Raw genomic sequence first — 56,907 nt, forward strand, 5'->3', positions numbered from 1 at the left:
AACGGTTACCTCGCAGCTCGCCTGGAGCTCCGTGCCGCTTACTTGTGCGGTAACCGTCGTTGTGCCTTCGGTCAAGGCTGTCACAACGCCATTCTCGTCCACGGAAGCGACCTCCGGATCCGAAGACGTCCAAATAAGCGCCGCATCGTTGTAGTTAGTCGGATAAACATCTGCGCAAACCGTGTAGGTATCGCCCACAGAGAGTTCGACCGATTCGTCGCGCATTGCAATCTCAGAGATATCTACCAGGTTGTATACACGTACTTCTGCCGCAGAAGAGTAATTTCCACGGGCGTTAACCGGCATCAGTTTGAGGTCGGTTACAGTCATGTTCGGGAAGGTGACTTCCTTCCAACCGTCGACTGCTTCCCACGTTCCTTCTGCAATCTTCTCATAGGTCGCGCCGTTATCTGTGCTTGCATGCAACTCATACTGGGTGATCGTGCCGTTTCCTGCTCCGGAACGCGGTAGATACCGATACGCATTCACTTCCGTCGGTGTAGAGAAGTGGATATTGAGCCACTGCTCGCTTCTATCCGAGCCGTCCCAATCGGTATGCCATATGCTACTTGTGTCGCCGTCGAGGACCTTGGAGGCAGCTTCGCTAGTGGAGTTTTCATTGCCTGCTGTAGCAGTCAAAATTCCCACATCGATCTCTTCCACCACAGAATTGGTGCGCACTTTTTCCGCTTCGCTTGCATTTCCAGATGCATCAATTGCTTCTACCACATAATAGTAATCGCCATCGTGCGCAACATCATCTGTAAAGGAGGTCTCCTTCGTGGTCAACAAGAGGGTATCGTCGTTCAAGTCAAAGTCCGCCTCGTTGGAAGCATAGACATTGTACTTCACAAATCCGCTGTTGTCCGTGCTGGGCGTCCAGGTCAATGTCACCATACCATTGTCGTCCGCAGAAGCACGCAGGCCCGCGATATTCGTCGGGGCTTCGGTATCCGGCTCAAGTTCGCCCTCTTCGAAGGTCAAGGTCCAGTTAACCGTTTGGTTTTCCGCTGCATCCAGGGTCAATTCGACATAATTGCCGAACGGGCTCTGCACATAGCTGGTGGTCACTGCGTCATTGTCAATGCTGAAATCCTTAACAAGCAGCTTGTTATCGTTCAGCGGGATAATCGCTTTATAGGTATCATTGCCGACGATCTCAAACGTACCAGTCATAGTCTTGGAAGCTGCATCATAGTTGACGTTGCTCACGTCGAAATCACCCTGCAGGAGGTGGCGGTTCGTGGAGAGCACATATGGATCTTCGCGTACTTCGCGAAGGGCCATGGTGCGCATCTCGTTCTTACGGACCTTCTGCGAGAGGATGTCGCTGCCCTTGTATTTGCCAATATACTCCCAGTTCCAGAAGTCCCAAACCTCATATTCCTTATCGGGATCCAGGTTCAGACCGCCAAACGCGGTATCTTCATCCAAATCTGCGCTGATGGTCTTGGCCTTGTCGGTCTGGTTCCAGAACAGGACGATATGGTCATCATACTCGGAATCAAACTTATAGTCGTATACTTCTGGCAGATTTTCGCCCGACTGGAACAGTCCCACCGGACGTGCCGTGATGCCGTTGATCGGGAACGGGACGGACTTGCCGATATCCCTGATCTTCTGGTCATCCATACGGGTAACACTCTCGCCAACCGTCATCTTTCCAAAGAAGAAGGCTGTGCCGGTAATCTCTGCATGGCGGAGATCCATATCGGTGTCGCTAAACACTTTTACATCCGGATACAAGAGCTTCGTAGTTCTGTGGCGATACCACTGGTAGGAGCTCATGCGGGTGATCTCCGGGGTAAAGGAGTTGTTGTCGCCGATGGTACGCTGGATATCAATCAGGCCGATGGCCAGGTCGGTGCCACTGTGTTCCCAAGAGTTTTCTGTGACGCGGATATCCGGCCCGACATTGTCTTTCGCAAGCTTGAAGATGTTGCGGTATGCGGAAACAGCAGTTGCATACGGGTCTTCAAAACCGCCCGTACGATCCAGGAAATAGCCGCCGCTCTTGCCGTGATACTGTCCTGCATAGTCGAAGAACAGGGAACGGATGCCCGATTCTTTGATATTTGCATAAACATCTTCCATATGAGCGATGAACTCCGGATCGGTGTAGTCAGGTCCCTCTTCCGGATCGTTATACAGCATGTGCCCCGGATACTGCTCGCAGTAGTCATCGGAACGATAGGACGCCTGCATATACAGGCCGCCTTCGCCGCCAGCCTCGTTCATGGCCTTGTTCCAGTCTTTGATGGTCGGATAATTGTCCGTCATATGGCCGAACTCATACCAATGCTCGTCGTCCCACCAAAGCTGCTCGTTCGGGTTTTCATAGGTATCGGGTTCCACACGCAGGTTTGGGATCGCATAGTTTGCCATTCCACGGTCATACAGGTCTTTAACCTCCTGTACGGCAAAGTCTGCGTTGTTTGCGCCCGATGTCAACCAGTTGACATACCACAAGCATTCATAATAATACGGGTCAAAATCAATCAAGTCAACATGCATAGCCTCAGCCTGCTTATCCGCATAGGCTTCCATAACCGTGTAAGGATTCTCTTCTGTGAAGTTTACCATAGCTTGGTCGCCCATGTAGAGCCAGCCTCCATCGACCTGCTCACCGCTTACATCATCGACCAGCTTACCGGTGTTGTCAAAGATACGGATGCTGGCATCAATGCCCTTGCGGCCGTTGTTGTCCAGGGCTGTTCCCGCATGATACGCCGTATTGATGGTATTCTGGAACTCATACGTGGTCAATCCGCCGAGGACAAAGCTCTCCTTATTTGGATTATCCAAGTAGGTGATCAAGGTATTGTTTCTCGAGCTAATGTTGACATCGTCCTGCAAAGTCGGGACGGTCCAGTTTCCTTCACCGGTCAGGACCACATGGTTCTCATCCGGGTCCGGGCCAACAAACACAGCGCCACCGTTCGCATAATTTGCAATCAGTGGATACATCTGCATCAGCTTGACGCCTTCGCCGGTTGTATTGACAATACCGGCTGTCAGGATAATTTCCCCGCAATGGTCTTCCAAAGTAACGTCGAGAACAATGCCATTCTCGCCTTCTTTGGTTCCGATCAAACGCATGGTCTTGATGGTATCTTCTTCCGCAACCTCTTCCATATGGAAGGTGTAGCCGTCGATACTCGTCTCATCGTTGACCTGGGTGTATGCATTCAGGATATAGGGCAGGCCGCTTTCCTGATCATAGGCAGAATACCGGCCGCTCTCCAAATTGTAGATCACGCGAACCATATCGTTCTGGATCATCGCGAAGTTATCGCCAAATGTGGAGATTTCCGTCTTATCCGGGATAGCCACATCGCCCAAGCTGGCAAAACTGACCTCTGCACGGATACTGGGGTCGCTGTTGGACACAGCGCAAACCTTGAAGCTACCGCTCTTGTGGATGGTAAGCAAGCCGTTCTGGTCGATCTCTGCCACATCAGTGCCTTCCGGCTCTACAGACCAGGTAAGGGTCTTATCCGTTGCAGTGACCGGATAGATTGTTGCGTTCATTTGAACTGTTCCGGTCTCCGGACGAACGGTTTCGCCATCCGCCGGCGCAATGCTCAGGCGACGGACAGGGATCGTCTCGCCCCAATCGGTGTCAAAGAAGATACCATTTACCAACGCATTGGTTCTCAAAGGCGAATAATTTTCATTATTTATAACGACGTCGATGGACCCCGAGAAGGTGACTGTGACATATTTACCTTCTGTCAGATCCGTAATCGCTACCTTTTTCGAAAGCGGGATTTTGGTATCCGCCTTGTAGACCTGATAGCTGTTATTTCTCCCATTCTCATTCTCCGCCAAGGCGTAGAACGTCACCTTGTGGGTATCGTTGTCGTTCACACGGATTTTGACCGTCAAGCACTTATCGTCGAAACGATAGGCAATCTTGCGGGTCCCTGTGCTGTCATCCGGATTCGGCAAACCATAGGGATATTCTTCCGCGGTCCCGGTCCTGGCAAGATAACTGCCGCTGCGGTCCTCCGTGCCATACGAGATGGAATCCACATAATACGGAAGGTTTTCTACGTCCGAAGTATTGGCGCCCCAAGCGTTCAATACATACCCATCCGCACCATACGTTCCGATCCAGTTTCCGCCAGTTTCCGTGTCCACCGTCCACTCTTCGGCGTCTTCGGGGGTCATGCTGACCGTGCAGGTGCCCTGCACGCCCGTGCCGTCTTGGGCTTCTGCGGTGATCACATACATGCCCGGATCTTCAATAGTCAATAGGCCGTCGTCCGTAATGCTGGCAGCTCCATCGCCGAGCACTTCCAGAGGCTCTACTTTCCAGGAAACCTCTTTATTTGCCGCATAAGAGGGAGCAACTTCTGCGGTCATCTGGATTGGGAATTCGCTCTTTTCAAAGGTATCGCGGCCGTCGGGTGCGCTGACATTGATCCAGCGGACCACTTCATCTTCATAGACTTTCGTATCAAAGAAGATACCGCTGAGGACAGAATTGGTGACCAATGTCACAATGTTTTCATTCTGAATCACAATATCAATGTCCCCGCTGAACGCACCGGATACATAAGTGCCACTCGCAAAATCCGAAATCGTCACTTTGTCTGAAAGTGCGCGCCCGGTTTCTGCATCAAAAAATTGATAGCTCTGTTCACGCCCCTGCGCTTCCGCAGCATACAAACTGATGGTATGCATGACGTCGTCATTGACATCGACATGCACCGTCAGGCATTCATCGTCGAACACATAGCCCAAGCGAGGCTCGTCTTCTCCAACTGCAAGCATGGATTCTGCTGGCGCTCCGGATTTCAGCCATGTGCCGTGGCGTGCTTCATAGCTGTATGTAATCTCGTCCACATAATCCGGGAGTGCATCATAAGCGGTCATGCCAGAGGAATTGTCTCCGTAATAGGCAGGCAGGATGTACCCATCCGTACCATAGGCGCCTTCAAAAGCACCTGTGCCGTGGGTAGTCTCATCAACAGAAAGCGTTGTTAAAACGGGATCTGCCGTTTGTGCCATTGCTCCAACCGTCCCTATAGACGCGGTCATTGCAGCGGCTAACGTTATTGCCGCTACTTTTTTGAACAACCTTTTCAAAAAATCACTCCTTCGCCAAATTTACAAATTCTCCAATTCTTTACCCAAATTTTTCTTACCTCTTTCCCCCTCCTTTCTGGATCGCATCCCTAAAACAAAGCGGCCTCTTTCAAAAAGCGTCACTATAATTCTCCTGAATTCCGCCGCTTTTTGAGTATTATATACCAATATTTTCATTTTTTAATTCTAAAAGAAAAAGTATTATACACACATCCATATATATTTAACAAGAATTATATCGATTTATTGAAAAATATATGCAAAAGCGGCCACCCAATTAATCTACATCCATTGGGTGGCCGCTTAAAAAATTTTCAAAACTAAAGGTTACTTTTGCTCATTGCGCCGTTTTAATTGCACCACAGTCTGCATAATCAGCTCTAAGTCTTCCGGGTCTAAGTCCAGGTTCTGGGCCGTCCGTGCCAAATTTAAATAGACGCCGTCAATTTTTTCCGCTTTTGCCGTATCGATCTCATCAAAGCCCATTAAATAAGAAGGAGATACGTCAAAAATTTCTGACAATTTGAGAACTGTCGCGCGTTTTAAGTTTTCAACACTACCATTTTCATATTTCTGAACGGCAGCCTTTTTCACGCCCAAAAGTTTCCCAAGTTCTTCCTGTGTTAGGCCTCTGGCTGTACGCAAGGCCCTTATACGTTTTCCAACTTCCATATTGTTTCCCATCCTTCCGAAAAATCCCCGTGCTATTCACAGCGGATTTTTCATTGACTCTGCAAATACTATTGACTTATTATAGTATATCCATATCTAGATTTCAATGATTCTCCCGCATTATTCCCGCATTCGTTTTTGGTAATTTATGGTAAATTTAAACCCTTTGCATGTTATGATTATACGAAAAAGAATCACAAAAAGTATTCTCTTTTTTACAAAATCCATCCATACACAGATGCGTTTGGGAAACTGCAAATCCCTGCCATTTTGAAACGAACAAAGAGCACCCATTCCAGTGGATACCAGAACAGATGCTTCCCTATGCTTTATTATCTGGCGTTTTGAAAGCAACCCTTCTCGGGAATTCAGAGGGCTGGGGGCTTGCTGTTTAGATGGAAGAATTTCTCCCTTTTATCTTTGATAGCCAATCGGGCGCACAGTGCCTTTCGCGGACCTCCGGTCAGGACGCGCCTATGGCGGGCACACAGTGCCTTTCGCGCCTACGGCGTTCCCTACGGAGGCAAGGGAAAAACTTCCTAACAGGAGGCCTTCGTTCTGCATCCGATCTGAAAAAGAAAAGCACGGAATATAGAAAAGAACCCAGCCTCGGGAAAACTCCCGGGCTGGGCCCTCGTTGCTTATAGGGAAGACGCCTTCCCTTTTATTTTTAGATTAGCCAATAGTTACCGTGCAGTGCTTTGTAGCGTTCTGGCCCGGCAGGGTGGTGTAAACGCCCGTGCTCTGGCCCGGCGTGCCGGTTGCATAGACTCTGTAATAGTAGTCGTTGCCAACCTTCGCCACGAACTGCGTCTTCAGCACATCGCCGTTGCCGACCGTGAAGCCCGGCGTCATGGCGTTGCCGTTCACGACCGTCATCTTGAAGCAGTATGCGCTGCCTCTCTTCAACGTGAAGTTGACCGTCGTGTCGGAAACCACATACGCATTTGCTGCCACGCTCTGGCTTGCAGATACAACGCCCGCTGCGCCGTATGCGTTGCCGACGTTGGCAGACGTGCTGCCCTTCGAACTCGTGGAGGTGCTCTTCTCAACCAATCCGTCGATGCTGTTCTCCAGCGTCTCGACTGCGTCTGCAACCTCTTCCTCGGTCGCTTCTGCGTCGTTCAGGACTGCCTTCGCGGTGCTCAGGGCGGCCTTCATCGTTGCCACGCTCTTCGCCGTGTACTTATTGGTGTTGATCGCTTCGGCTTCCCCGATCAATGCTTCCAGAGCATCCTTATCCGGGATCATGCGCAGGGCGGAGATGGCCGCTGCCAAATCTTCTGCTGCGGTGTCCACCGCATCCTGCGTTGAGTTTGCATCTTCCAGCACGGTCTTTGCTTCGGCCAGGACGGTCTCAAAGCTTGTCCATGCGTCGTTCTGGATGTACTGGTCTGCATTTTCGACAATGCCGTCGCCCTTGAGGACCAGCGCTTCCAGCTCGCTGATGTCTGCGCGGAAAACCAGGCCATCAATCGCGTCATACAGCGCATCCACCGCTGCGGTGATGTCCGCTTCCAGGACTTCTTCATCGTCCAGCAGGTCTTCCGCCGCTGCATACGCTTCGTCCAGCGCTGTCAGGCTGTCCGGCGTGAACAGGTCGCGGTTGATGGACTCTGCGATCTCCATCGGGATCTCCAGCTGGCTCTTGTCGCCTGCAACAAAGCTCAGGTAATGCAGCGCGTCGATCAAGTCGCTCCATGCGGTGTTGATCTCGTCCTGCGTTGCGGTCTTCTTTGCTTCGACGTCCTTCGCCGCCTGCAAGGCTGCTTCGTACTTCTCTTTCACGGACGGAACAGCCGCATCGGCCTCGCCCGCCCGGCCTTCTGCAATCTCAATGGCAGCGCGCAGGTTCTGTTTGTCAACAAGCGTGAAGCCAAGCTCGATCGTGGTGTCCGCGTTCGGCATGGCCGCGCTGTACACATACTCGGCAGCGTCAAAGCTGTCTTCCGCAATGGCTTCGTCGTTCACGGTGACGCCTGCAATTTCTCTGCCGTCCACTCTCGGCGTGAAGGTCAGATTGAGCTCGGTATCCGCCATCACGACGTCTTTATATGCGCCGATCAGGTTAGCAATCGTCTGGCTCTCGCCATCGATGCTCAGTTCAACGGTGTTCGGGAAGGTGACCGTCAGCATGTGCTCAGACGGCTCTTCTTCCAGGTCGCCTACACGATCAAACCGTACGGAGTCCAAATTGAAGTTACCGGAGTTATCCGAACCTTCGGAACGAATCTTAATGGTATGAGCGCCTTCTGTCAATTCCACATCTTCGATCGCATACTCAAACCAATCGCCCCAACTGTCGTGTACTTCCAGTGCGAAGTCTGCTACTTTTACATCATCCACATACAATGCGCCTGTTCTCGGCGAATTGTCATATTGGGCCCCATTCTTTTTACCATTTCCTGCGTGGAGTACCAGGTCGTAAATGCCCGACTCCTGTACGTTTACATCGAATTCGACATAATGTCCAACTGCTTTCCAGCCTGCCGTATAACCGGTACCGGTATAGCCAGCCCATTCGGTATCCACACGCACGCTTCCGCTTCCGTCGCCGTTGGAACTGCTGGTATCGCCGCGTGCGTTTTCAAGCTCAAACACGCTGCCGGATTCCACATTGTTCTCGCCGTCCTGGAGCGTTACAACGACTTCCACATGCTTGCTGGCGGGCATCGTAAAGGTATAAACTTTTCCAGCCTCTACCTCTGTCAGCTCGACAGGATCGCCCTCCGCCGTAGTTGCGGAAATTGAAGCAAATTCCTTACCGACTTCGATGCCCGAGATATTCACGGTTACAAGGTCGCCCTCTTCTACCGGATCGGGAGCATCCACGGTCGCTGTTGCGGAACCGCCTTCCACCTGCGCACTCACCGTCGCTACGTCGCGGATAAAGTGGAACCAGTCCATATCGCAGATCGAATTCGTTGTGGTTGTGTTGACAAACTTGAGATAGACGTCGTGGATACCCTTAATGTCCTTGCAGTCTGCGGAGAACACTTTCAAGGTATTCCAATCGCCCGTACTTTCAATTTCTACTTTGGCTACTCTGGCACCATTCTCAGAGTCGAGACGTACCTCTACAGTACCGCCCTGCAGTCCGGCCGCCACGCGGGTCTCAAACCCAGTAACGCCGCCGTTGCCAAAGTTCATATCTGTAAATTTCACCCAGTCGCCGTTTTCAATGTGATTCAAGAAATTGATCTTTTCGCCATTGACCGTCTTGCTCGACGTATCAATGTTATGGCGCTCGGTTGCCGTCTCTGCCTCGATCTGATCGTAAGCATAGATTGTCTCACGCGTTGTGGTAAACTTGAACCAGTCTACATCACAGTTCATATCCTCCTCACCGACAAAGGAAAGGAAAATATTGCTCGTCACAGCGTCTGTGTCTCTGGATTCAATATCGATCGTGTGCCATTCGCCATCGGACGGAAGTGTAATCGTCGCGAGGATCTTGTCGCCCACGCCGTTCTCATAGACAACAATGCTGCCGCCGGTTGTGCTCTTCACACGGATCGAGATGCCGTCCCTTCCGGAACCGCGCACTTCGTCAAACTGTGCCCAAGCGCCGTTGCCCGTCGCCGAGAGGACGTTTCCATCCGAAGCGCTGCTGTCTTCCGCTACAACGATGTCACCTTCCAGATAAGAAGCGCTTTCGGCCTCGATCTGGCTAAAGGCGTTTACAGAGGTGTCCACATAGTTGAAGGTGATGGAATCCAGGTTATAGTTACCCGGGTTGCTGCCTTCCGAGACAATCCGGATGGTGTTCTCGCCCGCCGTTAATTCGACGCGATACGTATAATCCACCCAGACGCCCTGCTTGACGCCGTCAATCGTATTGCCCCAGACATCTGTGATCTCAAAGCTGAGATCCGCTGCCTTATCTCCTTGGATATACAGGCCGCCGGTTCGCGGCGAACTGTCATACTGCGGGTCATTCTTCTTGCCGTTGTTGACACGGAGCACTAGGTCGTATGTACCCGAGTTCTCCACATCCACCTTAAACTCAATGGCGTCGCCCTCTGCCTTGAAGCCCTTTGCAAATCCGCTGCCAGTGTAGCCCTTCCACTCGTTGTCCGGCTTCACTTCGCCCGTTGCGGTGGGCAGCATCTCAGCCTCTTCCAGCTCATAGACATCGCCGTCGCTGACGCTCGGCGGCGGGAGGCCTTCGTCTTCATCGCCCAGCTCCGGCTCTACGATGCCGTTGGAATCGAGGACTACGTTGATCTCTTCGCCCGTATCCGGCGTGCGCACATAGACGATATTATTTTCTGCATCCAACCAATAGGCCTGCTCCGCTGCATTGTAAGCTTCCAGGGATTCAGCTGCTTCAATCGGGGTGCCGTTGATGGTCACGCCGTTGATCTCTGCGATATGGTTGAACTTCAAATTGTAGGAACGCTCGTCCGGCGTGTAAACGCTGGGGTTGTGATCCTCACGCGCATGGATCTTGAAGGAGATGTCCTTGCCATCCTGTACGCTTTCAAAGGTAGTTGTGCTGTAAGCATCCTCTGTGATGTATCTGCGGCTCTCGCCGTCGTCTTCATACAGAGTAAAGGTCGTTGTCCCCTTCGGATAAATATCCAAGGTCAACGGATCGAGCGGTTTCTCATCCGCATAGTTCACATCCGGGCCCATCGGGACGATTGCACCAGCCTTGACAAATACCGGGATTTCATCCAGAGCTGCTGCTACATGGATGGTCTTGCCGATTTCGCCGCCCTCATAGCGCTCGCCGGTGTAGTAGTTGTACCAGGTGGTCTCCGGCGGGAGCCATACGCTCACAACCGTATCCGTCGTTGCGGATGCCGGCGCTACGAGGAACCAATCGCCGTAGTAATACTGCTTGTTGAGATCCCATGCGTCCGGGTTGTATTGGCTGCCGTCCTCCAGGAGCATTGCGCGCATGATCGGCACGCCCTGGCTGTAGCCCTGCCATGCCAGAGAATAGACATAAGGATACAGAGCATAACGGATCTTCAAATTTTGTTTCAATGTTTCCTGGGCCGTCTCGTCATAGGTCCAAGGCTCACGGCCATCGTGTCCATGCGTACGCATGATACCATTCCAAGCGCCAAATTCAGAAACCCAACGGGTATACAGCTCATCGCTCGGCCGGCTCATAAAGCCACCCAGGTCATGAGAAGACGCCCAATAGCCGATCAACCCGGCATCAATGCTGAATCCGATCTGGTTTTCAAGCTCTGCGCTGGTGTTGTTGATGTCGCCCGACCATGCGGTTGCATAATGCTGGCCCGCATAGCTGCCACGGGTGATAAACATCGGGCGGGACTCGACCGTGTATTCCTGCCAAGCCTCATATGCGCCCTTCGAGGAGAAGGTCGGGGCGGTGTTGGAGCCCAATACGTCGAACTCATCCGGCCAGAACCAGTCGCCATAGCCGGTTGTGATCACGCTGTCCATATAGGACTGGACCCACTTCTCTTCGTACTCTGGCATATACAGCTTGTCACCGCCGGACGCCTCCGGCGTGCCAGCATTGTTGTGCAGGCCGACATGGAAGCCCAGCTCGTCCGCCTCTTGGAACATAGCATCGATGTCCGGGAACTTCGTCGTGTCGTTGCTCCACATCTGCTTGCCCCATTTTTGGCCGGCGCCGTGCTGCGGGATGTCATTGTCTGCTACATCGCCGCGCCAACCGTAGTCGAACACATAGCAGTCTGCCGGATATCCATCGTCGCGCAGACGGTGGATCCACTCCAGGAATTCTGCCTGCGTCGCGTTGTCATTGCCGTATTTGGAGAGCATGAAGCCATGCGCCCACTTGCCATAGAGCTCCATACGGCCGGTGATCTCTGCATACTCATTCAGGATGGTCTTGAAGTCCGGGCCATACATAAAGTAATAATCCAGATAGCCCTGCGTTTCGAAGCCGCCGCCATGCTTAAAGAACGTGGTGTCTTTCTCAATGGTATTGAGGAAGATACCATATCCCACCGTACTCATAAAGAACGGCGCGATGACACGTCCGTGACTCATGGAGAACTCCGTGAAGTCCTGGTCATAGCGGTTGAGGTTGCTTCTGCGTCCATGGTCGCCGGAACCGAAGCCGAAGATACCGCCGGCATTCCGGGTGCCTTCCACTTTCTTGACGCCGCGGGTTCCGTCGTCGCTCCAATAGAGGCCCTGATCGTCTGCATCCTTGCTGAGCAAATTGCCCTCCAAGTCATACATACCGATACGAAGCGGGCTCTTCTGTACGCGGATTTCCATTTCGGATGTGCGGATCTTTACCACACCATCCTCTTCGGTCACGGTTTTTTCCACCGGGTCCCACTCATTTTTCTGTACCATATAGTACTGCGGGTCCTCCGGCCGGTAACCGTCCGGTCCATCCAGGGAAAGCTGCACACGGACTGTGCGCGGCGTGCAGAGTTCTACGCGAACTTCCTGCCCGCCAACCTGGAAGATCAGAATGTTTCCGTCTTCCGTCTGATCGGTTACGTCACCGATGTCTGTTGTCGTCGCCTGCTGCGCTCCAAGGGCAGAAGTCCCTGGGACGATCATCACGGAGAAAACCATGACAATCGCCAAAACAGGCTAAGCACTTTCTTCTTTCTCATACATGCTCCTTTCTCTTCATCTCCGATTTTTCGGCCTACTTAGATTGTGAAAAGATTGGGTACATCTTCTCACAGCTTCTATGTCTTAATCATAACCTCTTATCCCCCAAAAATCAATAAAAATCTTGCTCTTTTTTATTCTCTTTTATGTGAATATTCTATTTTATATCCCTTCTGTAATTTATTGCAACAAAAAAAGACAGACGTTGGGTACAAAAACCCGCGCCTGTCTCTCTCATTTCTTACGTTTCTTGCCGGTAAACATCCTCTTTCAAATGGAACCCATCTTTAATCACTGTATCGTCCATGTTCTCTTTGGTTACAGCAATGACATCAATCATCCAGTAGGGGACCTGATAGGTTCCGTCGTCAATCGTCTTTTCACTTTCGATCTTGTTCCCCTGTGCAAGAATTTTGCATGCTTCGATGGTTTTATCCACCAGATCCGGGATCGGCTTATAAACCGTCATCAACTGTGTCCCGCTGACGATCCGCTGGCAAGCGGCAAGGTCCGCATCATGCCCAACTACTTTCACCTGGTCCATCAGCCGCGCTTCGGAAAGTGCATCGATTGCCGCCCAAGCGAGTGAATCGTTTGCAGCGACCACTGCATCGATCTTGTCCCCTTTTTCCCGAAGTACGTCCGAGGTAAACGAAAAAGCGGTTTCCCGCCGCCAATCCTGCACCCACGTTTCGGCTTCAACCTGGATTTTCCCAGCATCAATGGCAGGCTGGAGCTGATCCATGCACCCCTGATAGTACATCTGGCTGTTGCTGTCGTCCTCCGAACCGTTCAGTAAGATATATCCACCTTCTGGGACTGCTTCCAAAATCGCTTTTCCCTGCAATTCCCCCACTTTATAATTGTCAAAGGAGATATAGACATCCACATTCGCATTTTTGACCAAACGGTCATAGGAAATCACCGGGATTCCCGCGCGCTTCGCCAATGTCACACACCGGGCAGAATTATCGCAGTCATGTGGCGCAATCACCAGGACGTCTACCCCCTGCTCCACCATGTCCACCACCTGCTCATACTGCCGCTCCGCGTCGTTATTGGCATTGGAGATCAACACATTGATCCCCTCCTGTTTTGCCTTAGCAGAGAAAATATCGCGGTCCCGCAACCAACGGTCCTCTTTGAGGGTTGCCATAGAAAAACCCACGAGCAGCCCCTCTTCTTCACTCGATGCAGGAACAGGCGCCTCGTTTTGGCATCCGGCCAACAGCAACGATGTGGCCAATGCCAACACGGCAGCCCTTTGCAAAAATTTCCCTATACGCATCACTGGTTCCTCCTTCCGCGCGATTCTTTATATTCGGTCGCAGTCATATTTGTGACCTTTTTGAATAACTTTGAAAAGTAGTTAGGATCAGCATATCCAACTGCACGCGCCACATCTTTCACCGTATATTCTGTTCGCGTCAAATACTCCTTTGCCTTCTCTACGCGCACCGCAGTCAAGCGATCAATAAAATTAACCCCCGTTTCCTCTTTGTAAAAACGGCTAAAATAGTAGGGGCTCAAATTGACGGCGCGCGCCACATCCTCCAACGCGATCTCCTCATGGAAATGCTCTTGAATATATTGGTTTGCCCGGTCAATAATGGTGCCGATTTTTTTCTGCTTGCCTGAATCAATACGGACAGCTGTATCCCGGATAAACCGGCATTCAATATCATAGAGCGTATCGGCATCTTTTGCATCTAAAAGTTGGGATAATACCGGGCAAGAGTTCCCAATGACATTTCCCCAACGTTTCCCAAAATCCACCACCAAGGCGATGGCGCGATTTTTTACACGATCAAAATCAGGCATTAAACTTTTGCATAAATGTGCATAGAGATGCTCGAATGCAAGGACTGCCCCGGCCGAATCCCCATCCGAGGTCTTTTGGAGGACACTGCGCTCCAACCGCTCGTCCTCATCCGCTGGGAGGTCTTCCATGTCGCGCACCGCGTCGTCAATATGCAAAATGCTCATCTCTTTGGAATGGCCGCTGGCGAGTTCAAGGGCCTGCAGAGCTTCCCGGTAACTCTTTTTCGCCTCTTCCACGCGGCTATAGAACCGGCCGATCCCAATGGATATCTCTGGATATAGGTTCCCAACCCGTTGATAAAGCATGTTTGCGAGTTTTATGGCGGCAACCTTCTGTTCAAACGGCGCATCTGTGGGTTCATCCTCACAGATATAGACTACCACCCGGTTGAGCATAATCGGGCCAACAATGCAGGAACACGTCGCCTTCAGGACCTCTCGATAGCGGCTATAGAGCGCTTGCCCCCGCACGCCTGCCCCTACGCGGTTATTGCCGCCTCCGCTATCCTTATCTTCAAAAGCAATGATCATCACATAGCCGCCCTTGCCTGTGATGCCGAGAAGGTAATGGTAACGCTGTAGTTCCTCTTCGCTATCTTCAAACATACATAGCGCGTTGATAAAACCGGTTTCCATCATGGGGACAATTATTTCAAATTTCTCTTTGATCTCCAACTCTTTACGCAATTGCTCCCGCCGGGCGTCTACCCGGGCGGTAACTTTTTCCATCACCTCTAACAACTTGGCTTCCCGGATCGGTTTTAAAAGGTATTCTGTCGCTTGCAACTCCATAGCTTCCACTGCGTAATCAAAATAATCAAAAGCAGTCGTAATAATGAACTGCGCGGAAGAATTTGTCTCCTTAATCCGCCGGATTGCCTCCAAGCCATTAATCCCTGGCATATTGATGTCCATCAGAACAATATCAGGGCGTGCATTATACGCTTTTTCTACAGCGTCCCGCCCGGAGCGCGCCTTTCCCACTACTTCTATGTCTTTTCGGTTTTTCCGAAGCATGTATTCCAATGAATCGAGTGCGATCGGTTCATCATCTACCAACAATACCCGATACATAGTCGCCACATCCCTTCATCATTCTATTTCCCCACCTATCGCTTTCTTAATCCCTTCCTACTTTCGCTTGGGATTTATACTATAAAAACCGTTCTTCGGAACGGTCCTAGGGCATCACTTGTTTTGGAAGCTTTAGCAGGAAACAGGTTTCCCCCTCTTCACAGGTAATCTCCATGACATCCGTCCTTCCATAGAAAAGGCGCAACCGATGCAACACATTGTCCACGCCGATCCCAGATACATGGCTCTTTCGAATACGCAAAGCTTGTTCCTGTTCTTCAGGGTCCACATGCAGCAACTCCTCTATTTTCTCCGGCGTCATGCCCTTTCCATTATCGCACACCGCTACGCGTATTTCATCGCCCTCCTCCCAGGCTGCCAAGCGTATAACACCGCCGTCCTCCCGCTCGCTGATCCCGTGGATATAGGCATTTTCTACCAGCGGTTGTAGGGTCATGCGTGGTAAGACAAAGTCCAACAGATCCGTTTTTTCCTCAATTTGTTGCCTAAACTGCACGGTATCCCCAAAACGGGTTTGCAGCAGGTTCATATAGGCATTGATATTTTCAAGCTCTTGGCGCAGGGTTGCGTTGGTATCCAGGCCCCGCAGATTATAGCGAAAGATGTCCGCTGCATTCTGAAAATAGGTACAGGTGATATCATCCCCATGTAACATTGCCAATTGCGCGCCGATATTAATCGTATTAAAAATAAAATGCGGATTAACCTGGGACTGAAGGGCCAGCAGTTCGGATTCCCGTAGGGCTGTCTTCATTTTTAAGTTATTGACTTTCTGCTCGCTCAAGGCACTTTCTATCCGCTGCTTTTGCCGGAGCTCTTCCACATGTTCCTTGATGTTGGCTGCCATCAAACGAAAGGTGCGGTACAAAACGCTTACTTCCCGGCTGGTATGGTTTTCTGGGACCTGGACGTCAAAATTCCCCCCAGAAATTTCCTGCGCGTAAGAGGCAAGCTGGGAAAGGGGCCTGGTCATCTCTGCACTGAAGAAACCAATCGCAACGGTCATAAATATGGCGACGGCAGCGATTAGCAAATTGTTAAACATCGTAATTTGTCCGACATTACGGCTGATTTCCGCATAGCGTTCTGCGCTTCCAATCAAGTCGGTACTCATCATTTTTTCCATATATCGTGTGATATACCGGTTTTCCTTGACGGTGTCGGCATACCCTTGCGTATAGTTATCCACCATACGGCCGCGCTTTGCGCGAACAGCGTCGTCCGCGCACCGGAGATAGTGATCCATCATATTGGAGATATTTTTGACATGGATGCCGCGTTCTGTGTAAGTGACCGTCTTGCGCAGCTCTTCAATGTTGCTTCCCACTGCGGCGGAGTGGTTATAAAAGGCGACTAGGCTATCAGAACTGCTGGTAGAAAAATATGTCTCGAATTCCTTTTGCATCAACTCAACTTCCCGATACGCATTTGCTAGCTGATAATTCTTTTGAAATGTTTCGACACTATCATCCATTAAATTTTGAATCGACAGGTAGGAATATAAACCTGCCAGCATCGTGATGCCAATGGATAGCAGCAGAAATGCGACCAGCTTTGTTTGATAACGAATACTGCTGGGCAGCCTCATCGGTATGCACCTCCTTCAATCCACATTTTGTTGTGCCGTCTGTTCCCGAAATTCTTCCAAATTATCTGCCGTAACCGTGTACATGCTCGTGTTCAGCGAGTTGCTCACAGTTTCCCCATCCAGCATCCGGCAGAGCTGTTTGACTGATTGATAGCCAATCTGATAGGCATCCGGGCACACAGAGCCGTAAATAACCCCGCGTTCAATATAATCGAGTGTTTGCGGCATAGCCCCATATCCAATTACACAGATATCCCCTACCCGGTTCGCATCTACAAGCACCTGGGCCACCCCTGGCGTACTGGTTTCACCAGTACACAAGATCAGGTCCACATCGGGGCGTTCGTCCAAAATTTCGTTGGTCGATTTTTCCACCTCGAAATGTTCAACATTGACAGGATAAACTTGTGCAACCTCAATCCCCGGGGTATCGGAAAGGGCATTCATAATCCCCTGCACTTTTAAATTCCGCGAGGAAGAGGGGGTATCTTCCAAAGCGCTCTCTACCAAAATCACCGCCGTTGCCTTCCCATCGCAGGCTTGCACGGCCATCCTGCCCAAAGAATATCCCGCATCATAGCTATTCGACCCAACAGTCGGGATATCCGTTGTTGGGAAAAGGTCGCTCTCAAACGTTAAAACCGGGATTTGCGCGCGTTCTGCCTGTTGCAGCACCTCCGCTGTGCGTTCTTCATCCGCTGCTTGTAGGGCTAGGCCATCCACCGCCGAATAAACCGCCTGCTCTGCCGCCTCGGCAATCAATCCTGGATCTTTCGCAGACACATCGGCAAATTCTACATAGACATTCTGCTCCACGCCGGCATCCTGGGCCCCTCGCTTGAAGGTAGACCAGAAGTGTTCGTTGGAATTCTGTGTAATCAGCTGGATATGTGCCTTAGGTTCGTCCAAAACTGCAACATTTTCCTCTGGAAGCGCTGCGGATACGTATGTATATCCCACCATCACCAGCAACAAAACAAAGACGGCACTCAAAGTTGCAAAAAAATATTTCATGTTTTTTCTCCAATTTCTAACAATTAAATGTTTCTATGATTCTCAATCAAAGGCATGATTTTTGTTCCTTTTGCTATCTTTGTCTTATTATAGATACTTTTTTTAAGCGAATCAACACAATTTGACAAGAAAAACTGTAAGCTGAAAACTTTTGCTAAAGGAAAAGGGGACTTTCTGGCTGGCATACGCCAATGGCAAAAGCTACATAATCCGCTTATTATACGCTTTGCCTTCCCTATATCGGGGGAGATCCCACAAGTACAGGTGAAAGCCATACAGGGAGAAAAAGCTGCTATCTGGAGATATGCGGCAAAAAACAAGGACCCAGTCCCAGGAAGTTCCTGGGGCTGGGTCCTTAATATTCACAGGGGAGGAAGCTTTTCCCCTGCTTTTGATTCGTCAATCAGACGCATAACGGTCATTCGCGCCTATGGAAGCAATTAGCCGACCGTTACGGTGCAATGCTTCACAGCGTTCTGGCCCGGCAAGGTCGTATAAACGCCCGTGCTCTGGCCCGGCGTACCGGTGGCATACACTCTGTAGTAGTAGTCATTGCCAACCTTCGCCACGAACTGGGTTTTCAGCACATTGCCGTTGCCAACGGTAAAGCTCGGCGTCAGGTTGCTGCCATTGACAACCGTCATCTTGAAGCAGTACGCGCTGCCTCTCTTCATCGTGAAGTTAATGGTAGTATCCGAAACAACAGATGCTGCCTTCGCAACAGCAGAAGCCCCATTCGACACCGCTACAGCTGTGCCTTCTCCGGACGTGCTGGCTGTAGGCCGTCTATTAGAGGTGGAGGAAGAACCGGAGCCGCTGCCCTTGGACACGGTCTTCAGGTTCTCTTCCGCAGTCTCAAGGCCCTCAATCAAAGCTTTTGCTTTTTCTTCCGTGAGGTTCGGATTTGCCAATCCCGCATTTGCTTCCTGCAAAGCGGTTCTAAACGCTGCAGCAGAAGCGGAGGTATACTTGCTCAGATCCTTGTTGCTCATTTCATTCACGAGCTCTGCCAGGGCATCTCTGCTCGGTACGCGGCGCATCACTGCCAAAGCTGCGTTCAGATTCAACGTTGCTTCTGCTACCTCGTCCTGCGTTGCCTCTTCGTTCTCGTAAACAGCAACTGCTGTGTCATACGCATCCTGCAAAGCGTCCTTTTCTTCCTGAACATTGCTGTATTCATCCAGGTTATCCAGGACTTCCTTCGCCTCTGCGATGACCATGCTCAGCTGATCTTTCTCGGAGATGGGCTGCAGGTTTACGATCGCATTATATTGTTTACAAATTCGTATTGAAATCGTCCTGTGAAACGTTTAGACTAATGGATACAGAATTTCCACAAGAGAGAAGGTTCACAATTTGGATTGGTTGAGAAGGTTTATGATAGGGCGGTACGGCCCGGATCAGTTGGGGGTTGCTTTACTGATTGTTTATCTGATTCTCATTTTCTTTGCCCCTCTTACTGGCCTATGGATTTTCCGCCTGTTTGCGCTGGCCGTTTTAATTTTGTGCCTATTCCGTATGCTTTCTCGCAACACAGCAAGACGCTACCAGGAAAACCTCAAATTTTTAGCGTTCTGGAATCCAATCAAAAGCTGGTTTCAGAGGAAAAAGGCCCGGATTAAGGATTCCAAGACCCACCGGTATTACAAATGCCCGAACTGCAAAAACACGCTGCGCGTTCCGCGTGGAAAAGGGAAAATTCAGATTACCTGCCCGGTTTGCCATACAGAATTTATTAAAAAAACATAAAAGGAAGCTGCGAAGGAACATCCTCCGCAGCTTCCTTTTATGTTTCGTTGTCGTTATGAATTTCCACGTAGCCTCGGTTTAGATCAATTCCAAGATCTCGCATTGCAAAATATCCGCGATGCGCTTCAGCGTGCGGACATCCGGCTCCACTTCACAGTGCTCCCATTGATACAGCAACGCTTGTGAAACCTCTAACCGCTCCGCCAGTTGTGCGCGGGTCAGATGGGCAAGTTCCCTCTGGCGTAGAATCTTCTTATCGCGCTCCACCAGGATCGCAAGCTTTTTGGCCTCGTCGATCAGCAGCGGGCACCCGTTATGCCCCTGCAAACTACAGGGCCGCCCATCCGGATTCAAGATCACCGGCACGCCGTCCTCTGCACTCAATTCATAGCCCTTTGGCAATTCATAATCTTTTCCCCCGTCGTCCTCGCCCTTCATGGTGGCGTCGTCTTCATCCCAGGGCACCAGAGAAAAACTCTCTCCGATCAACTCCTCGCGCGGGGCATGGTAACAATTGATCCGATAGAGCGTCACCGTATCCATTCGCAGTCCTCCAAAATCCGCGCCGCACATGCTGCCAACTCCGGGCATGGGCGCTTTTTATAGTATTCCGCTGTCCGTTCGCTTGGAACCGGGGAATTGTCTGCGTCCTTGACCCCTGCCAATAATTCCGCACACACAATCGAGCCGTTTTCCTTGCGGAAGCACTCCGCCAGCCGTTGAATCTCCTGATAGAGCTCTTTCTTTTCCACTTTGGCCTTTGGGTCCGTGTAGCCAAGTTTCGCACTTGCGACAAACACCATGCCCGAGACTGTGCCGCATACCTGCCGCAAGCGTCCCATACCCCCGCCAAAGCCGGAGGCCAAGCGGACGGCGGTGTCAAAATCCATGCCGATCTCTTCCGCAAAAGCGCCGACCACCGCCTGTGTGCAATTGTATCCTTCCAGAAAGAGGGCCTTTGCCCTCTCTGCCTTATCGCCCATCTTGATTTCTCCTTCCGAATGTTTGGACAGGAATCCGATCAAAACCATCCATGGAGTTTTGCAAAACAGAACCTGTCCAATCGGTCTGTTTCTAAAATTATAACGCAAATCGGCAATGGTTGCAATTTCCGCTTGACTTTGGCAGAAAAGTTCCTTATACTGTTTGTATCGAACATATGTTTATAAGAAGGGTTTTCTATGACAACCATTGAAAAACTGACCATCCTGACCGACGCCGCCAAATATGACGTGGCCTGTACCTCCAGCGGGATCGACCGCGGCGGGAAAAAAGGAAAACTGGGCAGTGCTGTGAAAATGGGCATCTGCCACAGCTTTGCATCTGACGGGCGGTGCATCTCCTTATTGAAGGTGCTGATGACCAACGCTTGCATATATGATTGCCAATATTGTATAAACCGCCGGTCCAACGATACGCCCCGGGCAACGTTTACCCCGCGCGAACTGGCCGACCTGACCATTGGGTTTTACCGGCGCAATTATATCGAAGGGTTATTTTTAAGCTCTGCCGTCATCAAAAACCCCGACTACACCTGCGAGCTGTTGATCCAAACCCTGCGCCTCCTGCGGGAGGAATACGGATTCCGGGGGTATATCCATGCCAAAGCCATCCCCGGTGCGGACAACCGGCTCCTGACGCTTCTCGGGATGCTCGCGGACCGTATGAGCGTGAATATCGAACTGCCCTCCGAGCGCAGTCTCAAGCTGCTTGCGCCGGACAAATCGAAGCGTTCCATCCTACAGCCGATGGGCCTGATCGCAGGCAAAATCCAGGAGACACGCCACGACTTGATACGGTACCGCAGTACGCCGAAATTCGCCCCTGCCGGCCAGAGCACACAGATGATTATCGGCGCCACCCCGGACACTGACTGGAATATCCTCCGCCTGACCGAGGGGCTTTATAGGAAGTATGGCCTGCGGCGTGTTTTTTACTCCGCTTATATGCCGGTCTCGGAAAATGCCCTACTGCCCCCCAAGGGGACAAAACCGCCGCTTCTACGGGAACACCGGCTCTACCAGGCGGATTGGCTGCTCCGCTTCTACGGCTTCACCGCCGACGAGCTTTTGGACATCCATCATCCAAACTTCCACCCCCTGGTGGACCCCAAATGCGGTTGGGCGGTCAACCATATGGAACAGTTCCCGGTGGAAATCAATACCGCCCCGTATGAGATGCTATTGCGCGTTCCAGGGATCGGCGTGCGCAGCGCCCAGCGTATCCGGGCGGCGCGTCGCTGCCGTTCCCTCGACTTCGACGGCCTGAAAAAAATCGGCGTGGTCTTAAAGCGCGCGCAGTATTTCATCACCTGTTCCGGAAAGATGCGGGAGGGATTGCGCTTTACCCCAGAGAGCGTCCTGCGCGCCCTGATCTCCGAGGAAAAACAGAAACTTGCGGCACAGGATGTCCCGGAACAGCTCTCCTTTTTCACCCCATCCCCCACGACAGAACCACAAGCGCCGGTTGCCTTTCCGGAACTTGCCCAAAAGGAGGCCTGACCATGGTTGCCTATCGCTACGACGGAAGCTTCGACGGCTTTCTTTGCTGTGTTTTTGAAAGCTATATCAGGCGGGAGGTCCCTGTGCAAATTCTGCCCGAGGAAGAAGCACAGGTGTCCTTATACCCGGAAAAATGGATTGAAACCGACCCCGACCGTGCGGAGCGCGTCTACACATCCCTCTCCCGCAAAATCTCCCCGGAAGCCCGCGAGTTGGTGGAAACCGGTTTCCTCACCTGCCTGCCGGAACGGGAACGGCTGCTCTACCGCTTTATCCGCATGGGATACCAGCATGGCGCGCAGGTCACGAGCTGGCTTGCCGACGATACGGTCAGCACACTGCGCAAGGCGGCCTTTTCCGCTGGCCATGAAGCCCATCTATTAACCGGGTTTCTCCGCTTTTCCGAACAAAACGGCACGCTGGCCGCCATCATCACCCCGAAAAACCGCGTACTTCCTTTAATCCTGGAGCATTTCAGCAGCCGTTTCAACGCGGAAACCTTCTTGATCTATGACAAGACCCATCACATGGCGCTGGTCCACCGCCCGGGCCAGGATGCGATCCTCCCCATGGAACATTTTTCGTTGGAAGAGCCGGATGAAACGGAACGGCAATTCCGCGCCCTTTGGAAACAGTTTTACCATACCATTGGGATTGAAGGGCGGTACAACCCCAAATGCCGCATGACGCATATGCCCAAACGCTATTGGGAAAATATGACCGAATTCCTGGAGCCCGCCCTTCCCAACGGCAAACCGCGGGCGGATGCCCTCTTCTCCTCCACGAACAGGGAGCGCCTCTGTTAATTTTTCCCAATCCATCGGGAAAGGGCTTGCACCGGCTTCCAGCCTGTGGTAGCATGAGAAAAAAGACCGGAAAGGTGGATGTTTATGACCGATCCGCATTATCTGCGCCTGTTGGCACGGGAATACCCCAATGCCGACGCTGCTGCTTCTGAAATCATCAATTTGAATGCAATCCTCTGCCTGCCCAAGGGGACAGAGTATTTTTTCAGCGACCTGCACGGCGAATCCGAAGCGTTTGGCTATCTGTTAAACAGCGCCTCCGGCATCACCCGGGATAAAATCGAATGGCTGTTCCAAAAATCGGTGAGCCTGCGCGAGCGGGAAGAGCTCGCCAATCTGGTATACGCCCCGGAGCAGGTGCTCTCCCAAAAGGATACAGGGGACGATTCCTACTGCGAATGGTGTGAAATCACCATTTACCGCCTGGTACAGGTATGCAAAACGGTTGCCTCCAAATACACCCGCTCCAAGGTCCGCAAAAAGATGCCGGAAACCTTCGCCTATGTCATCGACGAATTGCTCCATGCGGACACGGAGGACACCAAAGAGCAATATTACGGTGAGATCATCCACTCCATCACCCGCACGGGCATGGCGGAAAAATTCATCATCACCATCAGCCGCCTGATCCGCCAATGCAGCATCGACATGCTCCATATCATCGGCGATATCTTCGACCGCGGACCGCATGCCGATCTGGTGATGGACGAACTGATGGGCTTTCACGATGTGGACATCGAATGGGGCAACCACGACGTTTCCTGGATGGGCGCGGCCACAGGCAATCTGGCGCTGGTTGCGAATGTGGTCCGGCTCGGCATCAGCTACAACAATTTCGACCTATTGGAGGACGGCTATGGCATCAACCTGCGCGCGCTGTCCATGTTTGCAGCGGAAGTCTATCAGGACGACCCCTGCACCATCTTCACCCCGCACATTCTGGACGAAAACACCTACGACCCGGTGGATATCCCGCTGGCGGCAAAGATGCACAAGGCCATTGCCATCATCCAATTCAAGCTGGAGGGACAATTGATCGCCCGGCATCCGGAGTACCAGATGGAAGATCGGGTTTTGCTGGATAAAATTGATTTCCAGAATGGCACGGTCACCATCGGGGAAACCACCTACCCGTTGACCGACCGTCTCTTCCCCACGGTTTCGCCAGAGCATCCTTTAGAGCTTACGCCCGCAGAGGAAGAACTGATCCACACCCTGGCCCTCTCGTTCTCACACAGCGAGAAATTGCGCAAGCATATCCGGTTCCTCTATTCGCATGGCAGCATGTACAAATGTGTGAACTCCAATCTGCTGTATCACGGCTGCATTTTGATGACGGAAGATGGGGAATTTGATACGGTCTCCATCGGGGATAAAACCCTTTCCGGCAAGGAGTACCTGGACTATATCGACACGCAGGTGCGCCGCGCATATTTCGCAGCGCCCGGGTCGGAAGAGCAGCGCAATGCGAGCGACTTCCTCTGGTATCTCTGGTGCGGGCCCAAATCCCCGCTGTTTGGCAAAAGCAAAATGGCCGCATTTGAACGGTATTTTATTTTGGAGCCGGAGACGCACACCGAGGCGCGCAACCCCTATTACAATCTGATCGAACAGCGCGAAACTTGCGAGAAAATCCTGCGGGAATTTGGCCTGGACCCAGCGCATTCCCACATTGTAAACGGCCACGTGCCGGTAAAGATCCGGCAGGGGGAAAGCCCCATCAAAGCCGGCGGCCTGCTGTTTATCATCGACGGCGGCATTTCCAAAGCCTATCAGAAGCAGACCGGCATAGGCGGCTATACGTTGATCTACAATTCCCACCATCTGGCGCTGGCGCAGCACAAGCCGTATGAGCTTGCCAAACAGGATTTTTCCAAAAACGCCCCCACGATGCAGATTGTGGAGATTATGCCCCGCCGCCTGACCGTTGGCGATACGGACAACGGCAAGCAGGTCGCCCAACAGATCGAAGAGCTCACCGAACTGCTGAAAGCGTACCGGAACGGCGAGATCAAGGAGAAATAAGGCGGTTCTTTGTGAGGGCCTTTGATTGCATGCACAGGTGAATAAAGAGGACGCCCGGGCTTTTGCGCATTGGGCGTCCTCTTTTGGTCATGAGAAAACCGCGCCCCAATGGGGTGCGGTTTTTGTTGTATTTTGCGAAAAATTTTGCTATTCTTCTTTTTGTAGGGTGTTACCAAGACGCTGGGCGGTTGCCCCTCCATTCCCGGAGGGGGAATTTGTTTCTTTTCCCCTCCAAACGCGAGGGGGTGAGGCCATGATTACATATTCAGAGCTCTTTCAGTTCTGTATGGTGCTTCTTGGCGTTGCGACGTTTGTTTGGACTGTCGCTTCTCACAGCAAAAAGAAATAGCCGCCCAACCCTAGCAAAGTTAGCGGCTAATTCTTAGTCCAACTTAGGGGCAACCGTCTTGCGGTAGCACCTTACATTTGTATTATAGCCCTTTTTCCGGCCTATGTCAATTCCACAAAAGTGGATGCAATACGGGTTCGTATTGCATCCGCTTTTTCCTTATTATCGCATTTTCATCAAGCTGGTTCGGGCACATGCTCGCTGTAATGATGCGCCTGTTCCAACATCATATCCTTGACCTTCATCAGGCGAATCTGTGTGCTGCGCTCGTTTTCATCGAGCTTCATGGTGATATACTTGATATTCGCCTGCATCTGCGGGATCATCACATGCTCCAGCGCGTTGACACGCCGGCGAGTCTTTTCAATTTCCGCCGCCATCAACTGGCACGATTTCTCAACCTCTGCCAAGCGCAGCATGTCGGGCAAAATGTCCGCCAAGGACTTCACCGCTGCATCCAAATCGCTGGATGTAAAGGCAAAGCCATAGGAATAGATGTCGTTTGCGTCGGAAGTCCGGGTCTGATAGGTAAACACCGGGACTTCCACGCTCATCACATTGCGGGCATTGCACTCCAAAAAGACCTCCTGCTTCGGCGTCATCAGCGCCACATCGAGCACCGGGGCCTGCATCCCCGCCCGCGCCAACACAAAATTCTGGTTGGCGGCGGCGATGCCCGCCTCCACCTTCTCGCGCAGGGCCTTGTTCTCCCGCACCAGATCCAGGAACTGGCGCATCAACTCGTCGCGCTTATCCTTTAGGAGCTTGTGGCCCCGCGTGGCTGTGACCAGCTTCTTTTTCAGGCGCGTCAGCTCCATCCGCGTCGGGTTTACATGGGTTGCCGCCAAAGATGTCTCCCCCTTTCTGTCCGGCTGCGCGGCGGATTATGCCTCCCGCTCACGCTGCTCCTTTGCTTTGTCGTAATATTCATCGAGGAAGGCGTCTTTGATACGCTTCAATTCGCTGCGCGGCAAAATGGAGAGCAATTTCCAGCCGATCTCCAGGGTTTCCTCAATGTCGCGGTTTGTATTGTACCCCTGGGAGACGTACTTCCGCTCGAATTCCTCTGCAAATTGCGCATACAGCTTATCCATATCTGTCAAGGCTGCTTCGCCCAAAACGGTCATCAGCTCCTTGGCCTCCTTGCCGCGCGCATAGGCGGCGAAGAGCTGGTTCATCGTGTTGGCGTGGTCGGCGCGGGTTTTGCCCTCGCCGATGCCCTTATCCTTCAAACGGGACAGGGAGGGCAGCACGTCGATCGGCGGTGTCACGCCCTTGCGGTACAGTTCACGGCTCAGGATGATCTGCCCCTCTGTGATATAGCCCGTCAGGTCGGGGATCGGGTGGGTTTTGTCGTCCTCGGGCATGGTCAAAATGGGGATCATGGTGATGCTGCCGCTCTTGCCCTTTTGCCGTCCGGCGCGCTCGTACAGGGACGCGAGATCCGTATACATATAGCCCGGATATCCACGGCGGCCGGGCACCTCTTTGCGCGCAGCGGAAACCTCGCGCAAAGCGTCGGCATAGTTCGTAATATCGGTCAGGATGACCAGCACGTGCATATTTTTTTCGAACGCAAGATACTCCGCAGCCGTCAGCGCCATGCGGGGGGTGGCGATGCGTTCGACTGCCGGATCGTTCGCCAAGTTGACAAACATCACGGTACGGTCGATGGCGCCGGTCTCCTGGAAGCTCTGGATAAAGAAATTGGATTCCTCAAATGTGATGCCCATAGCGGCAAACACGACCGCAAACGGCTCGTCGGTGCCGCGCACCTTGGCCTGGCGCGCAATCTGCGCTGCCAAATTCGCGTGCGGCAGGCCGCTGGCGGAAAAAATCGGGAGCTTTTGACCGCGCACCAGCGTATTCAAACCGTCGATGGCGGAAATTCCCGTCTGGATAAACTCCTGGGGATAGTTGCGCGCCGCGGGGTTCATGGGCAGGCCGTTGATATCCAGGCGCTTTTCCGGAAGGATCTCCGGCCCTCCGTCGATCGGGCGGCCCAGGCCGTCAAAGACACGGCTGAGCATGTCCTCGGAGACGCCCAGTTCCATGCTGCGCCCCAAAAAGCGCACCTTGCTGTTGCTCAGGTTGATGCCGGTGGAGCTCTCAAACAGCTGAACCAGCGCGTTTCCCCCGTCGATCTCCAGCACCTTGCAGCGGCGCTTTTCCCCGCTGAACAGCTCGATCTCCCCCAGCTCGTTATAGGTCACGCCTTCCACGCCGCGCACCAGCATCAGAGGACCCGCAACTTCCTGTATGGTCCGGTATTCCTTTGGCATTTAGAAGTCCTCCTTTTGCAAAAGCTCGTCGATCTGTTTGGAGAGCGCTTTCAAAACGGCCTCATATTCGGCCTGTATATCCTTCTCCTGCACATACTTGAAGCGGCCGATCTGCTCACGCACAGGCAGCTTTACCAAATCTTCGATGGACGCCCCCTGATCCAGGGCCTCCACCGCTTTGTCATAATAGTCCAACACCAACTGCATCATGGTAAACTGCTTTTGCAGCGGCGTGTACGTGTCCACCTCGTGGAAGGCATCCTGATGCAGGAAGTCCTCGCGGATAGAGCGGGAAGCCTCCAGCTTCAGGCGGTCCGGCGCGGACAGGGCGTCCATGCCGACCAGCTGGACGATCTCGTTCAACTCGGCTTCCTCCTGCAGGAGGCGCATCAACCGCGCGCGCAAATCCATCCAATGGGCGTCCACATGCTCGTTAAACCATTTCTCCATCGTATCCACATAGAGCGAATAACTGGTCAGCCAGTTGACCGCCGGGAAATGGCGCTTATAGGCGAGGTCGGAGTCCAGGCTCCAGAACACCTTGACAATGCGCAGCGTCGCCTGGGAAACCGGCTCGGAAATATCGCCGCCCGGTGGGGAAACCGCCCCGATGACGGAGAGCGCGCCCTCGCGCCCCTCGCTGCCGATGGTCACCACGCGGCCCGCGCGCTCATAAAACTGCGCCAGGCGGCTGCCCAAATAAGCCGGGTAACCCTCTTCGCCGGGCATCTCCTCCAGGCGGCCGGACATCTCACGCAATGCCTCCGCCCAACGCGAGGTGGAATCCGCCATCAGCGCGACGGAATAGCCCATATCGCGGAAATACTCTGCGATCGTAATGCCGGTGTAGATGGACGCTTCACGCGCCGCAACCGGCATATCAGAGGTGTTGGCGATCAGGACGGTGCGTTCCATCAGGGAGAACCCTGTCTTCGGGTCCTTCAACTCCGGGAACTCGTTCAAAACATCCGTCATCTCGTTGCCGCGTTCGCCGCAGCCGATATAGACCACGATGTCTGCCTCCGCCCACTTCGCCAGCTGATGCTGCACGACGGTCTTGCCGCTGCCGAACGGACCGGGGACCGCCGCCACGCCGCCCTTTGCAATCGGGAACAGCGTATCGATGACGCGCTGACCGGTGACAAGCGGCATATCCGGGGACAATTTCTGTTTATATGGCCTTCCGACGCGCACCGGCCATCTTTGCAGCAGGGTCAGGTCCTGGCTGGACCCGTTCGGCGTATCCACCACTGCAACGGTTTCGTCAATGTTGTAATCGCCTTCTTTGATCGAGCGAATGGTGCCCATCAATCCATGCGGCACCAAAATCTTATGGACGACAATCGGCGTCTCCTGCACCGTGCCGATGATGTCGCCGCCTGTGACGGAATCCCCCGCCTTTTTGAGCGGCGTAAAATGCCATTTCTTTTTGTGATCCAGCGCGGGAATCTCCACGCCGCGTTGAAGGTTGTTGCCGGACACCTTCATGATCTCCTCCAGCGGACGCTGAATCCCGTCGAAGATGCTCCCGATCAGGCCGGGGCCCAACTCCACGGAGAGCGGCGCGCCGGTGGATTCCACCGGTTCGCCCGGGCCAAGCCCGGAGGTCTCCTCGTAGACCTGGACGGAAGCCTGGTCGCCGTGCATCTCGATGATCTCCCCGATGAGACGTTGGCTGCTGACGCGCACCACGTCAAACATATTTGCGTCGCGCATCCCCTCGGCGATGACCAGCGGGCCGGCAACCTTTTTTATGGTTCCTTTGCTCATGATTCTGACCGTTCCTTTCTGCGGAAAAGCGCCGCAGCGCTTTCCCAGAATGCCGGAAACCTATCCGATTCCAAAAATTAGTTATTGAAGATAATGTCGGAGCCGACCGCTTGTTCTACGCTCTTCTTGACCGCGGCGACGCCCTTTCCGGTGTTGCCGGACGCGCCTGGGATTAAAATCACCGCCGGCAGCATCTGCTCGCGGTAACGGTCGATCTCCGCTTCCAGGGTATCCGCCAACGCCTCGGTGATATAGATGACGGCATATTCCTGCTCCGCAAGGCCGCGCAGCCGCCGGGCGGCCTCAACCGGGTCGGTTACAGGATATGTGTCCAGCCCCAGAGCGGCAAAGCCATAGATGCTGTCGCGGTCCCCCATCACTGCAATCTTATACATGGCGTCCCTCCCTAAACATTGCGGTACATTTCCCGCATCCGCTCGCGGACCGCTTCCTCCCGCAGATGGTTCCATTTTCCGGAGAGGATGATCCGAACCGTCTTCACCTCGTTCTCCCTCGCCAGGAGAAACGCAGCCAACGGGCCGACCGTGAACGGGTTGTACTGCTGCGGACGGATCTCGCGGATGATGCGGTTGTCGCACCAACGCTCAAACGCAGAGGGCGATTCCTGCAACGCGGGCACTGCGTCCGCATAAGCGGTCTTTTGCAGATAGCTGTAGATGGCGTCCTGGCCCTCAACAGCCGCTTTCGCTAGCTGCTCCACATCGAGCGAATCGCATGGAGCCAATGCGCGCTGTAGAAAGTCCAGGGGCTTCCCCGTCTTCTGCGCACGGACCGCAATCTTGATATCCGCCGCTGCCACGGTCATTTCGGCATAGTCCCGGATCACCGGGTGGTCCGCCGCTTTTCCCGCCGCATAGATCGCATCCAGCGCCGCGCGGTCGATCACAACATCGCAGAGCTGGCCGTCCCGCGTGTGTAGGAGCAGGTCAAACGCCTCCTTCGCCGGGGCGCGCATCGCCTCGGGAAGCAAGGAAACATCCTGTTCCCGGATGGCTTGCAGCATCGTCTCCGGTTCCACGGTCCCGTGGGAGAAAAATGCCTCGGGCCGCTCCATATCCAGATATACCAGTTTGATGGCAGCCTTCAGATTGTGATAATCGTTTGCATAGAGAAAGACGTCAAAGGCCGAAAGGTCGTCCACCAGATCCTCCAGCAGCGCCCAGGTCTTTTCCTCCTCGCCCCTGAGAATCTGCTCGGCATCCATGCTGGTCCCGTCTCCCCAGCCCTTTTCGGACAAAAGCTGGATGCATTCTTCATAGCTTTTGGCCGCCAGCAACTGCTCCAGGAACGCGCCCTTCAACAGGCCGAGCTCCTTCGTGCGGATACGGGCTACCGCATATGCGTAATACTTTTCCGCCATCATGCCTGCCCTCCTGCAAAGAGCAGCGCGTGCAGTTTGTCCTGCAAGCGGTCCTTTGCCGCGTCAAACAGCGCGGCAAAGGAACAATTCTGCTCCACGCCGCCATAGGCCAACACGAAGCCCCCGTCGATCTTCCTCGGTTCACGGGAAACCTTCAGGCTCCCGCCGGCCGGCAGGGCCTGCGCCAGTTCCTGTTCAAACCCGCTGGGCAGGCGGTCCAGATCCCTCTGGGAAAAGAGGATCTCCCCCTCCTGCGGCAACGCGTACCGGCGGATCAATTTTAGAAGATTGGCGAAATACTCTGCCGCTGGAAGGGTTTCCATGGTCTGGCGGCTCTTTTCCAGCAGTTCGTGGATGATCGCCTGTTTCGCAGCGAGAACGCTCTGCCGCTTCTGTAGGGCCGCGGCCGATTCCGCACGGCTTTGGATACTTTTTGCTTGTTCTTTTGTCTGATTGGCAATCTCCTGCGCGCGCGCTTCCCCGCGCGAGCGGGCCTCCTGTGCGATTTGCGCCGCTTCCTCCTCCGCCTTTTGACGAATGGAGACCGCAGAGGCCGCCGCATCGTCTTCAATCTGTCTGATGATTTGTTCCAATCCAGTCATGCGCAGCGCTCCTTTTCCGTATCAATGTGGGGATTGGAGCGGATCATACCGGCAATCCAGCAATGCCCGTGACAGCCAGAATGGAAACCAACAGCGCCAGAATCGCATAGGTCTCCACCATCGCCGGGAAAATGATGGCCTTTCCGAGCTGGTCGGGACGCTTTGCAATCAAGCCAATGCAGGCGATGGATGCACGGCTCTGCTTTAATGCGGACCAATAGCCGATGATGGCCATCGGCATGCAGGCCAGAAAATACAAGATGCCTTTTGCCAGCGAAATATTGGAATCCCCGCCGAGAATGCCGATCTGCGAAAGGGTGATGAATGCGATCAACAGGCCATAGATGCCCTGTGTGCCGGGGAGCAGCTGCAAAATCAGGACTTTACCGAATTTGGATGGGTCCTCCGTCACAACGCCCGCGGCCGCCTCACCTGCGCGGCCAACGCCCACCGCGGAACCAGCGCCCGCCAACAGCGCCGCTAGAACAGCTCCCAGCAAAGCAAGTACAACACCGATGTTATCCATGATTATTTTTCCTCCCTAATTTTGTAATATTTTGTGTGAATGCCAAACGGCGCAAATTTGCGGCCGCCGCCCTCATAAAACTTTCCGAAAAATTCCACAAATTGGAGGCGGTTCGTATGCACATAAGCCCCTAGCAAATTGATTCCCAAATTGATGGTATGTCCGACAATGAACACCAGAATAAACATGATCGCGCCGCCGATTCCGCCGCCTCCCATGCTGCCCATCTGGTTGATCACCGTCGCGATCACGCCCGTTGCGAGCCCCAGGGCCAACAGGCGGGAATACGACAGGATGTCGCTCAAATACCCCGTGACGTTGTAAAGGCCGTAGAGCCCCTTGAGTAGGCGCTTGGCCGGATTGCGCGACTCGCGCCCCGACGTCAGGACAATGCCGATGGCGCCGATCCCCGCGACAACCGCCGCGGCAGTGCCCGCCTGTGCGGGAAGGATAAAGCTGAGCTGCGCAATATCCACAAAAGTCTGGCTGGAAAGCATAAACACAATTGCGCCCCCCACCAGCATATACCAGAAGATAACGTCATACAGGATATCCTTATAGCATTTCAGCCGCCAAAGCTGGTAAAACTTCATGGCCAACCCTGCGAACAGGTGGATGACGCCCACCAAAAGGGCAAAGATCAGCATCCGCATGGGTTCTTTGATCGGCTCAAACCAGAGCGGCCCAAGCACGACCTCGTGCTCGAAAAAGGTGCGGGAAATCACCGCTACGGCGTCCCCAAAGAAACTGCCGAACAGGAATCCCCAGAACGTAGTCGAAATGCCGCAGAAAAAGAACATCCGCAGTGATTTGTTCATGCTGGGTTCCATGTTTTTAAACTTGAGCAGTGCCAAGCCGCAGCCGATCACCATAATCAGCCCATATGCGGCGTCGGAAAGCATCATGCCGAATAGAATATAGTAGAAGATCGCCATAATGGAGGTGGGATCCACCTCCGTTTTCCCCGGAAGGCTGAACGACTCCAAAACGCCCTCCACCGGCTCGGAAAATTTGTTGTTCTTGAGAAGCACCGGCACATCGTCCTCTTGGGCAGGCGCTTCCAACTCTACCACCGCGCCAAACCGCCCTTCCAGCTCCTGTGTGAGTTTTCCGGCGTCCTGCTGGGGAATGTAGCCGGTCAAGACAAAGGTGCGCCGCGATTGCATCAGCCGCCCGATCACATCGTACTTCTCACTGCGCATCGTCAGGTAGTCCACCAGGAATTTGAGGTCGTCCCGCTGTGACGCGTAGCCTGTGATCTCCTGTTCCGCCTCTTGGATGATCTGCTCCTGCTCCTCCATCCGCTCCTGCAAAACCCGCATGCGCTCTGCCGGCGGTGTTTTGGTTGGGGAGGAGGGCCGTGCAAACCCCAAAGTGCGAAGGGCTTCTTCCAGCACCTGAGCATCGGCGCGGCCGCACAATAGAAATGTGCAGGTTTGTTCCTGGGAAGTGCTGATGACCTCCGCATAAACAGGGACCTTTGGAGCAAGAAGCGCAATCTGCTCCTCCAAATCTCCGGCCGTATAGCCCGCTGGGAACGATCCGACAAACGCCGTGGTGCTCTTTGTCCCCTTTGTACGCATGGAAATATCCAGATTCATCCAGGGCTTCAGCGCCTCCATCTGCGTCTGGAGCTTTTGAATCAACCCCCGACAATCTGCGATGTCCTTCGAACGTTCATTCAGCCGGTGTGCCACACGGAGCACATCGTCGCTTTTGCCGCCAAAGGCGTTGGCCTGTTCTACAGGGATTTCGGTCCGCCCCTCCAAGACGGCAAACAAGGACTTTTTCTCCGGCGCGTACCGGTTGAGAATCTCCAACGCCTGTTTGGATGCCGCGATATTTTTTTCAATCTGTGCCTTTTGGGTGGACACATCCATCCGTTGGAATACATTGTCCTCTTCCAATGCGTCGTTGATTTCCACCGCACCGCGCCGTTGAATCCATTCCAAGATGGGTTTTCGGTCTTTTCTGAGAGCGTATATGCTGATGCGCTGCATCTGCAATACCGCCATAAATTCCATTCCTCCTTTCTATGCCGGTTTGGGGCTCCCCCGTTAACCGACAAGCTCCGCAATCACGCAGGCAATTGCTTCTTTTTCCCTTTTCTGTGCAAGCGCACGCAGTGCTGCAATCTCCTGTTCCGCTTCCTGGGCAGCCTTTGCCGCATAGCGTTCTCCTTGCGCGCGGGCCGCTTCCAAGGAATCCTGTGCCAACTTGTCCGCCTCGGACGTAATTTGCGCCGTTGTCCGTTCGGCGTCCGCATGGGCTTTCCAGAGGATTTCCTCTGCCTGCTGGGCAGCGTCGCGTTCGGCCTGATCCGCTTTCCGTTCCGCCTCGCGGACGGCGTCGATTGTCTGCTGTGCCATTGGTTCCTATCACCTCCCGTTCTTTTTATTGGCCGTATCGCCTTTGGATAGACGCCTCATGAATTTAAAAATTATATTTATTGTACATGAAAATGGTGGAAAGTGCAACGATATATATGATTGTTTTTATCATGTTATTTAATTTTTGTATGATTCAATCAATTTTTCTCGCTTTTTTGATTTTTTGTCAAAAGGTTACCACATTTCCCGTTTTATCACTTCCCAAAATCAGACGAAATTTTCTTTGTTTCGTCAATAAATTTATGAATTTCGCTCCATTGATTTCATCGCACTAAATCGGTATAATTAATAGTATTATAGTCTGCTCATTTGAAGCAGTAATTTACTAGGAGGTTGCACCACTATGAAACGCGTTTATAACTTTTCCGCGGGCCCCTCGATGCTGCCCGAAGCTGTTCTCCGCCGTGCTGCGGACGAAATGCTGGACTACCAGGGCAGCGGCCAATCCGTTATGGAAATGTCCCATCGTTCTAAGGTCTACGAGGGTATTATCGGTTCTGCCGAAAGTCTGCTCCGCGAAGTCATGAATATTCCGGACAACTATAAAGTTTTGTTTTTGCAGGGTGGAGCTTCCTCCCAGTTTGCAATGGTCCCGATGAACCTGATGACCAAGAGCGGCAAAGCGGACTTTGTCCTCACCGGCCAGTGGGCTACCAAGGCCTATAAAGAAGCCGCGCGTTATGGCGAAGCCAATGTTGTGGCCTCTTCCAAGGATCAGACCTTCTGCTACATTCCGGAGCTCGACCCCGCCACTTTCACAAAGGATGCGGATTATTTTCACATTTGCATGAACAACACCATTTACGGCACCAAATTCACCAAGCTGCCGGAAACCGGCGATGTGCCGCTGGTGGCGGACATTTCCTCCTGCATCCTGAGCGAACCCATCGACGTGAGCAAGTTCGGCGTGTTGTATGCGGGCGCACAGAAGAATATGGGACCGGCCGGCCTGACGGTCGTCATCATCCGTGAAGATCTAATTGGCCATGCGATGGACATCACGCCCACCATGTTCAACTATCAGACGCATGTGGACAACGGCTCCATGTTCAATACACCGCCGTGCTATTCGATCTACATCAGCATGTTGGTGCTCGATTGGATCAAAAACACCATCGGCGGCCTGGAGGAAATGAAGAAGCTGAACGAAAAGAAAGCCGGCATCCTGTACGGCTATCTCGACAACTCGAAGATGTTCCGTGGCACGGTTGTCCCGAAGGACCGCTCCCTGATGAACGTCCCGTTTGTCACAGGCAGCGACGAACTGAACGCAAAGTTTGTTAAGGAAGCGGAAGCTGCGGGCTTTGTGAACCTGAAGGGCCATCGTTCGGTGGGCGGAATGCGCGCTTCGATCTACAACGCAATGCCGATCGAGGGCGTGGAGAAGCTCGTCGAATTCATGAAGAAGTTTGAAGAGGAGAACGCATAAGGTTCCCTCCCAACATAGTATGGCTTTTAAGAAGATATTTTACTTTTGAAAGATACAGGTGATAGACATGTACAATGTAAAATGCTTGAATAAGATCTCCCCCGTTGGTCTGGCGCGCTTTGGGGCGAACTACACCTGCGGCGAAGACGTAGAAAACCCGGAGGCAATTCTGGTCCGTTCCGCTTCCATGCATGAAATGGAGCTGCCCAGCAGCCTGTTGGCCATCGCCCGTGCAGGTGCAGGCGTCAACAATATCCCGTTGGATAAATGCAGCGAAGCGGGTATTTGTGTCTTCAACACGCCGGGCGCCAACGCCAATGCGGTGAAGGAGCTTGTCATCGCAGGCCTGCTGCTTGCCTCCCGCAAAATCGTCCCCGGCATCGAATGGGCAAAGGGCTTGAAGGGCAAGGGTGCAGAAGTCGGAAAGCTGGTCGAAAAGGGCAAGAGCCAGTTTGTTGGCCCGGAAATCAGCGGCAAACGCCTTGGCGTCATCGGCTTGGGCGCCATCGGCATTCTGGTGGCCAATGCCGCCAAGAGCCTGGGCATGGAAGTCTATGGATACGACCCGTATCTGAGCGTTGACGCGGCGTGGGGCCTCTCCCGCTCGACCAAGCACGCTCAGACACTGGATGAAATCTATGCGAACTGCGATTATATCACCCTGCATGTGCCGCTTACCCCGGATACAAAGGAAATGATCAATGCAGAGAGCATTGCAAAGATGCAGGATCACGTGCGCATCCTGAATTTCGCGCGCGGTGATCTGGTCAATTCCGCAGATATTCTCAAGGCGCTGGCAGATGGGAAAGTCGCCTCCTATGTGACCGACTTCCCGACCGACGAAATGCTCGGCGCGGAGGGCGTAATTGCCGTTCCGCATCTGGGTGCTTCCACCCCGGAGAGCGAGGACAACTGCGCACGGATGGCCGCAGACGAGCTCAAGGATTATCTAGAAAACGGCAATATCCTGCACTCGGTAAACTTGCCGAACGTCTCCATGCCGCGCGATCCGGCGTTCACCCGCGTTTGCATCATCCACCGCAATGTCCCCAATACGATCAGCCTGTTGGCCGGTAAGCTCGCGGATGCAGGCATCAACATTGAGAACATGCAGAGCAAATCCCGCAAGGATTATGCTTACACCATTTTGGATGTAACGGGAGATTTCAGCAGTGATTCGGCCAAGAAGATGGAAGAATCCGAGGATATCATCAGAGTCCGTGTCATCTAAATTTTAAAAACGTGATTGGATAACGACAGCCTGCTGTAAAAACTTACAGCAGGCTGTTTTACTAAATTCCATGTATATGAAACTGCGATTGGATATGAGGGAAGCAGATGATTGTTTTTGACAAGCTTTGGGAGACCATGAAGGCAAAACATGTGTCCACCTATGCATTGCGGGACCGTTTCGACATCGACAGCCGGACCATCCGCCGGCTGCGGGCCAATCAAACTGTCACGACGGATACGCTGGATAAATTGTGCCGGATATTGGATTGCAAGCTCTATGAAATTGCGGAATATCTACCGGAGGAAGCGGAAAAGGAAGATTCTATTCTTTAACGATCGTTCGGTTCTCTTTCGTAATACTATTAGCGGCAAAAGGGTGGGACGGATTCCGTCCCACCCTTTAAAATTATGCATCCATTTCCATACGTAAAGCGCAAGAAGGATTCTCGATAACCGTCCCTGGGCCAATCTTCCTCACATACGGAAAAATTCCCATTTACCGGTTGTCCACTGCAATCTTCCCACGGGCAATCACCATTTTGATGTTCAAATCATTGTCCAGCACCACGAGGTCGGCAAATTTCCCCACCTTGATGCTGCCGATGTCGGCGTCTTCATGGATTTCGCGCGCCGGATTGATCGTTGCGCTCTTAATCACCTGCTTGAACGGCACGCCAAACCGCACCAGATTGCAAACCTCCTGGTGCATGTTGGTTGTGGAACCAGCGATTGTTCCATCTTTCAAGCGGGCCTGCCCGTCCTTCACGTAGACCGTCTGTCCGCCGAGTTCGGAAATGCCGTCCGGTTCGCCGGCGGCGCGCATGGAGTCGCTGACAATCACGCTCCGGTCCTCGCCGAGCTGACGGAAAGTGACCCGCAGCACCGCCGGATTGATATGGAAGCCGTCGCAGATGATCTCCGCACGCACGCGCTCGTCGTCAAACACTGCGCCAACCACGCCAGGAGAGCGGTGCGTCATCCCGCTCATCGCATTGTACAAGTGTGTCGCGTGGGTAATACCGATATTGAAAGCATGTTTTGCCTGGTCATAATCCGCGTCCGTATGGGCAATCGAGACGGTGCAAAGCTTACTAGCCTTTTTAATAAATTCATCGGCCCCTTCGCATTCCGGCGCAATATCCACCAGCTTGATGATGCCGCCGCAGCCGTCATAGAACCCTTTAAATTCTTCCCAATCGGGATTTTTGACGTACTCGCCCTTCTGCGCACCCTTCTTATTGATCGAGATATACGGACCTTCCATATTGACACCCATAATTGCCGCGCCAAACGGGCGGTCGTCCATGCAGGCTTTGACGGTCGCCAAGGCGTCCTCAATCTCTTCATGGGAGACAGTCATGGTCGTCGGGCAAAAACTGGTTACCCCTTTTGTCACCAAGTGCGCTGCCATTTTCGCCAAGCCCGCAGTGGAGGCATCACAGGTATCCGCTCCCACGCAGGCGTGGATATGAATATCGACAAACCCAGGGACTACCACACAGCCCGCGAGGTCGATTTCTTCCTCCCCATGGAGATCCGGGGCAATGTCGGCAATCCGCTCCCCTTCGGTTGACAGGCAAGCATCCACCAATGTAAATGTGTCGTCCATAATCTTTGCATTTTTCAAAATCATGCGAATTCACCCCATCTTTGTGGGCATTCCACAAGCTGGAATCTGTCTCCTATGAAGGAACGATTCCTTTGAAAACGGCCCATATGTTTTGAAGCATTTCCATCCATTTTTTATTATCCAATGGAAGATAGGTTGAGCCTAGTTTCTGGAAGCCCATTCTATTTTGTTACACTCATTATAGCCCAAATAGTTTCGAGTTACAACTCAACGCACTGGAAATGTCAAAAGAATACACAATTATGCACGTTTTAGCTTCATAAAATTCTTTTTATGAATATCTTTATTTTAGATTTGTATTAAAATATATAAATTATACAATTCGTATATCTTATGACTCAGCGTTGCCCGTCAAGGCTCAACTCCGTATCCATCTAATATTTTACTCATTGTATAAATCTATTAAAATAGTACGATTATAAAAGGGCTTCCGCAACTGCGGAAGCCCTTCCTTTAAACTTTTCCTATTTCCGATCAACCGTATGCAATTTGCCCCTCGCAATGTAAGACAACCTTGGAATCGCCCGGCATCTGTGTATACAGCCCCGTCTTTTCACCAGGATTGCCAATAGCCCATACACGGAACGTATAGACATTGCCGCTCTTCCCTACGTATTGTGTTTTGAACACATTGCCATTTCCTACCGTAAAACTCGGCATATTATTGGAACCCGTCACCGTCATCTGGACGTCATAGCTTCTACCCTTATATATGCCGAAATTGACGCTCGGATTGCAGAAAGCAGAACCATTCGGGGAAGTTCCCACTGTCACGGGGAAAGACGCGCTGTAACTGCCACTCGTAATGGTGATAGTAGCTGTACCAGCAGACTTTCCCTGAATCTGATACAGATATGCATGTGTGTAGCTGCCGCGCAGATCTGCACGATTGGAGCGGTCTGCCTGATACTTGACCGTCACGACGTTTGGATTGCTGCTGGTGCAGGTCGGCGCCGTCGCGGAATTGGTTCTTGCCAGCGGATAATAGACATTGCCTACATTAAAGGAATAAGAACTTGTATCCAACGAAAGGGAAGAACCCGAACCAACAACCGCACTCGTGGATACCGTAACCGTCAGGCTGGCCGATGCATAGCCGGTCGCAGAAACGGTCAAAGTAGCCGTTCCGGAAGACACACCGCGCACGGTTACGGTGGAGCCGCTCTGGGTCACACTGACCGCACTGGAATTCGAAGTAACGCTAAAGCTTCCATTGGTTGGGTTGGTAACCGTAAAGGTATTGCTCCCATTGACCGGAACCGTCAAGGAAGAGGTGCTCAAACGTACTGCCGCACTATAAGAGGAACCCAAATTCTCAAAATCAATGTCGTTTTCCTCCGCATATTTCTGTGCAGCCGTTCCATTATAACCCTTAATCAAAATAAAATCGTCAAAGGCATCATAGCCAATCCGGGTTACGTTCGGCGGGATGGTTATTTCTTCCAAGCTATCGCAACCGGAAAAAGCGCTATCGCCGATGCTGGTGACATGGCTTCCGATGGTAACCGAGCGTAAGTCCATGCAATCCTGGAATGCATTGTCCGGGATTTTTGTTAAGCTTGCGGGCAATACCGCGCTTCTCAGGGATGTACAACCGCTGAACGCCTCAATCCCCATCTTTGTGATGCTATCTGCAAATGTGACCGATGTTAAATTTTCGCAACTTGCAAAAGCACGTTCACCGATCTCTACCGGCCCTTCTTCCATCGATACGCGCTTCACAGTGGAATCCTCAAAAGCGCCATCTGAAATGATGTCAACCGTATTCGGAAGGTAGATATTTTTCTCAGAACCACCACTCGCAAAGATGGAGGAATCTCCGTCGCCGATGCGGGTAATCGTGCGGCTGTTGATCTTACTGGGGATGGTGATGGAAGATTTGGAATCGTAGTATTCTCCATCATCCTCCACACGCACGACCGCATATTTCCCATCCACGCGGTCAACCTCATATGCATCGTCCATATCGGATGCAAACGCTGTACTGCTGAACGCAGAAACAAACATCATTGCCGCTAAAGCCAGCGACAATAGCTTTTTGGCTTTTCTCATACGTTCCTCTCCTTTTTATGTTCATTCAAATTAACTCCGAAACATGACGGTACTTTTACCCAAATTTGGCGGTTTTGGTAAGTACTATTATACTCCACCCGCACATGATTGGCAAGCATACAGGCGGTTACACTTGTGTAATTTCAGATGACAATATTTGGATAAAGAATGCCAGAAATTTCTTCCCCGATTTCGAAACCAAAAGGGAGTTTCTTCGCATAGAAAAAGGGCCCTGCACCAAGTGCAGAGCCCCATTCTCTTATGATTATGGATCGATTAGATCAGCTCGATGATCGCCATCTCCGCTGCGTCGCCGCGGCGCGGCCCGAGCTTCGTGATGCGCGTATAACCGCCGTTGCGGTCAGCATACTTCGGCGCAATCTCCGTGAAAAGCTTATTTGTAACAGCTTCCTTTGTGACAAATCCCATCACAAGGCGCTTGCTGTGCAGATCGTTCGTCTTTGCGATCGTAATCATCTTTTCGGCCAGGGAGCGGACCTCCTTAGCACGTGTGACTGTGGTTTCGATCTTGCCGTTCTCAAGAAGGAATGTGACCATCGCACGCAGCATTGCCGTTCTGTGGCTGGTCGCTCTTCCGAGCTTTCTGGTTCCGGGCATCGAATATCACTCCTTTACCTTTGGTTTGCAAGGCCTTATTCGTCGTCCTTGCGCAGATTAAAGCCGAGGGAGGCCAGCTTCCAAACGACCTCCTCCAGGGACTTGCGTCCCAAGTTCCGGACCTTCATCATGTCCTCTTCGGACTTGTTGATGAGGTCTTCCACCGTATTGATTCCAGCGCGCTTGAGGCAATTGAAGGAACGGACGGAGAGATCCAGCTCTTCAATCGTCATTTCCAGCACTTTCTCCTTGCCCTTGTCGTCCTTTTCGACCATAATCTCCGTGCTGCTGCCCTTATCAGACAGGTTGACGAAGAGATTCAAATGCTCAGTCAGGACTTTCGCGGCCAAAGAAACCGCCTCTTGCGCCCCGATCACCCCATTGGTCCAAACCTCCAAGGTGAGCTTATCGTAATCAATGCGCTGGCCCACACGGGTGGGTTCCACATTATAATTCACTTTATAAACAGGAGTGTAGATAGAATCAACCGGAAGCTCGCCGATCACACCCGCAGGCATGTTCTGCTTATTCCGTTCTGCGGGGACATACCCGCGGCCTTTGTCCAGGGTCAGTTCCATATACAGCTTCGCGCCTTCGCCCAGCGTTGCAATGTGCATCTCCGGGTTCAGGATCTCAACCTCGCTGTCGCACTTGATAGAGTCGGCCGTCACCTCACACGGGCCCTCCGCACAGATTTCCACTGTTTTGGGGCCGTCGCAATGGAGTTTCGCGGTCAAACCTTTGATGTTCAGAACAATCTCGGTGACATCCTCCTTGACGCCCGGGACGGTAGAAAACTCGTGCAGCACGCCGTCGATCTTAATCGACGTGACCGCAACGCCCGGCAGGGAGGAAAGCAGTACCCGGCGCAGGCTGTTGCCCAGCGTGGTACCAAAGCCGCGTTCCAGCGGTTCCACTACAAATTTACCGTAGGTTCCGTCATTGCTCAGGATTTCTGTTTCAATTTTTGGCTTCTCAATCTCGATCATTAGCGACCCTCCTTGACATAAAGCGGATGATTCTGCCTGCCATCCTGGTTTTTATGCGGTTAGGCAACTGCATTACTTGGAGTACAACTCAACGATCAAAGTCTCATTGATGTCGAAATCAATGTCGCTTCTCTCAGACAGTGCAACAACCTTGCCCTGCAGAGTCTCTCTGTTCAGCTCCAGCCACTTCGGAATCATGGTAGCCGCATTCTTCTCCAGAATCTGCTTCACATGCTCAGAACCACGGCTCTTCTCGCGGATGGAGATCACCTCGCCCGGGCTAACCTGATAGGACGGAATATCCACGCGCTTGCCATTTACCGTAATATGGCCATGGTTGACCATCTGTCTTGCCTCTCTTCTCGTGTTGGCAAAACCGAGGCGGTAAACAACGTTGTCAAGTCTTCTTTCCAAAAGCTGGAGCAAATTTTCACCCGTAACACCCTGGGTTTTGCTCGCCAGCTCATAGTAATGTCTAAACTGCTTCTCGAGCACGCCATAGATGAACTTTGCCTTCTGCTTCTCATTCAGCTGGACGGCATACTCGCTCTGCTTTCTTCTACCCGGCTTCGGGTTGCGTCTGGTCTCCTTGTTGATGCCCATAACGGTGGGGCTGATTCCCAGTGCCTTGCATCTTTTCAGGATCGGCTGCATATTTTTCGCCATAGCTCGTTTCCTCCTTTTACAAAACTATACACGTCTTCTCTTCGGAGGACGGCATCCATTGTGCGGAATCGGGGTGACATCTTTGATCATGCTGACTTCGAGACCCGCGCCCTGCAGCGCACGGATTGCAGCCTCACGGCCTGCGCCCGGTCCCTTCACATAAACCTCAACCGTCTTCATGCCGTGCTCCATCGCTGCTTTTGCTGCGGTTTCCGCTGCGGTCTGTGCGGCAAAGGGGGTGGACTTTCTGGAACCTCTGAAGCCCAGCTCACCGGAGCTCGCCCAGGAAATCGCGTTGCCCTGGGTGTCGGTGATGGTCACAATCGTGTTATTAAAGGTGGACTGGATATGAGCAGCTCCACGGTCAATATTTTTGCGTTCACGGCGTCTGCGAACAGTAGTACCTCTCTTAGCGCCCTTCTGTGCTGCCATCTTTTAAATCCCTCCCTGCTTATTTCTTCTTGTTGGCCATGGTCTTTCTCGGACCCTTCCGCGTACGTGCGTTGGTCTTCGAACGCTGGCCTCTTACGGGCAGACCCTTGCGGTGACGGAGACCGCGATAGCAACCAATTTCAATCAGTCTCTTGATGTCGAACGCAACGTCGCGGCGAAGGTCGCCTTCCACGCGGCAGTTGTGGTCGATATATTCTCTCAGCTTCGATGCGTCGTCTTCCGTCAGATCTCTTACGCGGATGTCGGGGTTCACACCCGTTGCCTTGCAAATATCCGTGGCGGTCTTGCGGCCAATGCCATAAATATAGGTAAGAGCAATTTCGATGCGCTTGTCTCTGGGCAGATCAATACCTGCTATACGCGCCATACTGTTGCACCTCCAATTAGTCTTTCAAATTGATGGGGATCGTTTCCCCTAAGCGGAACACGGGCTTGGGATTCTTTCCCAGCCTCGCGGTCCCCGCCATCAGGCGGGCCGTGTCTGAAAGCGCAGCTTTCAACCCTGGCGCTGTTTATGCTTCGGGTTGTCACAGATGACCATGACTTTTCCCTTGCGCTTAATGATTTTGCACTTCTCGCAAATCTTTTTGACAGAAGGTCTGACTTTCATTTGTGCGCCCTCCCTTAGTGAAGTCTCGTGTTGAAATTCCGCAAGCTGTCTTGGCCCTGCGAAATCCCTTTATTTCGAACGCCACGTGATGCGGCCGCGGGTCAGATCGTACGGAGAAAGTTCGATCGTGACCTTATCGCCCGGAAGGATGCGGATGAAGTTCATCCGGAGCTTTCCGGAAATGTGGGCCAGCACCTGGTGGTGGTTTTGAAGCTCTACCATAAACATTGCGTTTGGGAGTGCTTCCGTCACAATGCCCTCGGTTTCAATTACGTCCTGTTTTGACATACAGTAGCCTCCTCTTGTGGAAAACAGCTCTTCTCTTCAAACGGACGAAGAGCGTGGCGAATTTCACGGTTGGTTTGCAATGAACCCTCTTCCAAGACCGTCTTGGTCGCTAGAAGATGTTTTTGCTTCTTTCTCTTTGGATGTGAAAGGCTGCGCCGCCTGCCGTTACAAATCACGGCCATGTCGCCGTCGGCCTCCAGCACCGCGAAGAAGCCGCCTTTGTCCCGCCCGGCAAGGGCGCGGACGACGAGTCCTCTGACAAAATCCATGGTCTCCCCCTTTTATTCCGGCAGAGTCATAATCACCGGTCCGTCCGGGGTGATCGCGATGGTATGCTCAAAGTGCGCAGAAAGCTTTCCATCCGCCGTGACGGTCGTCCAACCGTCCTTCAGCGTTTTGACTTCCTTCACACCGGCGTTGATCATTGGTTCAATTGCGATGGTCATGCCTGGTAACAGGCGCACGCCTCTGCCCGGCGTGCCGTAATTGGGAACACTTGGGTCTTCATGCAGCTTCGCACCTACTCCGTGGCCGACAAAATCCCGTACCACCGAGTAGCCGCGCGCCTCGACATACCGCTGGACCGCGCTGCCAATATCCCCAATGCGGGCCCCGGCCTGGGCGGCCTTGATGCCCTCAAAGAGGCTTTCGCGTGTGACATCCATAAGGCGCTTGGCTTCCTCGCTTACATCCCCACACGGGAAGGTATATGCATTGTCGCCATTAAATCCCTCGTAAAAGGCGCCAGTGTCGATGCTGACAATGTCGCCCTCCTTGAGGATAATCTCCTTATGGGGTATGCCGTGGATCACCACATCGTTTACAGAGACACATGCGCTGCCCGGAAAACCGCCGTAACCAAGGAAGTTGGGCTTTCCGCCCTCTTCCTCGATCGCGCGGCGGACAACGCGGTCGATCTCCCAGGTGGAAACCCCGGGTTCGACCGCTTCGCCAGCCAGCCTCAGTGCTTTCGCAGAGATCCGGCACGCTTCCCGCATAATTGCGAGCTCGCGGCTGGTTTTAAGCACAATCATGGTTACGCCTCTAATGCTGCCAACGTCAGTTTGGTGGTGTCGGCCACTTCTTCCTGACCTTCTACAATGCGGAGCTTGCCCTGCTTCTCATAGTAATCCTTGAGAGGCTCGGTCTGCTCGTGGTAGACATGCAGGCGTTCTTTCACTGTATCCGGATGGTCATCCTTGCGCTGAACGAGGGCGCCTCCGCACTTGCCGCATTTGCCCTCTACTTCCGGCTTATTGTAAAGCAGGTGGTAGGTGGCGCCGCAAGTTTCGCAGACACGGCGTCCGGACATACGCTCCACAATCTTGTCATCGGCCACTTCGATGTCGATCACCTTGTCGATGACAATGCCCATCTTGTCCAGAGCCTCGGCCTGGGGGATGGTGCGCGGGAAACCGTCCAGCACGAAACCGTTCTTGCAATCGTCCTGCGCCAAACGCTCCTTGACGATGCCGATCACGACCTCATCGGGTACAAGCTTGCCTGCGTCCATGAAGGACTTTGCCTTCAAGCCCATCTCCGTGCCGCTCTTCAGCGCTTCGCGGATCATATTCCCCGTGGAAATCGCGGGGATGGATAAATGCTGGCAGATGACCTCTGCCTGGGTTCCTTTACCGGCGCCCGGTGCGCCAAGAAGAATCAGATTCATACCATTTCCTCCTTATCAGTCAAGGAAACCTTTGTAATGGCGCATCATCATCTGGGATTCCATCTGTTTCATGGTATCCAGCGCAACGCCAACCAAGATGATGATAGAAGTACCACCCAAGGAGAGGTTGTGCATACCAGTAACAGCACCGAAGAGAATCGGCAGCAACGCAATCACCGCGAGGAACAACGCGCCAATCAACGTAATCTTGGAAAGAATCTTCGAAATAAAATCAGAAGTCGGCTTGCCGGGGCGGATGCCCGGGATGGTGCCATTATTCTGACGAAGATTATTGGCCATCTCAATCGGATTATACTGGATGGTTACATAGAAGTAAGCAAACAGGATAATCAGAATGAAATACAATACCGAGTAGAGCCAGCCCGTGGAAGAAAATGCCTCAAAGAAGGACTGCCAGAAGCCCGACACATTGGTGCCCATGAAGAGCTGGATTGTGCTCGGAATGGAGAGGATCGAGCTTGCGAAGATGATCGGCATAACGCCGGACATCGCAACCTTGATCGGGATATGCGTGCTCTGGCCGCCGTACATCTTCCGGCCAACCACACGCTTTGCATACTGAACCGGGATGCGGCGCTCGGAATCGTTCATGAAAGCGATTACCCAGATCACAGCCAGGAACAGGATCACAAAGAGCGGGACAAATGCATAATACTGTCCATAGTTGGACGGGTCTGCAATTGCAGCCGAGATATACTGGGTAAGCAAACGGATGGTGTGCGGCATTCTTGCCACGATACCAGCAAACAGGAGGATGGAAATACCGTTTCCAATGCCCTTCTGGTTGATCTGCTCGCCCATCCACATCATGATTGCCGTACCAGCGGTAAACGCCAGGATAATGACAATCGCTGCGAATACCTGCTCCCAGCCCGAGGTATACAGGGCAATCGGAGCGCCCTGATAGGTGCTGTTGCGCAGATAGAAGTAATACGCGGTACCTTGGATCAAGCCCAAAGCAACTGTGACGTAACGTGTAATGGTCGCAATTCTCTTGCGCCCTTCCTCGCCTTCCTTCGCCATACGCTCCAGGGGAGGAATGGCAACTGTCAACAACTGCATAATGATGGAACTGTTGATGTACGGGCTAATGCCCATTGCAAACATGGTCGCATTTGCGAAGGCGCCGCCGGACAACATATCCAGGTAGCTGAGTGCATTCCCCGTCTCGTTGACCGTGCCCATCAAGCCCTGCAAGGCATCGACATCCAGGAACGGGACCGGGATCGTGGCGCCGAAACGGAACACCACGATAATCAACAGAGTAAAGAGGATCTTTTTGCGCAGATCCGGGATACTCCAGGCATTCTTAATTGTCTTAAACAACTCAGATCACCTCTGCCTTCCCACCGGCGGCCTCAATCTTCTGCTTTGCAGCTTCGGAATAGGCAGTGACCTTGACGGTTAACTTCTTTGTGAGTGCGCCGTTGCCGAGAATCTTAACGCCGTCGCAGGTTTTCTTGACGATCCCCGCATCCTTGAGCGCCTGCGCGTCAACAACCGCGCCTGTCTCAAACTTCTCCAGCGCGCTTACATTGATCGCCACGATGGTTTTGGCAAAAATATTGTTGAATCCTCTCTTCGGAACACGTCTCTGCAGAGGCATCTGGCCGCCTTCAAAGCCCGGACGCATGCCGTGGCCTGCTCTGGCCTTTTGACCCTTGTGACCTTTGCCTGCGGTCTTGCCCTGTCCGGAGCCGTGGCCTCTGCCGATCCGCTTGGATTCCTTGGTGGAACCCGGCGTCGCAGTTAGATCATGCAAATTCATTTTACTCGCACCTCCTTGCTTGCTTAGCTTACGCTTCGACTACCTCGACGAGGTGGACGATCTTGGCCACCTTACCTTTGGTCTGGTCGTTGTCCGGCTGAACGGACTCGTCACCAATTTTGCGAAGACCAAGCGCCTGGGCGGTTGCAATCTGGTCTTTTTTGCTGCCGATAAGGCTTCTTACCAGCTTTACTTTGATCTGTGCCATCTTGCTTCCCCCTCCTTAAAGAATATCCTGCACGGACTTGCCGCGGATTGCGGCAACTTCCTCCGCCGTGCGCAGCTGGGCCATGCCGGCCAACGTCGCGCGGACAACATTGCACGGATTGTTGGAACGCAGCGCCTTGGTACGGATATCCTTGATACCCACAGCCTCGACCACCGCACGAACCGGGCCGCCGGCGATGACGCCGGTACCGGGTGCCGCAGGCTTCATCAGGACGCGGCCTGCGCCGTACTCGCCGATGATCTCATGCGGGATCGTACCGCCGCGCATAGCGACCTTGATCAGGTTCTTCTTGGCGTCCTCAATGCCCTTGCGGATCGCCTCGGGAACTTCGCCTGCTTTACCAATGCCGAAACCAACGGTGCCTTTTCCGTCGCCCACCACGACGAGCGCGGCAAACTTGAAGATACGGCCGCCCTTGACGGTCTTACTTACACGGTTGATTGCGACTACATGCTCCTGCATCTCATCCTGAGACTGCTGTCTGGGTGCGTCAAATCTAGCCAAAAGTATCCCTCCTTCTTAGAACTTGAGGCCGCCCTCGCGGGCGCCTTCGGCCAGCTCTTTGACGCGGCCGTGGAAAATATAACCGCCGCGGTCAAATACGACCTGGGAAATGCCCTTTTCAGCGGCGCGTTTAGCGATCATCTCGCCAACTTTGCGTGCGGCTTCCTTGTTTCCGCCGTTACCATTGAACTCCTTGTCCAGGGAAGAAGCTGCCACGAGGGTAACTCCTTTTACATCGTCGATGATCTGGGCGTAGATGTTTTTGGTAGAGCGAAATACATTCAGGCGCGGGCACTCTGCGGTGCCGGAAATCTTGCCGCGCACTCTCTTGTGGCGGTTCAATCTGGCTTTGTTTGTATCAGCCTTATTCACCATTTGTCATTCACTCCTTACTTCTTGGCGCCCTTACCGGCCTTGCCTTCCTTATGACGGACAAATTCGCCAGTATAGCGGATACCCTTGCCCTTGTACGGCTCCGGCGGACGCTTCTCGCGGACTTCCGCCGCAAACTGGCCGACCTTCTGTTTGTCCGGGCCCAGGATCACGATCTTGTTCGCGGACGGGCACTCAATCGTGATACCGTCAACCTCCGGAACAATCACCTGATGGGAATAGCCCAGGTTCATAACGAGGTTCTTACCCTGCTTCTGCACACGGTAGCCGACGCCGTTGACGTCCAGCTCCTTCTTAAAGCCCTCCGTTACGCCGATCACCATGTTGTGGATGAGCGTACGGGTCAGGCCGTGCAGAGAGCGGTTCTGTTTTTCATCGTTCGGACGGGTCACAAGGATCTCATTGCCCTCCACAGCCACCGTCATGTTCGGGTGGAACTGCTGGGTGAGGGTTGCCTTCGGGCCCTTGACCGTGATAACGTTGCCGTCGACTTTGACGTTGACGCCAGCGGGAATATTTATGGGTTTTCTTCCAATTCGAGACATTTCTGCACCCCCTTAATTACCAAATAAATGCGAGGACCTCTCCGCCAACATTCTCCTTGCGGGCCTGACGGTCCGTCATGACGCCCTTGGACGTGGAGATGATCGCGACGCCCAGGCCTTTCATGACCTTCGGCAGCTCCTCAGCGCTGGAATAAATGCGAAGGCCCGGCTTGGATACCCGGCGCAGACCCTTGATGACCGGGGTCTTGCCCTCGCCATATTTCAAATTGACCTTGATGATGCCCTGCTTGCCGTCCTCAACGACCGTATAATTCTTTACATAGCCCTCGTCCACCAGAATCTGCACGATGGCCTTCTTCATGTTGGAAGCGGGGATGTCAACGGAATCATGCTTTGCGGAAACCGCATTGCGAATACGGGTGAGCAAATCAGCAATTGTATCTGTAATTTGCATACCGTTACCTCCTTTGCTAAGCTTTACCAGCTGGCCTTTTTCACGCCCGGAATCTCACCCTTGTAGGCGAGCTCGCGGAAGCAGATGCGGCAAATTCCGAACTTGCGAAGATAGGCATGCGGCCTGCCACAGATTTTGCATCTGTTGTACGCACGGGAAGAATACTTCGCCGGTCTACGCTGTTTGATTTTCATAGAAGTCTTGGCCACAATAATCCCTCCTTATTTCGCAAACGGGGCGCCCATGAGGGACAAAAGCTCTCTGGATTCCTCGTCGGTGTTTGCGGTAGTCACGAAACAGATGTCCATTCCGCGGACCTTATCGATCTTATCATAGTCGATCTCCGGGAAGATCAACTGTTCTTTGATGCCCAAATTGTAATTGCCGCGGCCATCAAAAGAGTTCGGGTTGATGCCTCTGAAGTCTCTGACGCGCGGGAGCGCAACATTGAAGAGACGGTCCACAAACTCATACATGCGGTCTCCTCTGAGCGTTACCTTCACGCCAATGTTCATGCCCTCACGGAGCTTGAAGTTTGCAACCGACTTCTTCGCCTTGCAGATCATCGGCTTCTGGCCGGTGATGGCTGCGAGGTCCGTCATAATGGCGTCGATCACCTTCGCGTTGTCCTTCGCTTCGCCGGCGCCAACATTGATGACGACCTTGTCGAGCTTCGGGATCTGCATCACGCTTTTATAGGAAAACTTCTTCATCAGCGCCGGAGCGACATCTTTTTTGTAGGTTTCCTTAAGTCTGGCCATGTTTTATCCTCCCTTACAGCGACTCACGGCATTTTGCACAAATGCGTTCCTTGGTGCCGTCTTCATAAACCTTATGTGCGACACGCGTCGGTTTGCCGCAGCGCGGGCAGACAATCTGGACCTTGCAGGCATAGATAGCGCTTTCAGCCTGGACAATGCCAGCCTGGTCGCCCATCTTGCGGGCCTTCACATGCTTGCTGATCATGTTGCGGCCCTCGATGATCACTTTGCCTTCCTTCGGGCTCACGGCGAGAACCTTGCCCTTCTTGCCGCGGTCTCTTCCGCTGATAATGATGACGGTGTCACCCGTTTTTACATGAACTTTGTTATTCATCAGTGAGCACCTCCCATTACAGCACTTCGGGGGCAAGGCTCAGGATCTTCATGTAATCCTTATCGCGCAGCTCTCTTGCCACAGGCCCAAAGATACGCGTCCCCCTCGGATTCTTATCTTCTTTGATGATGACGGCTGCATTCTCGTCAAAACGGATGTAGGTGCCGTCGTCGCGGCGTACGCCGGAAGCGGTGCGGACAACAACCGCCTTCACAACTTCGCCCTTTTTCACCTGGCCGCCGGGCGCTGCCTTCTTAACGGAAGCAACGACCACGTCGCCAATATTTGCATACCTTCTGCCGGTACCGCCGAGAACGCGGATGCACATAAGCTCCTTCGCGCCGGTGTTGTCGGCCACTTTCAGGTAGGTCTGCTGTTGTATCACAGTGCGTTCCTCCTTCGCTTAAGCCAAACGAACTTATTTGGCCTTCTCAATAATCTCGACGAGACGCCATCTCTTCTCTTTGCTGAGCGGACGGGTCTCCATCACACGCACGCGGTCACCGATGGAGCATTCGTTGTTCTCATCATGTGCCTTCAGCTTAACGGTACGTTTGATAACTTTCTTATACAGCGGATGCTTCACGCTGTCCTCAATGGCAACGACGACGGTCTTATCCATCTTGTTGCTGACAACTCTGCCAACCTCTGTTTTTCTCAAATTACGATCGCTCACAGTTAATCCTCCCTTCCGTTACGCCTTCGCGCTGTCCTTGATCTCGTTCTCGCGCAGAACCGTCTTCACGCGCGCGATGTCCTTCTTCACAGCGGAGATGCGCATCGGGTTATCGAGCTGATTAATAGCAAGCTGGAAGCGCAGGTTGAAAAGCTCGGCCTTGAGGTCTTTCAGCTTACTTTCCAGTTCTGCAGTTGTTAAATCTCTGACTTCTGAGGCCTTCATTACTGCTCACCACCCGTTCCTTCCTTTTTGACAAACTTGCACTTAATCGGCAGCTTGTTGGATGCAAGACGCAATGCTTCTCTGGCGGTCTCCTCGGAGACGCCGCCGATTTCAAACATCACTCTGCCTGGCTTAACAACGGCCACCCAGTATTCCGGGGAACCTTTACCGGAACCCATTCGGGTTTCAGCCGGTTTCTCAGTGATCGGCTTATCCGGGAAAATTTTGATCCAAACTTTACCGAATCTCTTGCAGTAACGTGTCATAGCAACACGAGCTGCCTCGATCTGGTTGGAGGTGATCCACGCCGGCTCCATGGCCTGGAGGCCAAAATCGCCGTAGGTCACCGTATTGCCGCGATATGCCTTGCCGGTCAGACGGCCACGATGCACTCTGCGGTATTTTACACGCTTAGGCAACAGCATTATTTATTGCCTCCTTCCCTGCGGGGCTTGCGGTTATCGTTGAGAACCTCGCCCTTGTAGAGCCACACCTTAACGCCGATACGGCCATAGGTGGTGGCGGCTTCTGCAAAGCCGTAATCGATGTCCGCGCGAATGGTCTGCAGCGGAATCGTTCCGTCGTGATACTGCTCCGTTCTAGCGATTTCTGCACCGCCCAGACGTCCGGAGACCTGGGTCTTGATACCCTTTGCGCCGAGCTTCATCGCGCGGCCGATGCACTGCTTCATCGCGCGGCGGAAAGAAATTCTCTTTTCCAGCTGCTGTGCGATGTTCTCTGCGATCAGCTGAGCGTTGAGGTCCGGGGACTTCACTTCAACAATATTGATGGCAACCGGCTTGCCGAGCATCTTTTCGCACTGGAGGCGGAGCTTTTCGATCTCTGCGCCACCCTTGCCGATGACCATGCCGGGTTTTGCACAGTGGATATGAACGCGCACCTTGGAGGCATCGCGCTCGATTTCAATCTTGGGAACGCCAGCGGCTGCCAGCTGCTTCTTCAAGGTCTTGCGCAGGTTGTAATCTTCAACGAGCGTATCGCCGAAAACATTGTCCTTCGCGAACCAGCGGGAATCCCAATCTTTAATTACGCCCACACGGAAACCATGTGGATTTACTTTCTGGCCCATAGTTTACCTCCTCATCTGCTTATTCTTTTTCCTTGAGCACGAGGGTGACGTGCGAAGTTCTCTTCTCGATTCTATACGCGCGGCCCTGCGCTCTGGGACGGATGCGCTTGAGGATCGGGCCCGGACATACGAAGCACTCTGCTACGTACAGTCTGGATACATCCATGTTATGGTTATTCTCAGCATTCGCCATGGCCGACTTCAACAGCTTTTGAAGATATTCACAAGCGGCCTTGGGGGTATTCTTGAGGATAGCCATTGCAACGTCCACCGGCTTGTTGCGAATCAGGTCCAGTACGATGGACACTTTACGGGGAGAAATACGGGCGTATTTCAGATAAGCCCTTGCTTCTGCTTCCATTGTCTATACTCCTTTCGGCCTTATTTACCAGTTGTTTTGGAACCGGCATGGCCCTTAAAGGTTCTGGTCGGGGCAAACTCGCCGAGTTTGTGGCCAACCATGTCCTCCGTGACATACACCGGAACATGCTTGCGGCCGTCATGGACCGCGATGGTGTGGCCTACGAAATCCGGGAAGATCACGGACGCTCTGCTCCAGGTCTTCACGATCTTCTTTTCGCCGGCCGCATTCATTTCCTGAATCCTTTTCAGCAGCACAGGCTGTACAAAAGGACCCTTTTTAATGCTTCTGCTCATACGTTACAAGCTCCTTTCCGTACGCCTTATTTGCCGTTTCTACGTTTCACAATGAACTTATCGGAACGGTTGTGGTGGGCGCGCGTCTTATAGCCGAGCGCCGGCTTGCCCCACGGGGTCATCGGGCCCGGATGTCCAATCGGCGATTTGCCTTCGCCGCCGCCGTGCGGGTGGTCGTTCGGGTTCATGACGGAACCGCGGACGGTCGGTCTCCAACCCATGTGACGCTTACGGCCCGCTTTACCGATCTTCACGTTCTCGTGGTCGATATTGCTGACCTGGCCAACGGTGGCCATGCAGGTTGCGGGGACATTGCGGAGCTCGCCGGACGGCAGTCTCAGAAGAGCCATGCCGTTTTCCTTTGCCATCAGCTGCGCCATGTTGCCAGCTGCACGTGCCAGCTGTGCGCCCTTGCCGGGGTACAGCTCAACGTTGTGGACAAAGGTACCGGTCGGGATATTGGCGAGCGGCAGCGCGTTGCCCGGCTTGATGTCCGCAGACGCGCCGGAGACGACCACGTCGCCGACCTTCAGGCCGTGCGGTGCGATGATATAGCGCTTCTCGCCGTCTTCATACTGAACAAGCGCGATAAACGCGGAGCGGTTCGGATCGTACTCCAGCGTGAGCACGGTTGCCGGCATATCCGCCTTCTGGCGCTTGAAATCGATGATGCGGTACTTTTTGCGATTGCCGCCGCCGCGGTGACGGACGGTGATTCTGCCATAGCTGTTGCGGCCGGAATGGTTCTTCTTGGAAGCCAAAAGGCTCTTTTCCGGTGCAACCTTGGAAAGGCCCGTGTAATCCGTTACGGACATATTCCGTCTGGCATTGGTTGTCGGTTTATAGTTAGTAATAGGCATTTCGGTTTCACACTCCTCATGATGGCTTTGCGGGACGTTGCCGACGCCCCATACCTTGCCGAAGACATTGGGCGCGCTCTAGGGGCGCATCCGGTCTTCTTACATCATACCTTCAAAGAATTCGATGGACTTGCTGTCCTCGGTCAGGGTAACGACGGCCTTCTTCCAAGAAGGAGTGTAGCCCTCGGTTCTTCCCTGGCGGCGGAGATGTCCGCGCACATGCAGGGTGTTGACCTTGCTGACCTTTACGCCAAAGAGCTCTTCTACCGCTCTTTTGATGTCAACCTTTGTCGCGCTCTTTGCGACTTCAAAGGTGTACTTCTTCATGCCGATACCGGCCATGCTTTTTTCCGTGATAATGGGGCGGATGACGATGTCCTGTGCTACCATTATGCATACACCTCCTCAATCTGAGAGACGGCGTCCTTTACAACGACGAACTTGTCGGCGTTGAGGATGTCGTAGACGTTCAAGGTGTTCACCATTGCGGTCTTCACGCCCGGGATGTTTGCTGCGGAAGCAACCACCTTGCTGTTGAGCTCGGGCAGAACGATCAGCGTCTTCTTTTCGGAGCCGATTGCCTTAAGCATGTTAGCAATGGTCTTGGTCTTGTATTCGTCCAGTGCGATCTTATCCAGCACGATCATGTTGCTGCTGGCAACCTTGCTGGAGAGCGCGGACTTCATTGCAAGACGGCGTACCTTTTTATTTAAAGTATAACGATAGCTGCGCGGCTTCGGCGCAAACACGATGCCGCCGTGCGTCCACTGGGGCGCGCGGGTGGAACCCTGTCTGGCATGGCCGGTGCCCTTCTGTCTCCACGGCTTTTTGCCGCCGCCGGAAACTTCAGCGCGGGTCAGTGCCGACTGTGTGCCGTGGCGCTGGTTGGCGAGGTAATTCTTAACCACGTCGTGCATCACGCTCACATTGGGCTCAATTCCAAATACGGACTCGGACAGGTCGATCTTTTCGATCTCCTTGCCAGCCATATCGAGTACTGCTACTGTAGGCATACCAAATCCTCCTTCCCTTACGCCTTCACGCTGTCACGGATCACGACGGTGCCGCCGTTCGGACCCGGTACTGCGCCTTTGACGGCGATGAGGTTGTTTTCGACGTCCACCTTGACGACGGTCAAGTTCTGGACGGTGACCTTCTCCGCACCGAGGTGGCCGGGCAGATGCTTGCCCTTGAACACTCTGGACGGATCGGAACATGCGCCGTTGGAACCAGCGTGGCGGGCAACAGGACCGGAACCATGGGTTTCCTTGAGCCGGTGCAAATTCCAGCGCTTAATGCCGCCGGCATAGCCCTTACCTTTGCTGGTGCCGCACACGTCCACCTTGTCGCCAGCCGCGAAGACGTCGACTTTGACGAGGTCGCCCACATTGTAGGCATCCGTGTTTTCCAGACGGAACTCGCGCAGGACCTTCTTCGGAGCGACATCGCCCTTTGCGAAATGACCCTGCATCGGCTTGTTGACCTTGTGCGCCTTCATGTCGCCATAGCCCATCTGGACTGCTGCGTAGCCGTCGTTTTCAACGGTTTTCTTCTGCGAAATCACGCAGGGACCCGCCTCGATGACGGTTACCGGGACCACTTTCCCGTGTTCGTCGAAGATCTGCGTCATGCCGATCTTCTTGCCGATAATACCTTTTTGCATTATTTTACCTCCTGTACAGGTTATTGGTTGGCTCGCGCCAACTTGACCTCGACCGCTGGTAGGTTAAAATCAGAGTTTGATTTCGATTTCAACGCCTGCGGGGAGTTCCAGACCCATCAAAGCCTCAACGGTCTTGTTGGAAGGTCTGAGAATGTCGATCAATCTCTTGTGGGTGCGCATTTCGAACTGCTCACGGCTGTCCTTATACTTATGGACCGCACGCAGGATCGTGATGATCTGCTTCTCGGTCGGCAGCGGCACCGGTCCGGAAACTCTTGCGCCCGTGCGTTTCGCCGTCTGCACAATCTTCTCTGCGGACTGGTCAACCAGCTGATGGTCGTACCCCTTGATTCTGATCCTGATTTTTTCCTTGACTGCCACTTGAATCGCCTCCTTATTGTAGTTGGCGGGCGGCGTTTTTAAATCCTAACACGGCGCCGGGTGTTTCTTCAACCGGCATTGAAAAACCGGATCATCTTTTGCAAGATGTATCCGGGTGTAGGCAAAAACGTCTGAGCGCAAAAGGGCGCAATTGCAACCCAAGCCCTTCGCATGCTCAAAATATCTGTCGCCCGGTTTAAAATCGGACATACTCCACGGAAAAACCGGCGTGTTTCAGCCGCAACCTCCCGCTTCAACGCATATCTGTCGCAGTCATGCTAGATTATAATACCATATAGGTCCCCAAATAGCAAGACTTATCTTCTCTTTTTTGCAAGAATTTTCCTGCAATTTTTTGGCTATTTCGCCTATATCTTCCAGAACGCCCCAAAAAGGGAGTTGCTTCGCTCCAAAGGCGGCCCGCAAGGGCGCTGACCCGCGATTTCATCGCCTTTTCCGGCGGTTCCACCGGGCACGGAATCGCGCCCATCTCGAAAC

At 53.1% G+C, this 56,907-nt stretch carries 60 protein-coding genes (2 of these 60 running past the window's edge); 6 read left to right on the forward strand and 54 right to left on the reverse strand.

Annotation, left to right across the window (positions count from 1 at the left end; all coding sequences use genetic code 11):
- The 10 genes from I2E77_RS01660 to I2E77_RS01705 form a co-directional block, all read right to left on the reverse strand.
- Positions 1–5,016 carry the 5' portion of an Ig-like domain-containing protein gene (locus I2E77_RS01660; protein WP_195450497.1) on the reverse strand. 1,506 nt of this gene lie to the left of the window's left edge, so the window shows 5,016 of its 6,522 coding nt (coding positions 1–5,016); the start codon lies at positions 5,014–5,016; its stop codon lies off the left edge, out of view.
- Between the two features lie 405 nt (positions 5,017–5,421).
- Entirely contained in the window at positions 5,422–5,766 is a 345-nt protein-coding gene (locus tag I2E77_RS01665; RefSeq protein ID WP_087230631.1) for a helix-turn-helix domain-containing protein, read from the reverse strand.
- A gap of 675 nt (positions 5,767–6,441) precedes the next feature.
- Entirely contained in the window at positions 6,442–12,321 is a 5,880-nt protein-coding gene (locus I2E77_RS01670; protein WP_195450498.1) for a carbohydrate-binding protein, read from the reverse strand.
- 271 nt (positions 12,322–12,592) lie between these two features.
- On the reverse strand, positions 12,593–13,639 hold the full coding sequence (locus tag I2E77_RS01675) for a sugar ABC transporter substrate-binding protein (protein ID WP_087230626.1): 1,047 nt from the start codon (positions 13,637–13,639) through the stop codon (positions 12,593–12,595).
- Positions 13,639–15,246 (reverse strand): response regulator, encoded by a 1,608-nt coding sequence (locus tag I2E77_RS01680; RefSeq protein ID WP_087230623.1) that lies wholly within the window; start codon positions 15,244–15,246, stop codon positions 13,639–13,641. Before I2E77_RS01680 ends, I2E77_RS01675 begins: the two co-directional genes overlap by 1 nt.
- Before the next feature lie 106 nt (positions 15,247–15,352).
- On the reverse strand, positions 15,353–16,855 hold the full coding sequence (locus I2E77_RS01685) for a sensor histidine kinase (RefSeq protein WP_195450499.1): 1,503 nt from the start codon (positions 16,853–16,855) through the stop codon (positions 15,353–15,355).
- A gap of 15 nt (positions 16,856–16,870) precedes the next feature.
- Positions 16,871–17,869 carry a sugar ABC transporter substrate-binding protein gene (locus tag I2E77_RS01690; protein ID WP_087230618.1) on the reverse strand — a complete coding sequence of 333 codons (999 nt, stop codon included), beginning with the start codon at positions 17,867–17,869 and terminating at the stop codon, positions 16,871–16,873.
- Between the two features lie 440 nt (positions 17,870–18,309).
- Positions 18,310–19,164, reverse strand: coding sequence for a hypothetical protein (locus I2E77_RS01695; RefSeq protein WP_330608887.1), 855 nt, complete (start codon positions 19,162–19,164; stop codon positions 18,310–18,312).
- Between the two features lie 532 nt (positions 19,165–19,696).
- A complete protein-coding gene (locus I2E77_RS01700) occupies positions 19,697–20,161 on the reverse strand; it encodes a helix-turn-helix domain-containing protein (RefSeq protein WP_172749535.1) in 465 nt (154 codons plus the stop codon).
- Positions 20,149–20,601, reverse strand: coding sequence for a C-GCAxxG-C-C family protein (locus I2E77_RS01705; protein ID WP_087230608.1), 453 nt, complete (start codon positions 20,599–20,601; stop codon positions 20,149–20,151). Before I2E77_RS01705 ends, I2E77_RS01700 begins: the two co-directional genes overlap by 13 nt.
- Before the next feature lie 198 nt (positions 20,602–20,799).
- Here I2E77_RS01705 and I2E77_RS01710 point away from each other — a divergent pair, with 198 nt between their 5' ends.
- The 3 genes from I2E77_RS01710 (at position 20,800) to I2E77_RS01720 (ending at position 24,950) form a co-directional block, all read left to right on the forward strand.
- Positions 20,800–22,119 carry a putative DNA modification/repair radical SAM protein gene (locus I2E77_RS01710; RefSeq protein WP_195450500.1) on the forward strand — a complete coding sequence of 440 codons (1,320 nt, stop codon included), beginning with the start codon at positions 20,800–20,802 and terminating at the stop codon, positions 22,117–22,119.
- Between the two features lie 2 nt (positions 22,120–22,121).
- A complete protein-coding gene (locus I2E77_RS01715; RefSeq protein ID WP_195450501.1) occupies positions 22,122–22,925 on the forward strand; it encodes a TIGR03915 family putative DNA repair protein in 804 nt (267 codons plus the stop codon).
- 84 nt (positions 22,926–23,009) lie between these two features.
- Positions 23,010–24,950 (forward strand): fructose-1,6-bisphosphatase, encoded by a 1,941-nt coding sequence (locus I2E77_RS01720; RefSeq protein ID WP_191396023.1) that lies wholly within the window; start codon positions 23,010–23,012, stop codon positions 24,948–24,950.
- A 525-nt stretch (positions 24,951–25,475) separates the two neighbouring features.
- On the opposite strand, the gene I2E77_RS01725 is transcribed toward I2E77_RS01720, so the two are convergent.
- From I2E77_RS01725 to I2E77_RS01765, 9 genes are all read right to left on the reverse strand, one after another.
- On the reverse strand, positions 25,476–26,147 hold the full coding sequence (locus I2E77_RS01725) for a V-type ATP synthase subunit D (protein ID WP_087230598.1): 672 nt from the start codon (positions 26,145–26,147) through the stop codon (positions 25,476–25,478).
- A gap of 36 nt (positions 26,148–26,183) precedes the next feature.
- On the reverse strand, positions 26,184–27,581 hold the full coding sequence (locus I2E77_RS01730; protein ID WP_087230596.1) for a V-type ATP synthase subunit B: 1,398 nt from the start codon (positions 27,579–27,581) through the stop codon (positions 26,184–26,186).
- A complete protein-coding gene (locus I2E77_RS01735) occupies positions 27,582–29,351 on the reverse strand; it encodes a V-type ATP synthase subunit A (RefSeq protein ID WP_195450502.1) in 1,770 nt (589 codons plus the stop codon).
- A 77-nt stretch (positions 29,352–29,428) separates the two neighbouring features.
- The gene (locus I2E77_RS01740; RefSeq protein ID WP_191362938.1) at positions 29,429–29,746 is read right to left on the reverse strand and encodes a V-type ATP synthase subunit F; all 318 of its coding nucleotides are present in this window, start codon (positions 29,744–29,746) and stop codon (positions 29,429–29,431) included.
- A gap of 11 nt (positions 29,747–29,757) precedes the next feature.
- On the reverse strand, positions 29,758–30,735 hold the full coding sequence (locus tag I2E77_RS01745) for a V0D/AC39 family V-type ATPase subunit (protein ID WP_442858912.1): 978 nt from the start codon (positions 30,733–30,735) through the stop codon (positions 29,758–29,760).
- Positions 30,732–31,334, reverse strand: a complete 603-nt coding sequence (locus I2E77_RS01750; protein ID WP_195450504.1) for a V-type ATP synthase subunit E — start codon at positions 31,332–31,334, stop codon at positions 30,732–30,734. Before I2E77_RS01750 ends, I2E77_RS01745 begins: the two co-directional genes overlap by 4 nt.
- A 43-nt stretch (positions 31,335–31,377) precedes the next feature.
- Complete coding sequence (locus tag I2E77_RS01755; protein ID WP_087230583.1) at positions 31,378–31,860, reverse strand: V-type ATP synthase subunit K; 483 nt, start codon at positions 31,858–31,860, stop codon at positions 31,378–31,380.
- Between the two features lie 2 nt (positions 31,861–31,862).
- Positions 31,863–33,875, reverse strand: coding sequence for a V-type ATP synthase subunit I (locus tag I2E77_RS01760; RefSeq protein ID WP_087230580.1), 2,013 nt, complete (start codon positions 33,873–33,875; stop codon positions 31,863–31,865).
- Between the two features lie 42 nt (positions 33,876–33,917).
- Positions 33,918–34,229, reverse strand: a complete 312-nt coding sequence (locus tag I2E77_RS01765; RefSeq protein WP_191362935.1) for a hypothetical protein — start codon at positions 34,227–34,229, stop codon at positions 33,918–33,920.
- 364 nt (positions 34,230–34,593) lie between these two features.
- Here I2E77_RS01765 and serC point away from each other — a divergent pair, with 364 nt between their 5' ends.
- The 3 genes from serC (at position 34,594) to I2E77_RS01780 (ending at position 37,245) form a co-directional block, all read left to right on the forward strand.
- A complete protein-coding gene (serC, locus tag I2E77_RS01770; RefSeq protein WP_195450505.1) occupies positions 34,594–35,679 on the forward strand; it encodes a 3-phosphoserine/phosphohydroxythreonine transaminase in 1,086 nt (361 codons plus the stop codon).
- 67 nt (positions 35,680–35,746) lie between these two features.
- The gene (locus tag I2E77_RS01775; RefSeq protein WP_087230569.1) at positions 35,747–36,910 is read left to right on the forward strand and encodes a 3-phosphoglycerate dehydrogenase family protein; all 1,164 of its coding nucleotides are present in this window, start codon (positions 35,747–35,749) and stop codon (positions 36,908–36,910) included.
- A 107-nt stretch (positions 36,911–37,017) separates the two neighbouring features.
- Entirely contained in the window at positions 37,018–37,245 is a 228-nt protein-coding gene (locus I2E77_RS01780) for a helix-turn-helix domain-containing protein (RefSeq protein WP_087230566.1), read from the forward strand.
- A 163-nt stretch (positions 37,246–37,408) separates the two neighbouring features.
- Here I2E77_RS01780 and nagA read toward each other — a convergent pair whose 3' ends face one another.
- The 35 genes from nagA to I2E77_RS01955 form a co-directional block, all read right to left on the reverse strand.
- Entirely contained in the window at positions 37,409–38,545 is a 1,137-nt protein-coding gene (gene nagA, locus I2E77_RS01785) for an N-acetylglucosamine-6-phosphate deacetylase (RefSeq protein ID WP_191395600.1), read from the reverse strand.
- Between the two features lie 471 nt (positions 38,546–39,016).
- Entirely contained in the window at positions 39,017–40,594 is a 1,578-nt protein-coding gene (locus tag I2E77_RS01790; protein WP_191441149.1) for a leucine-rich repeat protein, read from the reverse strand.
- A 276-nt stretch (positions 40,595–40,870) separates the two neighbouring features.
- Entirely contained in the window at positions 40,871–41,212 is a 342-nt protein-coding gene (gene rplQ / locus I2E77_RS01795) for a 50S ribosomal protein L17 (RefSeq protein WP_054324043.1), read from the reverse strand.
- Positions 41,213–41,247: 35 nt separating this feature from the next.
- Positions 41,248–42,201 (reverse strand): DNA-directed RNA polymerase subunit alpha, encoded by a 954-nt coding sequence (locus tag I2E77_RS01800; protein ID WP_087230557.1) that lies wholly within the window; start codon positions 42,199–42,201, stop codon positions 41,248–41,250.
- Positions 42,202–42,273: 72 nt separating this feature from the next.
- The gene (rpsD, locus tag I2E77_RS01805) at positions 42,274–42,867 is read right to left on the reverse strand and encodes a 30S ribosomal protein S4 (RefSeq protein ID WP_087230554.1); all 594 of its coding nucleotides are present in this window, start codon (positions 42,865–42,867) and stop codon (positions 42,274–42,276) included.
- 24 nt (positions 42,868–42,891) lie between these two features.
- On the reverse strand, positions 42,892–43,299 hold the full coding sequence (gene rpsK, locus I2E77_RS01810) for a 30S ribosomal protein S11 (protein ID WP_054324041.1): 408 nt from the start codon (positions 43,297–43,299) through the stop codon (positions 42,892–42,894).
- A 19-nt stretch (positions 43,300–43,318) separates the two neighbouring features.
- Entirely contained in the window at positions 43,319–43,687 is a 369-nt protein-coding gene (rpsM, locus tag I2E77_RS01815) for a 30S ribosomal protein S13 (protein WP_054324040.1), read from the reverse strand.
- A gap of 129 nt (positions 43,688–43,816) precedes the next feature.
- Positions 43,817–43,930 carry a 50S ribosomal protein L36 gene (rpmJ, locus tag I2E77_RS01820; protein ID WP_054324039.1) on the reverse strand — a complete coding sequence of 38 codons (114 nt, stop codon included), beginning with the start codon at positions 43,928–43,930 and terminating at the stop codon, positions 43,817–43,819.
- A 69-nt stretch (positions 43,931–43,999) separates the two neighbouring features.
- The gene (gene infA / locus I2E77_RS01825) at positions 44,000–44,218 is read right to left on the reverse strand and encodes a translation initiation factor IF-1 (RefSeq protein ID WP_054324038.1); all 219 of its coding nucleotides are present in this window, start codon (positions 44,216–44,218) and stop codon (positions 44,000–44,002) included.
- On the reverse strand, positions 44,200–44,487 hold the full coding sequence (locus I2E77_RS01830; RefSeq protein WP_237966303.1) for a KOW domain-containing RNA-binding protein: 288 nt from the start codon (positions 44,485–44,487) through the stop codon (positions 44,200–44,202). The genes infA and I2E77_RS01830 overlap by 19 nt, the downstream gene beginning before the upstream one ends.
- Positions 44,488–44,499: 12 nt before the next feature.
- Positions 44,500–45,252, reverse strand: a complete 753-nt coding sequence (map, locus tag I2E77_RS01835) for a type I methionyl aminopeptidase (protein WP_087230551.1) — start codon at positions 45,250–45,252, stop codon at positions 44,500–44,502.
- Positions 45,253–45,254: 2 nt separating this feature from the next.
- The gene (locus tag I2E77_RS01840) at positions 45,255–45,887 is read right to left on the reverse strand and encodes an adenylate kinase (RefSeq protein ID WP_087230546.1); all 633 of its coding nucleotides are present in this window, start codon (positions 45,885–45,887) and stop codon (positions 45,255–45,257) included.
- Between the two features lie 15 nt (positions 45,888–45,902).
- Positions 45,903–47,234, reverse strand: coding sequence for a preprotein translocase subunit SecY (secY, locus tag I2E77_RS01845; protein WP_087230543.1), 1,332 nt, complete (start codon positions 47,232–47,234; stop codon positions 45,903–45,905).
- A gap of 1 nt (position 47,235) precedes the next feature.
- Positions 47,236–47,676 carry a 50S ribosomal protein L15 gene (gene rplO / locus I2E77_RS01850; RefSeq protein ID WP_087230540.1) on the reverse strand — a complete coding sequence of 147 codons (441 nt, stop codon included), beginning with the start codon at positions 47,674–47,676 and terminating at the stop codon, positions 47,236–47,238.
- A gap of 28 nt (positions 47,677–47,704) precedes the next feature.
- A complete protein-coding gene (rpmD, locus tag I2E77_RS01855) occupies positions 47,705–47,884 on the reverse strand; it encodes a 50S ribosomal protein L30 (RefSeq protein ID WP_087230537.1) in 180 nt (59 codons plus the stop codon).
- Positions 47,885–47,899: 15 nt separating this feature from the next.
- Positions 47,900–48,367 carry a 30S ribosomal protein S5 gene (rpsE, locus tag I2E77_RS01860; RefSeq protein ID WP_087231000.1) on the reverse strand — a complete coding sequence of 156 codons (468 nt, stop codon included), beginning with the start codon at positions 48,365–48,367 and terminating at the stop codon, positions 47,900–47,902.
- A gap of 57 nt (positions 48,368–48,424) precedes the next feature.
- Positions 48,425–48,784, reverse strand: coding sequence for a 50S ribosomal protein L18 (gene rplR / locus I2E77_RS01865; RefSeq protein ID WP_087230534.1), 360 nt, complete (start codon positions 48,782–48,784; stop codon positions 48,425–48,427).
- A 14-nt stretch (positions 48,785–48,798) separates the two neighbouring features.
- Positions 48,799–49,347 carry a 50S ribosomal protein L6 gene (rplF, locus tag I2E77_RS01870; protein ID WP_087230531.1) on the reverse strand — a complete coding sequence of 183 codons (549 nt, stop codon included), beginning with the start codon at positions 49,345–49,347 and terminating at the stop codon, positions 48,799–48,801.
- 16 nt (positions 49,348–49,363) lie between these two features.
- Positions 49,364–49,762, reverse strand: coding sequence for a 30S ribosomal protein S8 (gene rpsH / locus I2E77_RS01875; RefSeq protein WP_087230528.1), 399 nt, complete (start codon positions 49,760–49,762; stop codon positions 49,364–49,366).
- A 23-nt stretch (positions 49,763–49,785) separates the two neighbouring features.
- Positions 49,786–49,971, reverse strand: a complete 186-nt coding sequence (locus I2E77_RS01880; RefSeq protein WP_054324028.1) for a type Z 30S ribosomal protein S14 — start codon at positions 49,969–49,971, stop codon at positions 49,786–49,788.
- A gap of 12 nt (positions 49,972–49,983) precedes the next feature.
- The gene (rplE, locus tag I2E77_RS01885) at positions 49,984–50,523 is read right to left on the reverse strand and encodes a 50S ribosomal protein L5 (RefSeq protein WP_191405187.1); all 540 of its coding nucleotides are present in this window, start codon (positions 50,521–50,523) and stop codon (positions 49,984–49,986) included.
- Positions 50,524–50,536: 13 nt separating this feature from the next.
- Complete coding sequence (gene rplX, locus I2E77_RS01890) at positions 50,537–50,857, reverse strand: 50S ribosomal protein L24 (RefSeq protein WP_195450506.1); 321 nt, start codon at positions 50,855–50,857, stop codon at positions 50,537–50,539.
- Positions 50,858–50,873: 16 nt separating this feature from the next.
- Complete coding sequence (gene rplN, locus I2E77_RS01895) at positions 50,874–51,242, reverse strand: 50S ribosomal protein L14 (RefSeq protein ID WP_087230518.1); 369 nt, start codon at positions 51,240–51,242, stop codon at positions 50,874–50,876.
- Positions 51,243–51,275: 33 nt separating this feature from the next.
- Positions 51,276–51,533, reverse strand: coding sequence for a 30S ribosomal protein S17 (gene rpsQ / locus I2E77_RS01900; RefSeq protein WP_054324024.1), 258 nt, complete (start codon positions 51,531–51,533; stop codon positions 51,276–51,278).
- Between the two features lie 18 nt (positions 51,534–51,551).
- Positions 51,552–51,758: a 50S ribosomal protein L29 gene (rpmC, locus tag I2E77_RS01905; protein ID WP_054324023.1), complete on the reverse strand. Its 207-nt coding sequence runs from the start codon at positions 51,756–51,758 to the stop codon at positions 51,552–51,554.
- The gene (gene rplP / locus I2E77_RS01910) at positions 51,758–52,183 is read right to left on the reverse strand and encodes a 50S ribosomal protein L16 (RefSeq protein WP_054324022.1); all 426 of its coding nucleotides are present in this window, start codon (positions 52,181–52,183) and stop codon (positions 51,758–51,760) included. The genes rpmC and rplP overlap by 1 nt, the downstream gene beginning before the upstream one ends.
- A complete protein-coding gene (gene rpsC / locus I2E77_RS01915; RefSeq protein ID WP_087230515.1) occupies positions 52,183–52,848 on the reverse strand; it encodes a 30S ribosomal protein S3 in 666 nt (221 codons plus the stop codon). The genes rplP and rpsC overlap by 1 nt, the downstream gene beginning before the upstream one ends.
- A gap of 19 nt (positions 52,849–52,867) precedes the next feature.
- Positions 52,868–53,209 (reverse strand): 50S ribosomal protein L22, encoded by a 342-nt coding sequence (gene rplV, locus I2E77_RS01920; protein WP_087230512.1) that lies wholly within the window; start codon positions 53,207–53,209, stop codon positions 52,868–52,870.
- Between the two features lie 20 nt (positions 53,210–53,229).
- The gene (rpsS, locus tag I2E77_RS01925) at positions 53,230–53,505 is read right to left on the reverse strand and encodes a 30S ribosomal protein S19 (RefSeq protein WP_054324019.1); all 276 of its coding nucleotides are present in this window, start codon (positions 53,503–53,505) and stop codon (positions 53,230–53,232) included.
- Positions 53,506–53,531: 26 nt separating this feature from the next.
- Positions 53,532–54,365, reverse strand: a complete 834-nt coding sequence (gene rplB, locus I2E77_RS01930; protein WP_087230509.1) for a 50S ribosomal protein L2 — start codon at positions 54,363–54,365, stop codon at positions 53,532–53,534.
- A 99-nt stretch (positions 54,366–54,464) separates the two neighbouring features.
- Entirely contained in the window at positions 54,465–54,755 is a 291-nt protein-coding gene (gene rplW, locus I2E77_RS01935; RefSeq protein WP_191363108.1) for a 50S ribosomal protein L23, read from the reverse strand.
- A complete protein-coding gene (rplD, locus tag I2E77_RS01940) occupies positions 54,755–55,378 on the reverse strand; it encodes a 50S ribosomal protein L4 (RefSeq protein ID WP_087230503.1) in 624 nt (207 codons plus the stop codon). The genes rplW and rplD overlap by 1 nt, the downstream gene beginning before the upstream one ends.
- 17 nt (positions 55,379–55,395) lie before the next feature.
- The gene (rplC, locus tag I2E77_RS01945) at positions 55,396–56,028 is read right to left on the reverse strand and encodes a 50S ribosomal protein L3 (RefSeq protein WP_054324015.1); all 633 of its coding nucleotides are present in this window, start codon (positions 56,026–56,028) and stop codon (positions 55,396–55,398) included.
- A gap of 69 nt (positions 56,029–56,097) precedes the next feature.
- Positions 56,098–56,409, reverse strand: coding sequence for a 30S ribosomal protein S10 (gene rpsJ / locus I2E77_RS01950; protein ID WP_038325938.1), 312 nt, complete (start codon positions 56,407–56,409; stop codon positions 56,098–56,100).
- A gap of 444 nt (positions 56,410–56,853) precedes the next feature.
- A protein-coding gene (locus I2E77_RS01955; protein ID WP_195450507.1) for a hypothetical protein crosses the window boundary here: on the reverse strand, positions 56,854–56,907 show its final stretch. 216 nt of this gene lie beyond the right edge of the window; the window shows 54 of its 270 coding nt (coding positions 217–270); its start codon lies off the right edge, out of view; the stop codon is at positions 56,854–56,856.

This window comes from Anaeromassilibacillus sp. 1001302B_160321_C8, from assembly GCF_015554745.1.
GTDB lineage: Bacteria > Bacillota > Clostridia > Oscillospirales > Acutalibacteraceae > Anaeromassilibacillus > Anaeromassilibacillus stercoravium.

Excerpts from the sequence above, each read along its gene's own strand:
- rplB (WP_087230509.1), bottom strand. The coding sequence starts at position 54,365 with ATGCCTATTACTAACTATAAACCGACAACCAATGCCAGACGGAATATG.
- I2E77_RS01790 (WP_191441149.1), bottom strand. The coding sequence starts at position 40,594 with ATGAGAAAAGCCAAAAAGCTATTGTCGCTGGCTTTAGCGGCAATGATG.
- rpsD (WP_087230554.1), bottom strand. The coding sequence starts at position 42,867 with ATGGCGAAAAATATGCAGCCGATCCTGAAAAGATGCAAGGCACTGGGA.
- map (WP_087230551.1), bottom strand. The coding sequence starts at position 45,252 with ATGATTGTGCTTAAAACCAGCCGCGAGCTCGCAATTATGCGGGAAGCG.
- I2E77_RS01775 (WP_087230569.1), top strand. The coding sequence starts at position 35,747 with ATGTACAATGTAAAATGCTTGAATAAGATCTCCCCCGTTGGTCTGGCG.
- I2E77_RS01665 (WP_087230631.1), bottom strand. The coding sequence starts at position 5,766 with ATGGAAGTTGGAAAACGTATAAGGGCCTTGCGTACAGCCAGAGGCCTA.
- serC (WP_195450505.1), top strand. The coding sequence starts at position 34,594 with ATGAAACGCGTTTATAACTTTTCCGCGGGCCCCTCGATGCTGCCCGAA.
- I2E77_RS01840 (WP_087230546.1), bottom strand. The coding sequence starts at position 45,887 with ATGAATCTGATTCTTCTTGGCGCACCGGGCGCCGGTAAAGGAACCCAG.
- I2E77_RS01780 (WP_087230566.1), top strand. The coding sequence starts at position 37,018 with ATGATTGTTTTTGACAAGCTTTGGGAGACCATGAAGGCAAAACATGTG.
- rplD (WP_087230503.1), bottom strand. The coding sequence starts at position 55,378 with ATGCCTACAGTAGCAGTACTCGATATGGCTGGCAAGGAGATCGAAAAG.
- rpmD (WP_087230537.1), bottom strand. The coding sequence starts at position 47,884 with ATGGCACAGATCAAAGTAAAGCTGGTAAGAAGCCTTATCGGCAGCAAA.
- I2E77_RS01675 (WP_087230626.1), bottom strand. The coding sequence starts at position 13,639 with ATGCGTATAGGGAAATTTTTGCAAAGGGCTGCCGTGTTGGCATTGGCC.
- infA (WP_054324038.1), bottom strand. The coding sequence starts at position 44,218 with ATGTCAAAACAGGACGTAATTGAAACCGAGGGCATTGTGACGGAAGCA.
- I2E77_RS01760 (WP_087230580.1), bottom strand. The coding sequence starts at position 33,875 with ATGGCGGTATTGCAGATGCAGCGCATCAGCATATACGCTCTCAGAAAA.
- rpsS (WP_054324019.1), bottom strand. The coding sequence starts at position 53,505 with ATGAGCAGAAGCATTAAAAAGGGTCCTTTTGTACAGCCTGTGCTGCTG.
- nagA (WP_191395600.1), bottom strand. The coding sequence starts at position 38,545 with ATGATTTTGAAAAATGCAAAGATTATGGACGACACATTTACATTGGTG.
- rpsH (WP_087230528.1), bottom strand. The coding sequence starts at position 49,762 with ATGCAAATTACAGATACAATTGCTGATTTGCTCACCCGTATTCGCAAT.
- I2E77_RS01765 (WP_191362935.1), bottom strand. The coding sequence starts at position 34,229 with ATGGCACAGCAGACAATCGACGCCGTCCGCGAGGCGGAACGGAAAGCG.
- I2E77_RS01730 (WP_087230596.1), bottom strand. The coding sequence starts at position 27,581 with ATGCCAAAGGAATACCGGACCATACAGGAAGTTGCGGGTCCTCTGATG.
- I2E77_RS01735 (WP_195450502.1), bottom strand. The coding sequence starts at position 29,351 with ATGAGCAAAGGAACCATAAAAAAGGTTGCCGGCCCGCTGGTCATCGCC.
- rplE (WP_191405187.1), bottom strand. The coding sequence starts at position 50,523 with ATGGCCAGACTTAAGGAAACCTACAAAAAAGATGTCGCTCCGGCGCTG.
- rpsE (WP_087231000.1), bottom strand. The coding sequence starts at position 48,367 with ATGCAGGAGCATGTAGTCGCAATCAACCGTGTAAGTAAGACCGTCAAG.
- I2E77_RS01750 (WP_195450504.1), bottom strand. The coding sequence starts at position 31,334 with ATGACTGGATTGGAACAAATCATCAGACAGATTGAAGACGATGCGGCG.
- rpsM (WP_054324040.1), bottom strand. The coding sequence starts at position 43,687 with ATGGCGCGTATAGCAGGTATTGATCTGCCCAGAGACAAGCGCATCGAA.
- I2E77_RS01710 (WP_195450500.1), top strand. The coding sequence starts at position 20,800 with ATGACAACCATTGAAAAACTGACCATCCTGACCGACGCCGCCAAATAT.
- I2E77_RS01680 (WP_087230623.1), bottom strand. The coding sequence starts at position 15,246 with ATGTATCGGGTATTGTTGGTAGATGATGAACCGATCGCACTCGATTCA.
- rplR (WP_087230534.1), bottom strand. The coding sequence starts at position 48,784 with ATGGTGAATAAGGCTGATACAAACAAAGCCAGATTGAACCGCCACAAG.
- rpmC (WP_054324023.1), bottom strand. The coding sequence starts at position 51,758 with ATGAAGGCCTCAGAAGTCAGAGATTTAACAACTGCAGAACTGGAAAGT.
- rplO (WP_087230540.1), bottom strand. The coding sequence starts at position 47,676 with ATGAATTTGCATGATCTAACTGCGACGCCGGGTTCCACCAAGGAATCC.
- rpmJ (WP_054324039.1), bottom strand. The coding sequence starts at position 43,930 with ATGAAAGTCAGACCTTCTGTCAAAAAGATTTGCGAGAAGTGCAAAATC.
- I2E77_RS01830 (WP_237966303.1), bottom strand. The coding sequence starts at position 44,487 with ATGGATTTTGTCAGAGGACTCGTCGTCCGCGCCCTTGCCGGGCGGGAC.
- rpsK (WP_054324041.1), bottom strand. The coding sequence starts at position 43,299 with ATGGCAGCACAGAAGGGCGCTAAGAGAGGTACTACTGTTCGCAGACGC.
- I2E77_RS01700 (WP_172749535.1), bottom strand. The coding sequence starts at position 20,161 with ATGGATACGGTGACGCTCTATCGGATCAATTGTTACCATGCCCCGCGC.
- rplX (WP_195450506.1), bottom strand. The coding sequence starts at position 50,857 with ATGAATAACAAAGTTCATGTAAAAACGGGTGACACCGTCATCATTATC.
- I2E77_RS01800 (WP_087230557.1), bottom strand. The coding sequence starts at position 42,201 with ATGATCGAGATTGAGAAGCCAAAAATTGAAACAGAAATCCTGAGCAAT.
- I2E77_RS01745 (WP_442858912.1), bottom strand. The coding sequence starts at position 30,735 with ATGATGGCGGAAAAGTATTACGCATATGCGGTAGCCCGTATCCGCACG.
- rplW (WP_191363108.1), bottom strand. The coding sequence starts at position 54,755 with ATGGTAGCACAGGACATCGTCATCCGCCCCATTATCACGGAAAAAAGC.
- rplP (WP_054324022.1), bottom strand. The coding sequence starts at position 52,183 with ATGCTGTTGCCTAAGCGTGTAAAATACCGCAGAGTGCATCGTGGCCGT.
- I2E77_RS01755 (WP_087230583.1), bottom strand. The coding sequence starts at position 31,860 with ATGGATAACATCGGTGTTGTACTTGCTTTGCTGGGAGCTGTTCTAGCG.
- rplF (WP_087230531.1), bottom strand. The coding sequence starts at position 49,347 with ATGTCTCGAATTGGAAGAAAACCCATAAATATTCCCGCTGGCGTCAAC.
- I2E77_RS01690 (WP_087230618.1), bottom strand. The coding sequence starts at position 17,869 with ATGAAATATTTTTTTGCAACTTTGAGTGCCGTCTTTGTTTTGTTGCTG.
- rplV (WP_087230512.1), bottom strand. The coding sequence starts at position 53,209 with ATGGAAGCAGAAGCAAGGGCTTATCTGAAATACGCCCGTATTTCTCCC.
- rplC (WP_054324015.1), bottom strand. The coding sequence starts at position 56,028 with ATGCAAAAAGGTATTATCGGCAAGAAGATCGGCATGACGCAGATCTTC.
- I2E77_RS01740 (WP_191362938.1), bottom strand. The coding sequence starts at position 29,746 with ATGTATAAGATTGCAGTGATGGGGGACCGCGACAGCATCTATGGCTTT.
- I2E77_RS01715 (WP_195450501.1), top strand. The coding sequence starts at position 22,122 with ATGGTTGCCTATCGCTACGACGGAAGCTTCGACGGCTTTCTTTGCTGT.
- I2E77_RS01685 (WP_195450499.1), bottom strand. The coding sequence starts at position 16,855 with ATGAGGCTGCCCAGCAGTATTCGTTATCAAACAAAGCTGGTCGCATTT.
- rpsC (WP_087230515.1), bottom strand. The coding sequence starts at position 52,848 with ATGGGCCAGAAAGTAAATCCACATGGTTTCCGTGTGGGCGTAATTAAA.
- I2E77_RS01705 (WP_087230608.1), bottom strand. The coding sequence starts at position 20,601 with ATGGGCGATAAGGCAGAGAGGGCAAAGGCCCTCTTTCTGGAAGGATAC.
- I2E77_RS01720 (WP_191396023.1), top strand. The coding sequence starts at position 23,010 with ATGACCGATCCGCATTATCTGCGCCTGTTGGCACGGGAATACCCCAAT.
- rplQ (WP_054324043.1), bottom strand. The coding sequence starts at position 41,212 with ATGCCCGGAACCAGAAAGCTCGGAAGAGCGACCAGCCACAGAACGGCA.